Raw genomic sequence first — 42,758 nt, 5'->3', positions numbered from 1 at the left:
TAGTTATAATTCACTACATATAGAAATAGACATACAAAAACGCCATCCTTTCCTATAATTCTAAAGAAAGAATAGCGTATTCTTTTCAAAAATGAGTTCTTTTATTGAAAAACTTTGATTCTATATTATACATAAAAGGGCAACCAATGCTAAAACAGCTGGAAGTCCTTGTTTCACAATAATTGATTTATTAGATGTGAAACCTCCGAAAATAGCTGCTATCACCACACAAATCACGAAAAATAATTGGACCATATAACCAATTGGATTGAGCCCAAGTACAAGTCCCCAAATGAGACCAGCCGCTAAAAATCCATTATATAAACCTTGGTTTGCAAACATAATGGCTACGTTTCGATCTCCTTCTAAATGCTTCGGTAATTTGAAAGCACGTTTCGCTACTTTTGAATCAATAAAAAACATTTCAAGGATCATGATAAACAAATGTTCTAATGCTACGATCCCGACTAAAATAGCTGCGATTATTTCCACACTATTCTGCCCCCTACACTCTCTATTCTTTAATATTCTCTACATTTTTTTGCATCTGTAATAGAACATGAATAAGTATTTTGCGTTCTTCTCCACTGATATTTACGAACATTTCCTTCATAAAATGTTCCTTTTCTTTCTTGTTAAAATATTAATTGATATATCAATTATTGATATATCAATTAATATACATCTCTCTTTTTATTTTTGCAAGTTTTTTTGCTCAATTGGTTTTATTTTGTTCCAGCAACTTTAAACCAATTCAAAACATCAGTTCGCATTTCTAGAAATCATAATTACTTTAAGTTCATTCTGACAATCATATTTAACTACATATATAAAAGAATTGAGTTATATCTCCATCAATTTATAAAAATTAATTTTTTCTAAAAACAGATACTTTACGTTTTTTATAGTAATAAAAATCATTTTTTGTTTCAGAGGCAATCCATTTTGTTAGCTTGATGGGCATAGGATAGCACCCAGATGACGAACCAATTATCTTTCAAGAAGACGGCTAGAAAACTGGATTTGGTACAGGAGTTGCCTACTTCCGTGATCCAGATGGTACTAATTTAGAGCTTATTGCTCCAAAAGGTCCATTTAGACGTGATTAATTAAAATATATTAATACTGAAAAACCACCTTTATGAGAGGTGGTTTTTTGTTGCTAATGGTGAAGATTAATATTGAGGTCTGATTGAGACCTATTCCTTTTCCACATCTTTCATCATACCATCGAAAGAATAGTCTTATAGCTATTTCAAATAGCTCGGCAGTACTATATCGCTAGCAAGCTAAAATTTCATGGTACTCAAAAAAAATCTGCTGAATCATAACCAAAAAGTTCATTTTATCATTTCGGAGTAATTCGAAATTCTTAAGTTGTCGGGCACGGGGTACAGCTGAAAAACAGTGTATATTCATTAACTTCAAACAAATTTTGATGTAACAAAATTTGTATTTATACCTTTTTAACGAATTCAGATTTTAATTTCATAGCTCCAAAACCATCAATTTTACAATCAATATCATGATCTCCATCAACTAATCGGATACTCTTTACTTTTGTACCAATTTTTACAACTGATGAAGTTCCTTTTACTTTAAGATCTTTAATTACTGTTACAGAATCACCATCGTTTAAAATATTTCCATTTGCATCTTTAATTACCTTTGTATCTTCACTATTTTCAGCTTCTAATTCTAAAGTCCACTCATGAGCACATTCTGGACAAACAAAAAGATTCCCATCTTCGTAAGTGTATTCTGAATTACATTTTGGACAATTTGGTAAATTAGGCATATTTTTATTTCCTCCACTCGTTTTCGTTTATTCTATTAAATAAATATTATTTTTAATTTCCGTTTTTCGTTTAAATGTACGGAAAATATTCTCTTCTTGCTGTTTGATACTTATTTGTTGAATGTATAAAAAAACCACTTGTTCACACCTTGTAAAAAATCTTCTCCACATTCTCCAAAGCAAACTTTCTTCTTCTCTACTTTTTTAATAAAATGATTAAAAAAGTAGATTAACTCAAACAAACTTTGTATGTGAAGTGAAATTTTTAAAAATCTAATGCATTTTCTTTATTCTTTATTGTATTGATTTCCTGAGATTGCTGAGAAAGCCCTGTACATTCATGAAAAGCAAAATGCTTACACCCTATACATTTTTTTGTATTCAGATGTCCTAAAGCACAATTAATTGCTTCTCCGGTATGATTAAAAAAGTTTTCTTCCCCAATCTCAGCGTACAATCCATTCTTATCTAGATTGGCTTTTAGCTCTGATTGAATTCCAGAAATAAGAAGTACGCCACCTTGTTTTTTGAAGTGCTGAACAATATTCCTAAAGTAAGACTCTCCTGTGGTATCAATAAAAGGAACTTTTCCCATACGTAAAATTAAAACATTAGGTTTATAATGAATAGTCGCTAAAATATTTTGTTCAAATGTTTGAGCAGCCCCAAAAAATAATGGCCCTTCTATTGTATAAATGCTAATTTGTGGGCAATCATGAGCTTTATTTACCACATGTGGTAGCAATTTTTCATTTCTTTTTGTATGATCAGGAAGCACTTTTGATATGACAAGCATATTACTCATACGTTTTGTAAACAAAATAATAGCTAATATAAGACCAATCTCTACAGCTGTTGTTAAACTAGTAAATACAGTAAGTAAAAATGTTACCAATAATACAAGAGAATCTCCCGTCTTCATTTTAAGTATGTGATAAAAATGTTTCTGCTCGCTCATATTCCAAGCTACCACCATTAAAATCGGGGCCATACTAGCAAGTGGAATATGTGAAGCATATGGCGCTAACAGTAGAAGTGTAAATAACACAAATCCTCCGTGAATAACACCCGCCATCGGAGATACAGCTCCACTCTTAATATTAGTTGCTGTACGTGCAATCGCTCCAGTTGCCGGAATTCCGCCAAATAACGGGGTAACAATATTGGCAATCCCCTGACCGATAAGCTCTTTGTTACTGTTGTGTTTACTATTTGTCATACCATCTGCCACGACAGCGGATAAAAGTGATTCAATTCCACCGAGCATCGCAATAACAAATGCAGGACCAATTAACTGCTTTATACGTTCTAATGTGATTTCTGGTATATCAAAATGAGGAAGTGTATTTGGAATCGTACCATATGCTGTACCAATAGTAGGTACATAACCTGAGAAAAATACAGTTGCAATTACAGTTGAAATAACAACACCTACTAATGAACCAGGCACTTTTGGTAAAATCTTTGGTGTTATGAGTATAACAAAAAAGCAAATCAAAGCAGTTATAACACTATAAAAATTGGTAGTACTGATATGAGTGAAGAGTTCCTTCAAATTCGCTAGAAATTCCTCATGCTTTTTTATACCTGTTAAACCTAAAAAACTAGCAATTTGTCCCGTAAAAATAATAACAGCAATACCTGAAGTAAAACCAATTGTTACAGGACGTGGAATAAACTTAATTAAAGAGCCTAGCTTGAAGATTCCCATAAGACATAAAATAATTCCAGCTAACAAACCCGCGAGTAGTAAATTTTCGTATCCATAGGTAATTACAACTCCTAAAAGAATCGGAACAAAAGCACCTGTAGGTCCTCCAATTTGATACTTCGAACCACCAAACAGTGAAATGAGTATTCCAGCAATACAGGTTGTATAAATCCCATACTCTGGCTTAACACCAGAGGCAATAGCAAAAGACATAGCAAGTGGAATCGCAACAACTCCAACAATCATTCCTGAAAGAAGATCCTTTTGAAAATGTGCTAATGAATATCCTTCAAACCTTCCTGTAAATAACTTTCTCATTACAAACCCTTCTTTTCTATTTTTAATAGATCTGGATTACAAATGTATTTCTCGGTCCCTTATACAGAAAATTGTCCTTTTCACAAAAAGAAAAACCATCCTAATATTTACTATATGTTTTACTTAAATGACACTCCAATTCACCTATATCTCCACCTTGTTGTACATAGGATTTCAATCTTTCTGCTAGACGTTCTCCGGCTCGACTATCTAGCTTCTTCGTATCAATAAACGATCTAATCCTTACCTTATCTGGAGTAATATCTCTACGAAACATTTGTCCTGGAATTTCACTCCAAAAACGATTCCATTCATCCAGTAATCCTATTTGATCAAATAAAAAACCTTGAATTCCACATAACCAAGCTGTACAAGCAGTATTTCTTTTTCGACATCCAACTCCATCTTGTAAATGTTGGCATGAAAAACAACAAGAATTTCCACTTTTTATACAAACTTCACAAACGTAATGAGCTCCTAATGAGCGAAATGTTTCAATCCCATGTTGGATGATATCTTCTTTCTTAACCTCAATACTCAACCTATCCCTCCTTAGCCATCATTTCACTTTCTGCTCCATCTAGCTCTTCTAACATTGAAATCGTATCGATTAAATGGTTGTTAAAAATCTTCCGTGCAACCACCAATAAATCCACAATAATAGGGTCTCGTAAAGAATATAAAACTCTTTTTCCATCTTTTCTACCAACAACAATGTTTTTTGAACGTAGTACACTTAATTGCTGAGAAACAGCTGAACCTTCCTTATTTAGAATATCTTGAATTTCGTTTACGCTTTTTTCACCTTCTGACAATAATTCTAAGATACCTATTCGCAAAGGGTGTGCTAAGGCTTTAAAGAAATCTGCTTTAAATTGTTGCATTTCGTTTCCCATTGAAATCCCTCCGTTACTTTTCCTCAATTTTCAAAAGTACCATATACATCTTCAAATGTTTGAATATGTATATGGTACTTTTAAAACCTCGAATTTTCAATACAAATTTTACAATATTAAATAAGCATCAAATAGAGATACTATTCAAATTCAGGTTCAAAATTTATTATCCAAAATAAAAACGCCTAACATATTAGGGATATATAATACGTTAGGCGCTTGATATTTAAAATTTCTCGATTTAGGTCTTGATAATATTGGATGAGTATATAACCAAAATGCTAGATGACTAATATGAATAAACTTATTTGTAAAATTAATTCATTAGAATATTTTAAGAGCAAGTTTTGAAAAAAACTATTCAAAACTTGCTCCTTCTTTTCTCAGATCCAACTATTTTGATACTAAAACCAACAGTAGTGAATTAGAATAATGATTTAATACTTGCTAAGACAGTAAGTACACCTACAATAATAACAAATACGTTACTCATTTTCCCTTTGTATTTAGCTAGTACCGGCACTTTTTGAATCGCATACATCGGTAATAGACATAAGATAGCAGCAACTAATGGACCGCTTAGAGAATCAATAAGTCCAAGAATACTTGGATTTGTATAAGCAACAAACCAGCATGATAATACAACAAAAGTAAGGATTATTGTCTTAATTGTTTTTTCTTCAATATCTTTTCCACGTGATTTACCGAACTTAATAATCATGTCACGCATTACTTCAAATGCTCCGATATAATGGCCAAGGAAAGACTTTGTAATAGCCACAAAAGCAATAATTGGAGCTGCAATAGTGATTACAGGCGAATTAAGCTCATTAGCAAGATATGAAAGAATTGATAAGTTTTGTTCTTTTGCCATTTTTATATCATCTGGAGTCAAGCTCAATGCGCTACTCCAAACGAAGAACATAACAACAGCGAATGTCATGATATAACAAACCTTTTGTATTTGCGCACATTTAGCATCAGTGGCTTCGATTCCATACGTAGCTCTCTGTTTCACAACAAATGATGAAATCATAGGTGAATGATTAAATGAGAATACGATGATTGGTAGAATCATCAATATCGTTCCAAAATAGCCTGTTCCTGTTGAAGCAGTTGAAACAGCTGAAAAACTAAGCATTGACGTATTCCACTGTGGAATTAAAGATATTGCGATAAAAAGTAGAGAAACTATGAAAGGATACACTAACATACTCATTACCTTTACAGTAATATCTTGACCAAAATTCAGTATAGCGATAAGACCAAGAACTAATACAAGTGATAAAATAGCTCTTGGAGGTTCTGGCATGTGCAATTGATGCACGATAAAACTACTTGCAGTGTTTGTAAGCGCAACCGAATACATTAGTACGATTGTATAAATTGAACCGAAATATACGATGTTAAAAATGATACTCGCTTTATTTCCGAAATACTCTCTAATTGTACCTGTGATCCCCTCATCAGCAGAATTAGAAGCGTATATCATTTTAGCAAGCGCCCTATGTGAGTAATACATAACTGGATATGCAAGTAATGTAATTAGTAGTAAAGATAATAAACCACCTGAACCTGCATTAATCGGTAAAAAGAGCACCCCTGCTCCAATTGCAGTTCCAAATAGACTGAGTGCCCATGTAGTATCCTGCTTATGCCACTTTTTCGGATCTGCATATTGCTCATTTTTTCGTGCGGTATTTTCAGCTTGAACTTCTATTTTCTTTGCAGTATTCCCGTTCATATAATAACTCCCCCTTGTATCTATTCCTACATCTCTCTTTGCACCTAACAAATATTCCCTTTCTGGAAAATGAATTCCTTACAAGTTGCCCCACATTGTATGTCCTTCATCATAATGAATCCAAATTGAAACATTCGCTAATTAGCGTCCTAATATAATTGTTAGCGTTCACAAAAAAGTTTACTCGTAATATCCGCTCTTTATATAAAGACCCCTTAAGAGAACAATATAGAATAGACTTCATAAATACGTTGCAACATTTCTAATAACAGTGTATTACTTTAATGGTTTCTCTTTTTTACTTTTAAAAGTAATTTTAGCTAAACCGGCCTCTCTTCATTTGCGAGGCGTTTCTTTCTCAATTCTATACATTACTTTCATAACTTCGGTAGCACTGATGATATTGCTTACACAAGCCACTGAAGCACATTACATACATTTCGCCTCTAATCACACACCTTTCTTACTAGTAATCGCATTTTTTATATTTTCTCCAGAGATAATAAAATTTCTCTCGACGCCCTCATTATAACGTGTATATTTATAAAATTAATATTTTTATATTTTCAGAAATATTAAAGTGGAATAATTTTATATGGATAATATTTTACAGTTAGCATGTAGCCATTGTTTTTATCGCTTAAAGCTGAATTAGTTAGTAAAAAAATACAATAATACATTGTTTTTCTAGGTTACTCATTATAAAGATACTTATATCCCCTTTATCAAAAAATTTCATTTTAAACATAAAAGATATTCTAATAAATAATTAATGTAGGTAAAAAGAAAAAATTCCAAAATAAAAAAACCAAATTTTAGGATATATATTATTAATATTGAATTCATATACAATTTAAAAAGCTACACTGAGCAAAAAGCAAAAAAGCTGCCCCATATGGACAGCTCATTTACATAATTATCGTTATCAGGAATACACAAACAAATCACTTCAATATCATCTTAATTGTAGTTTGTTCGGCTCTTCTTCAGGGATAGCTCTATGTTTGTAATGCATCGTTTTTACATCATTTCCTTTTATGCGAAAAGTAATTGTGTCCTCTTCATAAGGCGGATTGTGTGCACCCTCAAAAGTTTAAATTTTAAAATCCCTCATTAACTAGCTCTTTTATCGAGTTTAATTTTGAAGAAAGCTCGATAAACCATTCTTCATCCCCTGTTAATAATGCAAGATCTATAAGATAAAGGATTTGTTCCTTATTTATTACCTTTGATTCAGGGAGTTTGTTAACGTGTTTACTAAAGAGTAAAATCGCTTCGTTTATTGTGTACTGGCCGTCACGTTTCACAATACTAACTGTAACTATATCCTCTACATCATCAAGTGATACAATATAACCAACTATTAATTCACCTTCATTTGATATTCCACGAACCCAATCTCCTACTTTTAAAACATGATTATTATTTGACATCATACCGTTTCACCTTCCTATAAATATTTTTTGTGACGATAAAAAAGATATAAAAACAATTATACTGTAATATTTTTCATTACATTTAAGTGTTAAGAACTCACGGCTATATAATAATTAAGCCGCTTAACGCTCTTGATTGATAAGGTCAACAACTTCTTTCATTGTATAATTCTTTAAGTATTCACCTAGATGCTCTTCAGCACCTAAGAAAATAGCGAAAAGAACTTTTCGCATGTTCGAACCTACAACACACTGATTGTTTGATTCTGGACACTTCGGCTGCAAAGCACCTTCAGAGGTTATCTGATAAATATGCCAAAGATTAATTTCATCTAAATCGCGAGCGAAAATAAAACCGCCACCAGTCCCCTCTTTCGATTGTATAAACTTATGTTTTTTTAACAAACTTAGTACTTTGCGAATGCGTACTGGATGTACACCTGCACTTTCTGAAATAGCATTACTTGTTGACATCCGATCTGGCTGTAAAGCTAAATAAGTTAAACTGTGTATGGCCAAGGTAAAGTCGCTGTTCATGATTTTCCTCCTACGATCAAAAATATTGTTTCTCATATATTAACTGTAGCCATAAATATTACAAATAGGTTAGAACGTTAAAACATATAGAATACTTCTTGCCATAAAAAATTAATTCTCTTATATTCTATCCGGTCCCACCTATATCTGATAACTTCATTTAGCTTTTTAAGTTGAAAATAAAATTAAACACTCCACTGTTTCTTCACTTGTTCTTCTGCCAACTGTTTAATTTTTGTCCAAATCGTATCTTTACTCACAATAACATTTGTTTGATAATTTCTATCATTATAATTAACTGTAACACATACTTCAATCATCTTCTGCTTCCTCCTTTCAAAAAACTTTTTCTAAAAATACTACTTATTAATTGGCCAATTTTTGCAATTCAATGTTCAAAAACGTTCGAACGCTACGTGGTAAAAATTTACGAATTTCTTCCTCATTAAAACCAATCTGCAATCTTTTCTCGTCCAGCATAATTGGGCGACGTAACATTAGTGGATGCTCAATTATTAATGTATAAAATTCATTGAGCGAGAGCTCCTCAATATTTATATTTAAGTCCTGAAAAGTTTTGGATCTAGTTGAAATAATTTCAGTAGCCCCCTCTTCAGTTAAACGAAGAATCGATTTAAGCTCATCAACTGTCATAGAATTTGATACGATGTTTTTTTCAATATAATCAATTTGATGCTCTTCAAGCCATGCTTTCGCTTTTCGGCATGAGGCACAGCTTGCTGTTGTATATAGAATTACCATATTTAACTCACTCCTTTAATGTTATGAAACGTACATTTTAAACATCGGTTATTGAAATGTATTAAAAAAAATTACAGTTTAGAATCAAATACAAGCAATATTATTTATTCGAGAATATTTAATTTATCTACATTTTACAGACGATAACAACTCACTTCTAAAAACTATACTGTAATTTTAAACTTTACAGTTCTATAAATCAAATGTTAAGTCTTGGATTCATTCTATTAACGTATAATAGGAGCAGTTGAGACAATACTTGCCTCAACCGATTTTTATATCTCTTTATAATTTTTTGCAGTAATGACTGTTTCAAACTCAAAGGTTTCGGGTAGATGATCTGCATAAGAATATTCAAAAGTTCGTCCATCCGTTAAATAAGCTACTTGTTCAACTCGCATTAGGAAATCCTGATTTGTTAAGTTCATAAACTGCTTTTCCCTATCATCTGGGCGAATTCCTTTAACCCTGACAACAGATGTCCCTACTTCAAGACCAAGTTTATTTTGAATATGTGAGTATATCGACTCCTCTAAAACAGAAGCCTCAACACCTGGGATAACCGAAATTGGCATCCATGTATGCTCCATAATCGTCGGAATGCTGTGAATGATGCGGAGGCGAATGATTTTATAGACGAAATCACCGATTGAAACTCCCAATTTCTCAGCAACTACTTCATCAGCCCCAACAATCGCAAACTCGATAATTTTACTTTCTACCTCACTGCCGTATACAGCTTTCGTACCCGTTAAAGTTTGAATCATTCGTGCCTTTTCCTGTTGACGCCAATCTTGCACCACTGTTCCACTTCCGCGCCGGCGGATGATGTAGCCATCTCTAACTAATAGATCCAGCGCTTTCTTAATAGTAAGGGCTGAAACACCAAATTCTTCAGCAAGGACGGGGCTACTCGGAATTTTTTCGTTGATTTTATATTCACCATCTAAAATTTGCTGTTTAATCTTTTGATAAATGCCGAGGTATTTTACTTGTGTTGATCCGCTTGCCATTTCCATACCTCCTTTATACTGCAAACTCTCTTCTATTCATTCAAATGTAAAGCCTCAAGTTTGTAAACTGAAGGTGATGGGGCAGCAAATCCATTTTCTAAGATTTCAATATTCGTTACCGCTTCTTCGTCTTTCACAAGTTTTGGTGCACCATTTATAATTGTTTCATACGCGGCATCATAGAAACGACCGTAATCACCAAGTGGCGTTTTAATTTGTTTTTCAATCCAGTCACCATTTGCATTACGATACTTAGCAACTCCATAGTACATCGGTGAATCTTCACCAAATCCTGCACTCTCAGGCATAACACCCGCTTTCAAATCATTTTCCTGCTGATCTTCACCATATTTAATAAATGATCCATTTGTTCCATGGACGATAAAGCGTGGATAATCTTTTGCTACGACATGGTTCGTTTTCAGCTTAATCTTCAACTGATTTCCGTAATGTAAACCAACATCGAAATAGTTATCAACCGCACCTTCCATTTCATTATTACGAATATCGTATGTCACCGTATCTGGACGGCCGAATAGTGAAATCATACGGTCCATCGTATGAATACCTAAACTATAAAATGAACCTTCTTCTTTTGGAGCTTCATGAGTGATTGAACCAGGACGGAAATAATCAATATGTGATTCAATCTCAATAATATCACCAAGGAATCCTTGTTCAACTACTTGCTTCACAGCTAAAAAATCACCATCAAAACGGCGGTTTTGATAAGGCATAACTACTACACCTTTTTCTCGTCCTAAAGCTAATAATTCTTTCGCATGTTCCACTGTATCGCAAAATGGTTTTTCAACGATAACTGACTTTCCAGCAAGTATAACTTTTTTCGCTAATTCGTAATGCGTATGTGCTGGCGTACAGACCGTCACCACTTGAATTTCCTTGTCATTCAACAATTCGTCCAAATCAGTAGTGAAGTAAACACCTTTTTCCTTATATGGAGCCGCTAATTTTTCATTTATTTGACGTACAAAAATCGTTTTTATTTTTATATTATTACGCGTGTTTACATAAGGTAAGTGATAGCGGTTAGCTGACTTTCCAAATCCAATAAAGCCCATTGTTAATGTCATATTTTTCAACTTCCTTGCTCATAAATTTTCGTTTCTATATTTATTATATAATTTAATTATTAAAAGTATATAGTTTTAACTTTATAATTATACATTAAATAAAAAATCCACGATAAAATTCGTTCTCACTATAAGTTATGGACCTATAAAGTGAAACTTTAATCAGTGGGGCGATTTATTCTCTACTGATTATTTACCCGTAAATACCGGGATGAAAAGGAGCGTAATGAACATGGCATATACTACTATATCTATGGAAATTTTCGGATCAACTGAACAAGTATGGCAATTAATAGGAGGTTTCAACTCCCTTCCAGACTGGTTACCTTATATACCTAGCAGTAAATTAACTGAAGGCGGTCGTGTACGTCATCTAGCTAATCCAGATGGTGAAACAATTATAGAACGCTTAGAAGTATTCAATGATAAGGAACGCTACTACACGTATTCAATCATGAATGCACCGTTCCCGGTCACTAATTATTTATCTACAATCCAAGTTAAAGAAGGTACTGAAAGTAACACATCGTTAGTAGAGTGGTCTGGTACGTTCACTCCTGTTGCGGTTAGTGATGAAGAGGCAATAAATCTGTTTCATGGTATATACAGCGATGGACTGAAAGCATTGCAGCAAGCATTTCTAGATTGATTCATGTAATTGATTGAGACGAAAAAGTTAATTAACAGTCAAACATTCGACTTTGTGGTTAAGTTCATTATGAAAGATAAACAAATACAAATTTCATGCCTGCTTGTTAATGACAAGAAATAAAAAATACTACCTCCAAATGGAAGGTAGTATTTTTTTATTAATCAGGAAAAACAATTAATCCCTCTTCTTTTTCCTCCTGTTTTAAATCTTCTTCTGGGAATGTTACAGTTGAATTTTTATCCCCTGTTTTTTTTGTTTCTTCACCTGGAAATACGAAAGTTGAATTTTCTTTTCCTTCATTTTTTTCTACGTTATCTGGAAATACCATAGAATCATTGGTAGTCAAATCACTATGAAAACCAAGGTTAGACAAAATCGCTTTTAAATCTGGTAAAACCCCTATTTTATCAGATGATGGGTCATTAGACTTTGTGCCTGTATTAGGATTACTTAAAATTACTCTCAATTCTTTTGGTGTATATGCCTTACCTAAATGTTCTTTAGCAATCCCTTGAATTGATACAGCAGCCCCAGCGATTATAGGCGAAGCGCTAGAAGTACCACGGAAATTAGAAGTATAACGATTCATTATACTCTGATCTGTAACTTTTTGTCCTTTACTATTTTGATTTTGATATGTATCTAATGTGTCAACATACTCTCCCCAACCATATACATCAATTCTACTACCATAGTTAGAGAAACCTAAACGTTTATGAGGAACTCTTGCAGTAGATGCTCCAACTATAATAGCTCCTGAATCTTTAAAGTCTGGACTATTTCGATTTAAAATCTGTTTACCATTACGGTCTTTAAATTCATCTAAATCAATCCCACCATTACCAGCTGCTTCTACAATAATAATGCCTTTATCTGTACCTTTGCGAATTGCGTTAAATATACTCGGGTATACTTCTACTGGTAAAGGGTCATCTCCATATCCATCATATTTAAAGGATTCCTCTATTAATAAAACATCTCCAGCCTGTAAAGAATCTACGGCACTTAAAATAGCATCTCTTACATCGATTCTCCCATTATCTCGGATCACTGAAATTACTTTTGCCTTTGCTTTTGGTGCAATCCCAATGTTCCCAATCCGATTGTCAGCTGCAGAAACAACACCTAGAACTGAAGTACCATGAGAAAGATCATTACTCATTTTTCCAGACATAAATTCAATATTTTGACCGACTAAATCTTCATGATTTAATAACCAGCCTTCTTCCAAATCTACAAAAGTTGCTCCTTGACCATCTCCTCCTTTAATTCCCCAAGCATAAGGAGCATTAATTCCTAAAGGTGCCTCTTCAAGATATCCCTGTCTCGAAAATCTAGGTTCATCATAAGGATTGACTGATAATACAGGCAATCTCGAGCTAGTTGTTGTATTTATACTCTTATTAGAACGAACTAGTATTTTACTAGAATTGTCATTAGCAGCATATACTGTATTTGTTACAAATGTCGTACCTACCCCAGCAAAAGTTGTAATTGCAAGTGATGATATCAACATACCTTTAAAATTTTTCATCTTTCCACCTCTAGTTTTCTATTAGAATTAACATATTTAATAATGTGTATGAACCGAAAAGCTTTTTATCTTATTATAAAAATTAATAGATTTTTATAACTTTTTGATTTACATAAAAACTCCTTTCATTCTTGTAATTCAATGTGTATATTTCAAAATAACAAACTCACTGTAACTATTATAGTTACACCTTTATTGATTTTCAACTACGAAATATAAATTTTTAAAAATAAATTTATATTACTTTAAAACAGAGCTAACCTTTTACGCATATAAAAAAACAAATTATCTGTGCAAATTACAGCGGTGAATAAGTTTATAGACTGCAAAAAAACAAGAAAAAGCAAAACACTAAGTGCTTTGCTCCTTATAAAATTCCTTTTAACTTTTCACCAATTAACCTCGCTACATACTCATAGCCTTCTGGTCCAAAGTGTAATCCATCTTTTTCACCATTTTCTACAAATCTTTTATAATCCCGTTCTTGAATCATTTCAGCGAATACGTTTAGAAAATAACTTCCTGTTTCCCTCGCCACTTTCTCCACCACGTCTGCATACTGACCAAGCACTCTATTTGTTCTATTACGCTGTCTTTCTTCATCAACTGGTGCAGGACTAATCAGTAGTACTTTATCTGATGAAATATGGTTCACAATCTTCTCTAAGTTTTCTTTATATGCTTGTAATGACACTTGAGAAAAAGAAACCGCATCATTCGTACCAAGAAAAACTGTTACGAAATCTGGTTTATATGATATTACATCTTCTTCAATCCTATTTAACGCATCGAATGTATTATCCCCTGGAACACCTGCATTCACTACTTTCCACTTCGGAAACATCTCTTGCAAACGTGGTGTTAATCTCGGCATTCCATCAAAAAATGTTTCATCAGCTGTAATACTATCTCCAAAGCATACTAACGTTTTCATTAAGCTACTCTCCTTTTACGTATGAAACAACTTTCCTTCTATTGCTTTTATATATCTTTCAGCAGAACGTTCAACTGCCTCATCTGCATTTTCTTTTACTACTCGATGAAAAGCATTGTATAAACGATTAAACTGTAACGGCTTCACTCGGTTCACCATTTCTTCCACTTTTCTCGCTGGTAATGGAATTAAGTTTGGATAGCTATACATAAAACTTACCCACCGCTCATCCGCTACAACTTGAATAATATCACCTGTTAACAAAATCCCTTTTCCATCATTACCTTCTTCCCAATGCAATACAGAACCACCACTAAAATGTCCTCCAAGACGATGTACAGTAATCCCATCCGCTAATTGTAAAGACTCACCAGACCAATAAATAATACGACTACTTGGGCGCATCACCCATTCTTTATCATCTTCATGTATATAAATTGGTACATCAAATGTCTCTGCCCATTCTACTTGCGTTGAATAATAATGAGGATGAGACAATGCAATCGCATCTAATCCACCAAGCTCTTTTATTTTCGCAATTGTCGTTTCATCTAAATACGTAATGCAGTCCCATAGTAAACGATATGACTCTGTTTTCACTATAAATGCCGTTTGACCGATCGCAAATCCTGGTTTTGTCGTAATACTATAAAGTCCATTTTCCTCTTCGATTATTTCATTTTTATATGTATCATCTGTTTGCAAATTTTCTAAAGTCGTCCAAGACTGCCCTTTCGGATTCACATATTGCCTCTCTTCATCACAAATATGACAACTCACCGGTTCCTCTACACTCGCTGCATACTGCACACCGCACGTTGTACAAACGTAATTTTTCATCATAATTCCCCCTATCCCTATATTTTTATTAAACTGATTTTTGTTGATAATAATCTACTTTTTCATTTCCAATTAATAAACTTATAAAAGTAAGTAAATAAACAACTGTAACTGACAATGGAATTACAGTAAATCCTTTTTGGCTTCTGCAACATTCATCTCACTATCTCCCCCAAAATATTTGTACTATAAAGTCACCTCAACCTCGTCCATCCAATAACGCCAAGCTGCTAAATAATCTTCTAAATCTTTCGGGTGGTGCCGTAAACATGTATCTATACGCAAATATAATCCTATGACTATTTCTTCATATAAATCACGGTCTTTTTTATAAAATACACATTGTTTCATCGCATAATCGATTGTTTCTTTTGTTAAATCTTCCGGGGTTGAACAGAACGCATAAATCAAATCATATATAGGATCTCCTAACACTGGTAAAGGATCAATTACACCGTGCAGTTTATTCCCTTGAAATATAAAATTATGAAATCCAAGATCACCATGCAATAAAAATGGCTGATTTATTCCAGTCCCCCTACTTGGACTATTTGCTAACTTAAAAACCGTTCTATACTCTTCCTCACTTATGTAACGTCTTACATTTTCATGAGCTTCCATCACATTTGTCGTTAAAAATTCATTCCAAGATTGAACTGGGCTTTCTTTCCATCCCCAGCCATCAACCTCTGTAGCTACTTCATACTTATTGATAACTTCCTTTACAAGTTTACTAAGAACACTCCGTTTATGGCCTAGTTTGCAAGAAGTTGTGCCCTCAAGGAATGAGTAAACAATATAGCGATTTAAAGGTTCCTTATATAAAAGCTTTGGAAATAATTCGTCCTTTTTATAAAACTGAAGAAAATAAGCTTCTTCACGTATGACATCCGATTCATTCAACTTTATAACGTATTGTTCATCTAACAAATATATAGTACTTGTCGTTCCCCCGTTTAATGCTTTTACGCTATTTGGATAATGTGAAATAACTTTTTACTTAACTAGTTGTGCAGTGATTATTGAAATGTCCATTCTCTCACCCTTCAACTCCGAATATTTCCTTAATTCAAAAGACAACTTTACTATTATTTGACAAACATAAGGGAATTCCTCCTAAAAATCTTAATATAACAAAAGGTAATTTTATTTCATTTCAACTGCTTCCTTCAATATTCCATCATAAAGTTCATTCCATTTATGGTAATGCGATGTGATTTCTTCACTCCAAATGATATTCATTTAATCTAGTAATTTCTATTGAATTATCTCTTTCTTTTAACTTAAGAACCAAACTTTCTACACCAAACACTTCTGTAAACGTATGACTGCCTACAATTAAATTAATTCCTTTAAATTTCGCATGTTGCACTGTATATAATGTTTTTTCACCTGTTATGTACGTGTCACATCCTTTTTCTAATGCACGTTCAATCAAATTTGTATTGTTTCCTGCACCGGTTAAGATCGCAATCCGTTTTACTGGTTTATCGTGATTTCTCCAGCTCTTCACTTTCTCTTCCATTTTTTCTTCAAGTTTTCCAACTAAGTTTGAAAAAGGAATCGCTTCTTTATATTCTCCTATTCCCGGTAGTTCTTCTTCCTCATAGGTTGAATATTCCAGTATTGTATCTATCCCAATTGCGTTAAATAACGATGTACACGTGCCAAACTTTACAAAATCTAACGGCAAATGAATCCAAAAATGATTCATTTCATATTGCTTCAATTTCTCAATACAAGCCTCTTCCATACCAAATAAAAAACTCCACGGCGCATGATGTGTAACTATCATATCGACTCCATTTCGATACGCTTCTTCAATAGTTTCTAACGTTAAATTTGTTGTGTAACCGATTTTGTGAAATTCATCTTTACTTATATAAGTAAAACCATATTCATCATCGCCATATTTATGAAGATGCTCTCCAAATAGTGATGTTATATGTTCATTAAACTGCTTTATATTCATTTTTATTTCTCCTTTCATTTACTTTTATATTTCATAAATAAGGAAATACTAAATTACAACGTTACATACATATAGGAGGACAATATGAAACCTGAATTTTTAAAAGCTGTACATGATGCAATCGGAAATGTCGAACACATTCATATAGAGGAAAGCGGTGCTGACAGCTTACTTATTCATCATGATGATGCACAGCAGTTACAACAAGTTGCTAAGGCGTTAGAAAATAATAATTTCCGCTCCGCTTTAAGAACAACTGGAAATGCTTCGTACATAGAAGTATTGAACAGATAATGAAAGTCCGGATGTATTCCGGGCTTTCTTTTTATCCCGCTATTCACCGGGCAGTAAGACCCCACTGATTAAAGTTTCACTTTATATTGAAACTTCAAACTCTTTCGCATACACCGCTGTTCCAGCAATATCTATTTGTAACTTTTCGTTTTCTATCCCTTTCGTTACATAAACAGTTACACGACCATCTTTATTTATTTCCTGTCCTTGCTCAACGATTAAACTCAATTCATGTTCAAAACCTTTCTCTAAATACTCCGCATAATACGCTCCCATTACACCTGAAGCTGTTCCTGTCACTGGATCTTCAATCGTCCCAGCGTAAGCTGATGAAAAATGACGGCCGTGCATTTGTGCTATTTCATCATAAGTTTCTAGACAAATTGGGTGAATAGAAGCATTAGGTATTTCTTTTAATACTGATGGAAATGCAGCATTATTAGGTTTCATTCTCTCACATGCATTAAGATTTTTAATCGGTACAATTACAGTCCAATTACCAGTACTTCCATATACAATCGGTAAACTTACATCTAAATCATTTACTTCTAAACCGATACTATGAGCTAATTCTTCTGCTGAACCTGTAAATTCTTTAAACTGAGGTGCTGCCTGTCTCATTTTAATAAAGGTTTCTCCATTTTCATTTACACCTATTTGTATCGGTAAAATCCCAGCCTTCGTTTCAATCATAAGGTTACTTTTCTCTTCTAATAAACCTTTTTCGCGCAAGGCATATATCGTCCCTACTGTCCCATGACCACATAACTCCATTTCAAAACCAGGTGTAAAATAGCGCATTCTTATATCTCCTACTTCTGAGGAAAGAACAAAAGTTGTTTCGTTATATCCAACTTTTTCAGCAATAATTTGCATTTCCTCTTCCGTTAATCCATCTGCTTCTAATACAATACCTGCTGGATTTCCCTTATTTGGTTTATTCGTAAATGCGTCGTAATGAAATATATTTATAGTCTTCATTTTCTTTTCTCCTTATTTGTCCATTTCTTTATTTTTATAATCAATAAGAAAATCGATCTAACCAACTTTCATAATCAGCTTTTTGAAATGGACGGATAATGAGTCTATCCGTCTCTACTTCTAATAACGATAGCTTCATTTAATTTCATCCCTCGAAATATTAATTGAATATTCTTTATTATCTTACACAAAATACAAAATCTAGTAAATCATTATGTTTTTGATACATAAAAACCCAGTCATGCTTTATACATAACTGGGTTCTCCATCGTTTCATAATTTTCTATTTCACAAGAACTGCATCTCGTAATTCCCTCTTCAACACTTTTCCTAAAGCGTTTTTCGGTAACTCATCTATGAATACTACTTCTGGTATTTTATAACTTGCTAACTTCTCCTTACAATACTGAATAATACTTTCTTCTGTTAATGTTGTTTCGCCATCCTTCACAATGTAAGCTCTTGGAACCTCTCCCCAAAAGTCATCTGGAACTCCAACTACTGCAACTTCTAAAACACCATGTATTTCATGAATAACATCTTCTACCTGATCTGGATATACGTTGTCACCACCGCGTATAATAACGTCTTTATATCTTCCCATAATATGCAGGAATCCATCATCATCTATCATGCCAGCATCGCCCATGTTAAACCAGCTATCTTTTACTACCTTCTTTGTCGCCTTTTCATTATTCCAATATCCTTTAAACATGTATGGACTTTTCACATGAATCTCTCCAACTTCATTTGTTGTTAGTTCATGTCCTGTTTCTGGGTGAACAATTTTCACCTCTACATTTTTCAAGGTCTTTCCTACAGAAGACATCTTTTCTTTTCCCATCATTGGATGCCATGAGGTTACAACCCAACCTTCTGTACTACCATAGCCTTGCACCATATATATGCCTTTTTCCATATATTTTTGAATGAGTGTTTCTGGCACTTTTGTACCACCGCTTTGTGCTACTTTAAAGGTTGAAATGTTACGTTCTTTTTTATTCAGTTCATCAAGCATGTAACTATAAACGGCTGGGAAAGCAAGCATCGTAGTAATTTTCTCTTCTTCAATCTTATCCCAAATAAGAGCAGGATTCGAATCAGCTAAGAAGATCATTGTAACGCCATGATAAATACAATTTAAAATAGAAAGCACGCCACTCATATGAAACAATGGATGCACAGATAAAAAGCGTTCACCTGCTGGGATTTCTCTTTGTCCCGCAATTTCAGCAAAATAATGATGTAAGTTTTTATGTCCAATTACACATGCTTTTGCCTGTCCAGTCGTTCCTGATGTAAACAAGTAAATGGCATCGTCTTCTTCATGAACTTCTACGTTCGGTTCTGTCGTTGGCTGTTTTTGCAACTCTAATTCAAATGAACCAAAGCCTTCTTTTGTTGTTTGAATTACATAAGGAATTTCTTTAACAGCATCAACCTTTAATAACACTTCATTAAATTCTTCATCAATAACTAACACTTTTAATTTCGCTTCTTTTACAATCGTTTCTAATTCATAAACAGTCAGCTGATGATTTAGCGGAATAAATACCGCTCCAATTTTTAAACTTGCCATCATAACGCTTGGAAATGGGTGATTATTTTTGCATAGTATTCCTATACGATCTCCTCTTTGCACACCATTATATAACAAATAATGTGCAAACTGATTTACTCGTTCATTATATTGCTGAAACGAATATCTTTTCTTCCCCCCTACAAGCGCTTCCAAATTTGGTGATTGCATTGCTCTCTTTTGTAATAATTGTCGCATCGTTCTCAAGTAAAACTCCCCTTTATATATGTTAGGTTTTTTTATTTTACCAGATTAACTATTAATTTACTAAAGATTACACTTAGTGAATATAAGAAGAATATAAAATATCCATTTACTTTACAAGTAAATGGATATTTCCCATTATATATTAGAATACTTCTTGTTCATCACATATTGCACATACTCAGGTGCACTTTTATCAATCTCTTCATCACCTAGTTTATATTCTGCACCATATAAATAAAAGGAAGGTATAAATTCCATACCTGTGTATAAGCATGTAGCTTGGAATGGTTTCGTCAACTCATACATTGTAATCCCACTATTTTCATAGTCTTTTTCTAATCCACCTATAGAAATAGCTACACCAAATTCTTTCCCCTTCACTTTATCTCCTTTAGATCCGTACGCAAATCCATATGTTAATACATCATCGAACCATTTTTTTAATAATGGTGGTGAGCTGTACCAGTAAAGCGGAAATTGAAATATATATCTGTCATGTTCTACTAATAACTTTTGCTCTTCTTCAATATTAAACTCCCAATTCGGTGCCACTTTATACAATTCATGCACCGTAATTTCATCCGAATATTTCTCAAGTTCTTCAATCCATCTTTTATTAATTTTTGATTTTTCAATATCAGGATGTGCTACAATTACAAGTGTTTTCATCTTTTTTCATCCCCTTTATAAATTATTCAACCCTTTACGTATTAGTATGAATGAGTCACATATAATTGAAAAGTACGTACTTTAAAGTGCTATAGGAACCTTAAAGTACCTGTGGAGGTGTTATATGAATCAAAATGATAATTGCCCAATTGCAACAACACTCGATGTAATCGGTGGAAAATGGAAAGTTCATATTTTATGTATTTTGTCAGATGGAAAAATGCGAACAAATGAAATTAAACGAGAAATCCCAAACATTACACAAAAGGTTCTTACACAACAACTTCGGCAACTTGAAGCTGATGGGATTATCTATCGTACCGTATATCAAGAAGTTCCACCAAAGGTTGAGTACACACTAAGTGAATACGGAAAATCTTTAATGCAAATAATGGATAATCTGTTTGAATGGGGAAAAGATCATCAGATTAAAAGATTACATGACTAAAAAAGCACTATATACTTTGTTTCATCCTCTACGTTCATATTTTTTATTTCTATAAAGTTTATTTTCATCATTTTTTAGCTAACTTGTTTTCTTAGATTGATGGACGTGACCCCACATCCATCAATCTAAAAAGATACAATTAGAAAAATGAGATTTCTATAAAGTTTCGCATATAAACACTACTTCAGCCTCATTAAACGCTCGCTCTACTTTTTCTAATCTCAATTGTACGTAAGCTATAAAGAAGCACCCCTAAACCGAGAATTTTTTCATTATTAGACGCATTAGAACCTAAGGTAATAGTAGGTACATTTAAACCCATGAACCTTTCACTCCATTCTATAGGCATATAAAAAGATACTCCTTAAAAATAAAAAACGCTATTCTCTCTGTAAAATCATAGAAAAGAATAGCGCTTTTTATTTTGAAATAGAAATCATCATTTAAACTAAACATGCTAATATTGATTTTGTGCGATTGTCAGTTACCTCATAATAAATTTCTAATCCTTTCCGAGTACCTGTAACCATTTTAGCAGCTTTTAGTTTAGATAAATGTTGACTAATTGTACTTTGAGGCATTTGTAAATCCCCATACATTGTTGTTACATTAGTAGGACCTTTTGCAAGCATTATTTTTACTAAAGATAGACGAACTGGATGCGCCAATACCTTTAACACCTCAGCGATTTCTTGAAACATTTCTTTTTTTTCTTTCATCTTATTTCTCCCCTTTTATATACATATTTATGTTATCCATATATATAATTCGAAGGTATATGCGTTTTTGTGTCCGTCATTTTAAAAAAATATAAAAAAACTTTAATCCGAAACTAAAGGATTAGCTTAACATAATGTCTCACCATTAATGATGAATAGGAATCTCATTATAGAAGCAGCAGTTTTTATACTACACCTCTACATTCAACTAACTAAAACCAATGAAAAAAAGAGCAGATAGTCTGCCCTTTTATGATGCCTCCTTATGTTCCGTGGAATGTTTAACACTCCCCAGTCTCTTTAATTTATTCCACCCTACCGCTACTCCTCGAATTGATGAGAATATAGATTTAATGACAACATAAGTCATAAATTGACGATAAATAAAGCGTTGTAAAATTAACCATGCTAGTGGTTTTGGGTTCTCTTCCTCTAATTTAAATGCGAATAGAGAAGCGAGAAGATCCATTAAAAAGAAAACAAGATAAAATCCTAAAACTTTTAGCGGATTACTACTAAATAGTCCTATAATCATTAATATATCTGCAAAAGGAGCAATGAATTGCAGCACATATTGGAATAACCACATATTAGGCAGTGCAATAAATCCTAATGTTTTATGCTTTGGATTACATAACGCTTTTCGATGTTTCCAAAGACATTGAAGTGTACCATATGACCAACGATACCGCTGTTTAATGAGACTTTTCACATCTTCAGGTGATTCCGTAAAAGCATGCGCTTTTTCTTCATATACAATTCTATGCCCTTGACGTAAAAATGTAATAGTAAGATCCGTATCTTCTGCTAACGTATCTTCGCTTAAATATCCAGATTCAACTACATTCTTTTTGCGCCACGCCCCAATAGCTCCTGGAACTACTGTAATACAATTTAACTCATCAAAAGCTCTACGTTCTAAATTAAACCCTGTAATGTACTCAACATGTTGCCAAGTAGTTAACAAATTCCGTCTATTCCCCACTTTGACATTACCTGAAACTGCAGCTACATTCTGATCTTCAAAGTGTCTAACCATTAGAGAAATGGCGTCTTGCGCAATAATAGTATCCGCATCTAAAGTGACAATGATTTCTCCTCGCGATTGTTGAAACCCTAGGTTCATTGCCGATGATTTCCCGCCGTTTTCTTTCTGAATGAGACGAACTTTAGGGTGTTTATAAAATGTTTCTTTCATTACTTTTGACGTACCATCTGTCGATCCGTCATCCACAACAATAACTTCAAATTCTCTATAATTACTATCCAAAATTGAGTGAATTGTCTTGGCTATCACCTTTTCTTCATTATATGCTGCTATGACAACACTAACAAAAGGTTGATAGGACGAATTAATATAGCGAGATAACGTTTTTCTTTTCTGCTTCCATGCAAAATAAATTAAGAATAAAAATCGAAAAATCCCTAATCCAATAGCAATATAAAAAATAGTTGTTAATATATGCTTAAAGTATCCTGCCCCTGAAAAGACAGCTTTATTGTAAAGTAAATATTGCTTCCCCTCAGAAGAAACAGGAGGCATAATTTCATCTCGTTCTTTATTCATTAAATCTGAAATTGTTACAAAACTATATCCATGCTTTTTTAGGTCTTTAATAATGATTGGGAGCGCCTCTACTGTATGTGTACGGTTCCCTCCCGCATCATGGAGAAGAATAATATTTCCCTCTCCCTTATAAATGGGATTAAGAGCACGCTTTACTAATTCATTTGTTGATGGTGTTGCCCAGTCTTCGGGATCAACTTTTTCCGCTACCATTGTATAGTTCATATTTTGTGCACGTAAAATAGGCAATATTTCATTTGATGAATCTGGGTTAGCATCCGCTTCATATGGTGGTCTAAATAAAACCGTAGAATGTCCAGTTACTTCCTGAATTAAACGTTGCGTCGTATTAAGTTCTACTTTCGTTCGTAGTAAAGACGTATCTGCTATGTTAGGATGCTTGAAAGTATGATTGCCAATTTCATGCCCTTCATCGTATATTCTTTTTACAATACTAGTATTTAGTTGCGCGTTTTCACCAAGTACAAAAAAAGCAGCTTTTATTTGATTCTCTTTTAATATATCTAATATTTCTGGCGTATATTTCGGGTCTGGTCCATCATCAAATGTTAATACTACTTGTTTCCCATTTGGTTTTCCATATCGTTGCACTTCATATGCAGATGGTAAGGATCTATATACTTCATCTGTAATATACTCATCTTTGCCTACTTTAAAATCTCTCAATCCATTTTTTCTTTCATTCTCAATCTGTAAAATTTCACCTTGTCCAGAATAATTCACTTCATCTAAACTACTGATTTTATGTAATACATTAGGATTTTTTTGTACCTCAATAGGATTTTTTAAAACTTTCCATATTGTAGGATCTTCTGCTCCTAATCTCCATAGCGCAAACCCCTTTGCATGATTGTCCATTGCGATTTTCACTTGATTATAAAGAGTAACACCGTCTAAGAACCAAGCAGTATGTTCTTTCTCTCCTGTTTTATATCTAAAATACGGATTTCCACTCATCTTATCCCATTGAATTTTTATATTTGAATCATGAGCCATTGCCATAACTTCTGAGAAAGTCATAGACTTTGCAGCTTCTTTACTATTTACTTCCCAATCATATCCATAGTTACCGAAAGCAACTATAAGTTTATTAGACGGAATATTCAGTTCTTTCAATGTATGTTGGAACCATTTATTTGAAGCAATTGGTCCTGGTTCCCCGGCTCCATAGTGCTCATCGTACATCATTACAATCATTCGATCTATTATTTTTGCTAACGCACTATAATCAAAAGCCTTATCATTAGCTGGAACATCTTGTGTAACGAGCAAATCATGTTCATGAAATTCCTTAGTAAGTTCTTTCATAAAATTTGTTAAGTTTTCTTTATCACTTTCAGGTACGGACTCAAAGTCAATATTAATACCTGAAAACTGACTCTTTTTAACTTCGCTTACTAAATTATTAATAAATTTCGTCTTCACATCATTCGGCGAATTCAGTAACTTATGGATAAGCTCACTATCAGGGCCAGAAGCTTTTTCTGTATAGTTAGTAAGTAACGGCATAATCTTCACATGATTTTTTTTTGCTAGTTTTACAATCTCAGGTTTTATCTCACTTCTAATCGTTAAATCTGCTTTTAAATGATACCACTCTGGTACTAACGTAGTTAATGAATCGATATTTTCTTTTAAAGAAGCGGTACTATTTTCATCCCAGTTTACATAAAAACCATACACTTCTTTAGGATGTTTACTATCCTTCAGCGGATTCACCAAATTTTTATTATCCTTCGTTTCGGTATTTGGGTTAAATTCTTCCTTCTTTAACTGCTGATCACTAAGTTTTTGATTAATTGGTACAAGTTTAGTATCTTGTTGTACAGCGGTATTCATATTTGGAATTTCTGGTGTTGAAAAAATACTTTGAAAGAAAAAATAAAATACAACACTTACACTAACTATTGAGATACATAGAAACCAAATAAAGGCTATGTTTCTCCTTCCTTTCTGATCATAAAAAACAGGTTTTTCTTTATCTTGTTGAATGTCTTTCTCCATTATATTTTTCACATACTCCTTCTTAATAGAACTATAGAATATTAAAGTGCAACTTTAATCAGTGGGGGTTTTGTTCACCCCCCACTAATCATCAGCCCTCACCAATCGGGCTGCCCAGCAAATAGCGGAATAAATCCTTTTAGCTTTGAAATGAATCTCTCACTTCCATATTCTATTGATTCTTCTTTTCATTCCCTTGCTGGTGGCCTCTATTTTCTTGTTGAGACCCCCTACCATTGTTCCCTTGCTCGTTTCCGTCATTTTCTTTCTGGGATCCTCTTCCATTGTTCCCTTGCTGATTCCCATTATTTCCTTGTTGAGGATTTCTTCCATTGTTCCCTTGCCCATTTCCATTATTCCCTTGTTGAGACCCTCTTCCATTGTTCCCTTGCTCGTTTTCGTTATTTCCCTGTTGAGATCCTCTTCCGTTGTTCCCTTGCTCGTTTCCGTTATTTCCCTGTTGAGATCCTCTTCCGTTGTTCCCTTGCCCATTTCCATTATTCCCTTGTTGAGATCCTCTTCCGTTGTTCCCTTGCCCATTTCCATTATTCCCTTGTTGAGATCCTCTTCCGTTATTCCCTTGCTGATTCCCATTATTTCCTTGTTGAGCTTCTCTACTGTTATTCTCCTGTTGATTCCCTCTATTTTCTTGCTGAGATCCTCTTCCATTGTTTTCTTTTATTTGCTTCGATGGCTGTTCCTCTGTTTTCTTTTGTTCTTTCTGCTCTTGCTTTTCATATTTTTTCTCTTTTACAGGAGACAAATCGAGTGTTGCATCAGGAGATGACTCCGGCTGTGATTGCACCTCTTCTTCGTTTTCCACCGGATTAGACGGGGTGACAGGAGGCGTAAGTGATTTGTTCTTCTCATTCTCTTGCTTTATATAGACACCTGTGCCAATTCCAGCTTTTCTAGCATTCTCTCGTATTTGCATTGTGCTACTTTGATATTCAACTGTAATATGTTTTAGCTCATATTCTTTCTTTAATTCTTTCATTGCCTTTTCCAAAAGTGGTTCTAGTGCCTTGTCCTTTGCAACAGCTGTTAGCATAACTTGCTTATCATTCGTTAAATACTTATCCTCTTGACTTTGATTTATAATAGTACGTATTACTTCTTGTAATTGTTTATTTTCCCATTGCTTCAATTCTTTTAAAATACGCCTTCCATCATCATTACAAGCCTGCAAATCTATAACACGAAAATCCTTCGTTACGCTCACCTCTAAACTTGGATTTATATCAACTGAGACGTAAGCAAATACTTTTTCTTCTGGTTGGTTGTAGAAAAACAAAACTGCAAATAGAAAACAAGCAACAAGTATTGATGCAGGCTTTAAAAAGAAAGGAATCGAAAAATGCGATGCTTTTTGTTCTTGCTCATCAAACGAGATTTCCTCCCCGATTATGCAAGAATCCCCTTTTCTTTTACACGTAATAAACTCTCCATTTGGTGTTAAAACAACTACGCTATGCTTTTTTATATCCATCACAATTCCTTTAGTCATCATGCTTTTCCCCTCTTATGTAATCCAGAATATATGTATAGTTGTTTGCAAAAATAATACACATTGCAATAATGTATTTTCTATGTCGTTCCAACGTTTTACGACTTACCCTAACACGCGGTTCAATCTGTTTAAGCGGTAACTTTTTCTTTCGGAACAGCTCTTCCATCATTTCCTCTTCTTTTATAATTATTTTCACAATTTCTATTAAGTGCTCACGTGTATCACGATGCTTAGGAGATTCTTTAGCAAGCTCTGAGAATGTGATTTTAAACTCAGCTAGCACACTTTGAAAATGAAGAATTTCCTCCTTACGGTTACTATTTTCCATCTCTTTCATATACTCCGTAAGCGACACTTGCATTTCTAACATTTCCTCTTGCTCATCTTCTTTTAAAAAGACAAAGTTATGTTTAGACTCCTTACGTATATAGTCAATTACATCTCTTTTTATAAGAAGATCAGCAAACGCTAAAAAGGATTTTCCTTTTGTATAGGAATACTGTTCAATTGCTTCGTTAAAAGCAAACAATCCAATGCTATATTCATCATCCTGTTCTGTAATATATCGACGGCAGACAGATGAGATTGATTTTCTAATAAAAGGCTGATACTGTACGATAAACGCTTCTTTGTCTTCTTCGTTGTTTTGTATGTTACATACGATATCTTCTATTTTCGGTTTTCTTAAGATCTTCATTACTAAACTCAACACTTGTAATCTCCCAGCCTCCTTCAAATAGCAAAATGGCCACTACACAAGTGACCATTTAACCAGATTTTCTTGGTACTTTTCTTCGGTCTTGTTTTCTTGCTGTTAGTTATATTTTTCGAGTCTAACTTTTCCCAACGTTTTCTTAATAATTTTCCTTTTCTCTCGGCACTAAAGTTAAGTTTGTATTTTTATCTACTTTCTTATTTTCTACCGTTCGTTTTGCTTATTCTCTTTCTATTTTATCTGCAATTCTTGAATAACTCTTCTCTATATAATTGGTAATTTCATCCTTCCATTTTGGATGCCACTTAATCTAGTAATTTTATTAATACTTCTATATTCTTTCATAGTCATTTTTCTTCTATTTATTTTTTTCACTATACATATTCGGAGGAGTACAAAGTTTTATGGGGGTCAAAAAATATTTTCATAAAAAAATACATATTTATTTCAAAAATAAAAACCATCAATTTGAAAAAGGGTAATCAAATTGATGGTTTTCTTATAATATCTATTAAATTAAGTTGGATTCTCATTATATCTAAAAAAGCACTAACTATTTTCTACCGGTTTTCTCCATTTTTATCTTTCTTGGTTATCATAATATGTCTTATCTGCGTATTTTCTATCATTTCCTTTTAGATAAGCTAAAATTACTTTTGGATTTTTAAGTAAAGTCCAGTCTCCATATGTATCAAATCTTCTGCATGAAGTTATCATTCCATTTTTAATAGTACCGAATTTCTTATTATTTTTCTTTCCCCATTCTTTTAACCGTTTAGCGAAATCTGCATCTTCTGCCATAAGCATGTTTTCATTAAATCCGTTAATTGCCATAAAGTCTTTTCTATAGCACCAAAAAATCCCTACAGATATAGCTCCGTACTTAAAAAGTAAGGGGATGATTATTAACATTGCGGAGAGAAATATTCCTAAAGATATTCTTTCAAACTTTCCATTTACCCCACCACCAATGTATTTACCTGAAGCTAAATATTTATCTACATTAGACAACATAGACTCTGTCATTATCGTATCAGCGTCTATAGTGACGATTATTTCTCCATTAGCTATTTTAGCCCCTGCATTTCGAATTTTAGATAAGTTTTTATCGTTATTTTTCAATGTAACACAATTATAAGATTTTGCTATTTCCTCTGTTTTATCTGTGCAACGATTTAAAACAACTATAACTTCCGTTTGCTCTTTATATGCCTCTGATGCCTTTGCAATTGAATCTAAACATTTTCTAATGTACTTTTCTTCATTGTGTGCAGGAATTATAATAGAAAACTTCACATCTTTTTTCAAATTGACTCCTGAAGATTCGTTTGTCTCAGTCATAATATGCCCCCCTTATTTTATAAGGTAAATATCTGTTATACATAACTTATATTAATATTTATTAGGTTATATTATAGAAACTGAAGGTAAAGAGGCTCTTACTGTCGACGTTCAAAAGCAAGACGTACAGCAAGCCCCGTTAAAACACTTGCCATAAGCCAACGCTGCCGTTGGGCGTGTGCATTTCGCACTTTTACTTGCTGTACATACAATTACAAGATTAACTATAAAGCTAACAATGATTTGCGTAAGGCCCAAAACTGCACCTTGAAAAAGTAATGACCCCTTCTCTGGATCTTCAAATTGAGGTAGAAGTGATACATACAAAATAGCAATCTTTGGAGTCAAAAGTAACCTATCCGTAGAGCTACTAAAACTACTACAAATAAAGCAAAGCAACATGTAATATTTCGAATCCACTTTTGTATATCACCAAAATACCTTTCTATAAATATAGCGTTGATAGTAAGCATAAGAAATAAAACAAAGAAAGGCAGCGAGGTATAGATCCATTTTTATCTTCATGGCTGGAACTGTACTCCTTACCAAACTTCTAAATGAAATGTATAGCTCAGTAGTTACCTTATTTTTCAAAAAGACATTCTGATTATTTCTTTTTCACTTCTTCTACAAATTCCCATGTTTCTCCGTTATCTTTTGATTGATAAAGTGCACTACTATCGCCATTGTAGTCTCCATCTGCCCCTTGTCCAACTAACATATTAAAAACCCCATCTTTCTCATATGGCATACTAGGAGAATCAAAAGGACTTATTGTGGACTGTGTATGATCTAATTTCACTTCATGCGGCGGATATTCTACCTTTTTGAAAGATACTCCCCCATCATCTGTGCGATATAACTCTCCTTCATTACCAGAAGGCCTAATTGCTCCTAAAAACCCAAGTTTATCATTTATAAAAATGATTCCTGATACACTACCAATCCCCCCATTAAATGGGTCTGGATTGATAACCTCCCATGTTTTCCCTTCATCACTAGTCTTGCTTAATGAATAAAAGGCGCTCCCTAATGCTTTATCTGTCATATTTAGTTTATAACCAACTTCTTTCGATAGGAAAAACTGTTCTTTTTCATTCTTTAAATCTTGTTGTTCCTTCTCTTTAAGCATATCTTCTTTTGGAGGCGTCTTTGATTTACTCCAACTTGCGTCACTTATTAAATTATATCTAGCAGGGACTAGCTCTTTCTCTTTTCCAGGGACAAATATAGATACAGTATATCCAATGATATCAGAAGCTGCTTCTTTAACACTCTGCCTCTTACCATCCTCAGTAATATTAATAATTCCCTCTGTATTGGATCCCCAATTTCTTTTTCCATAATAAATCAACCCATACTTACTTTCATTCCATTTTTTGACCGTTTGCTTAACTGGGATCGCCTTAACCGTTTTAATTAAAGGTTCTACTAATTTATCATCATTATAATCAGGCTTTGCATATCCATCTCGTATTATAGTAATATCTTCTGATTTCTTCTTATTATAAGAGATTAAATAAGTTTCTTCTTTCCCATCAACATTTTTCCCATAAACAAATGTATCAAACGCTGTGATTGTTCCATCTGAATGAAATGTAAGATCAAAATCAGTTGCCATATACAATTTCTTTGGCAAAGGATATTTTTTATTTATATCTTCAAAAATACCTTCTACTCCAGATTTATATATATTATTATGTTTAAGTTTAACTGACCTTTCATGTTTTAACTTTTCTATAAACCATGCCAATTTGCCATTGTAATTTATTGCACTTTTATAAATCTGCATCCCATAAAATGATGTAATTGCAACAATAATGATAATAGAAATGGATCTCCATGCTATTGAATTTGTTAATTTTTTAGATTCATATTCTCTATTTTTTATCACCCGCATTGTAGTAAATGTAGTTATGGATATAAAAAGTACTATACATAATAACAAAATGTAAATATTATAATTCATTCTTCCGTACTTACAGTATAAGGCCAACTCATAGCAAAAGATCCCGTATACAATTATTAGTATTGGATTTGTTACTAATGACAGAAGTATCCTTTTTGTATTTTCTCTAAATATAGAAACCACTCCTAATTATATGAATTACTGATATTAAGTATACTTTATGAATATTCACCATTCTTATCATCGGATTTATACACATTCAAATAATATTTTCCTTGTTTCGCTACGAGTTTTCCCTTTATAGTATTTCCTTCATCTTTACCACAAGCTACGTAATTTTACATGTCTAATTCATGATAAAGTACCCATGTCATCCCAATATTTTGTTCATTTATCACAGAAATAACTACTTCTTTCAGAACTATAACATCAAACGTTTAAACATCTGTCTGATCAGGAGTAATCAGATTCCCTTTTACAAGCGTATTGGAAGTCCTTCTCCTCTTCGAGGGATCCACCTGTTTGCAGTTCTTGTTTTACAGTAACTTTTGTTTGTTCTTTACTTTCTTTTCCTCTACTATCTTCCACTGTTAGTTCCACATTATATGTTCCTTTTTCTCCATATACGTGGGTAGGATTCGCTTCTGTACTTGTTGTACCATCACTATAAAATTTAATTTCTTCATTAAAAAGCATTTTTAATTTTTTTATATACTCTTACTGTCGACGTTCAAAAGCTAAACGTACTGCAAGACCTGTCAATACGCTCGCCATAAGCCAACGCTGCACTCGCAGCCACGTTGGACGTGTGCCAAACCATTTCGCAATTTTACTTGCTGTACATACAATTAGAAGGTTAACTATAAAGCTAACAGTGATTTGCGTAAGGCCCAAAACTGCACCTTGAAAAAGCAACGATCCCTTCTCTGGATCTTCAAATTGAGGTAAAAGTGATACATACAAAATAGCAATCTTTGGATTCAGAAGATTAGTCATGAGTCCCATTAAAAATAATTTCCGTGGTGGTTCATTAGAAATCGTACGAGGTTCCATAATAGATATAGCACCCGGTTTAATCGAATTCCAAGCTAGCCAGAGTAAGTAAGCAGCACCTGCCCACTTTACTGCTTCATATACAGCGGGAACCGCAAGGAATAGAACTGTAAGTCCAAACATAGTTGCGATTATATAGATTACAAATCCGAGCATGATGCTCAATAAAGAAATAAATCCCGCCATACGTCCCTGCGTAATGGAACGGGAAATGAGATAAATTATATTAGGCCCAGGTGAACAAACCATGCTAAGCGAAACAATTGCAAAAGCTATCAAGGTACTCAAGCTGACCATAAACCTTCCCCCTTTATGTTACATAAAATTTCCTATTATACATTTTATCATGATTGGGGAGAGAAAAAATTAATATAAACCGATGCAGCTAAGTAATATTATCGGATCGAATATAGTGTAATCACATATTTCTCATTCTCTTAAGTAAGGGCTAAAAATAACCTATCCATAGAGCTACTAAAACCACTACGAATAAAGCAAAGCAACATGTAATATTTCGAATCCACTTTTGTATATCATCAAAATACTTTTCTATAAATGCAGTGTAAATAGAAAGCATAAGAAGTAGCACAATGAAAGTAAAAGATCCCAATTTATCGTTAAATTTTTCATTAGTAAATGTACTTACATGAAGGAATAGAAAAACAAACGTTACTATGAATAGCTCAAATAATCTTTTTTTATTCAATCTGCCACCACCTTACAACAATTCCCTTTTATTCCATTTTATCAGAACATACTGTGTAGCAGTATATGAATATTATATTAATTTCAAAAAGGCCAACAATACAAGATCGTTAGCCTCTACTTTCCATATTCGCACCTTTTATCACTTTACTTCCTAACAACCGGAATCCACATTTCACCAAATACTAGGCCATTTCTCTGTCCCATCTCAACCGTTGTATTCGGTCCACCAACATAGGCAAAATCCTTTGCTTCTGGTAAAGCTTGACCGAAGGCGATGCCAGTAAGCTTATTACTTAGCTCTTTAGCCGTTTTGTCTTCCCCTTTCACTACTAAGTATTCTCCCCTCGGAAACTGAATCACTCTAGATTCTTCTTCTATTTGTGCTTCTGTCATGACACCCGCATAATACATCATTTTGTTATTCACCGCTTCGCTCACAGAAAAAATGTATTCATTTGTCGCTAAAGCTTTTAAAGTGTCCAGCCTTCCATCTTCTTTAACAGCCGACCAAAAGTCTTCCTTTTCTTTATTTATTCCAGCAAAGTCTGTGTACTCACTCTTAATTTCAGTTCCAATACCTAACACAATAAAGCTATCTTTTTCTTCTATAGTATAATTTTTCATATACAAAACCTGCCTCTTTTTTTATTAATCAAACGATTTATCTTTTCATCTGATACGTTTATAATATCTTTAAACCATATCAAAAAATGATACTGTTTAGGAGACCAAAATGAAAAAAGTTGAACGGATTAATACAATTATGCGATATATTAACAACCGCTCCCACTTTACAATTTCTGAAATCATACGAGAATTTAACATATCACGATCGACAGCTATTAGAGACATTAGAGAAATTGAAGCTATGGGAATGCCACTTGTCGCTAAAGTTGGGAGAACGGGTGGATATTTTGTTATGCATAATTCTATACTGCCCGTTGTTCGCTTTACTGATAATGAAGTGAAAGCTCTTTTTATTGCCTTTATGGCTACGAGGAATCAACAACTTCCCTACCTAAAGAGTCGTCAATCTTTAGCCGAAAAACTACTAGGACTCATCTCAGAAACCCAGCAGGATGACCTTGTTCTTTTAAATCAACTCTTGCTGTTCCAAGGAACTAATCCTTATAATCCCGATCTACTTGAGCTTTCTGATCTCCCCCATCCTATGTTAGAAAAACTCATTCAAATCCTTCTTTTGGATAACCATTTATTGATTACCATTAAAGAAGATGAAGAAATTAAGTCTTATCCAATTTATCTATTGCACCTTTATCAAGAAAAAAGCCATTGGATCATTGAAGGGTTTGACTTAAAAAAAGAAAAGAAGATGATGTTTCCTGTCGATGATCTCATTAATATCGAACCATACACGACGAACAAAAGGCTAAATAAGAAAAAGATTTTAGAAAAACTAAGTAAGAAGGACGAAATAATCAACTTGGTACTTGAACTTGGACCAAAAGCAATTGCCCAGTTCAAAAAATACCATCCTTTAAAAATTTCAATATCTTATACTAATCCTTACCAATCTACAGCCATTTTAAAAACTTTTATCAATGTTAACAATCCCGATGAAGTGACGGAAATAATAAATTGGCTGCTTTTTCTAGGGAAGGATATTAAAATCAAAGAAATACCCGATGAAGTATTAGCAGATTTACAAAAACGAGTGTGCTTATACATTCCATAAGCAGTGAGCCTCAAATATTAAGCTTTATCACTGGATAATTATCCTATTTTTAAATACCATTTCATTTACTACAATGAGAGCATGATAAATAATAAAAGCACGGAAAATCTCCCGTGCTTTTCTAAATATATATTATTCCTGAAGGTTTCGTTTATCACGTTTCTTACCCTAACTGACGTTTAAATGCTTTACTGGTGAAAAAGTAAGAGATGACCATTATACCTACGCACCAAGCGAGCGCAATCCAAATATCGTTTCCAACAGTTCCTTCATATAAAAGAGCACGAATCGCATTCACGATTGAAGTTACAGGCTGATTCTCTGCAAACACACGAACAATTTTTGGCATCGTTTCGGTAGGCACAAAGGCCGAACTAATAAATGGAAGAAAAACTAGCGGGTACGAGTAAGCAGTCGCCCCTTCCATAGACCTCGCTTTCAATCCTGGAATGATAGCTAGCCATGTTAGCGCCAGCGTAAACATCCCAAGTATCCCAGCTACCGCGAGCCAATCTAGAATATTAGCACTGGAACGGAAACCCATTAAGAGTGCAACAAGAATAACCACCACGATAGTAAGTACATTAGCAACCAGAGAGGTTAGAACGTGAGCCCACAATATCGATGAGCGCTTAATAGGCATCGTAATGAAACGTGCCATCAGCCCACTCTTTACATCCGTAAAGAGTCGCACGGAAGTGTAAGCTACACCGGATGCGATAGCCATTAGCAAAATTCCCGGCAATAAATAATTAACGTAGTTTTCCGTTCCAGTTTTTATTGCGCCGCCAAACACGTAGACAAATAATAGCATCATCATAATCGGTGTAATCGCTACTGTAATAATTGTATCCGGACTGCGCATAATGTTACGCATTAAACGACCTAGTAATACACCTGTTTTACTTTTCATTTATATCTCCTCCTTTTTGCCAATGATCGCAAGGAATATTTCTTCCAATGTCGGTTGCTTCTCGATATACTCCACTTTTGCTGGCGGGAACATCTCTTTTAGTTCAGCAAGAGTACCTGTCGTAATAATTTTTCCGCCATGCAAAATAGCGATACGGTCTGCCAGTTGTTCTGCTTCCTCCAAGTACTGAGTCGTAAGCAAAATAGTTGTACCGCTACCAGCAAGTTCCTTGACTGTATCCCACACTTCGATTCGCGCTTCAGGATCAAGTCCAGTCGTTGGTTCGTCAAGAAAAATAACTGCTGGCGCCCCAATCAAACTCATCGCGATATCAAGCCGGCGCTTCATCCCGCCTGAATACTGATCTGCCCTTTCGTTTGCCGCATCAGTCAGGCTAAATCTTGCAAGTAGATTGTCAGCAACTTGAGCGGGATTGGAAACACCACGTAATTTGGCGATCATTATCAAGTTTTCCCTCCCAGTCAGCATACCGTCTAAAGCTGCGAACTGCCCTGTCAAACTGATACTTTGACGAACATGATCTGATTGACTCTGTACATCAAATCCACAAATACTTACTTCACCGCTATCTTGCTTCATTAGTGTCGAAAGGATGTTGACCGTTGTCGTCTTTCCCGCTCCATTTGAGCCTAGCAGCGCGAAAATTTCTCCACGCTGCACCTCAAAATCTACCCCTTTTAAAACTTCCTTGTCTTTAAAGGATTTTTTCAAGCCTTTTACAGAAATCGCTGCATGACTCATACTTTTTTCCTCCCTATAAAAATGTTTTGCGAAGACTATTTATTTACCTCTATCTATTTAGTATCACTGATATTCTGTATTACTTAGTACCGAGTTAAAAATATAACTGAATAGCTATGATGGCAATTCATATGTGTAACCAGCTAATCAGTCGGTACTACTTATTCCATTTATTTTTTTCTCAATTTCTTCATAATACTTTCATTCAAATCTTCACGATACTTGGAGACGTAAGTTTTAGCATTTGCCACTAGTTCGTCAGCAAAGGAAGCCACGTCATCCCCAGTAATGTCAAGCACTTGTCTTCCTTCCGCTGCACCCGCTTCGAACAAATCGATTAATTCATACTGTATGTGTAACATATCCATCCCGTTACCCGCTGAAAAATTCCACATGTAGTTTTGAATTTTCTTAAATACAAATTGGTAGTCCTCTGGCAGAGCCTCAACTCGTGCCATCATCATTTTGTACTCTTTTTTATCACCAATTAACTTTTTGAACATTTCTAACATCTTATTTTCCTCCTTTTTTATAAAACCGAACAAGAAATTCTCAAAATATCGGCCGGAACATTTTATCTTATGAACCTATTTTGACTTCAAGACGTTAATTTTTGACGATACAAAATCCCATTTTTTCCAAAACAATTCAAGCTCCTGGCGGCCTTCTTCATTTAATGAATAAAACTTACGCGGCGGTCCCATATCTGATGGTTTCTTTTCAATATTCACAAGCTTTTTCTTCTCTAATCGTACGAGGATGGTATACACCGTACCTTCCACAACTTCGGTAAACCCAAGATCATTCAGGTGGCGGGTAATCTCATAGCCATACGTTTCACGGCGACTAATGATTTCCAGTACACACCCTTCCAGTGAACCTTTCAGCATTTCAGTTAAATTTTCCATGTCCTGATCCTCCTTTACCCCCTATTCTGTCTGACTTATATTTAGTATCACAGAGTACTAAGGCGAATTTTTTACTGAATAGTTTTTGTGAATCCGAACTATTCAGTATCACTTATTACATCTACATTGTATGACTAAGTAGCGATAGATGTCAACTGATTTTTATATTTTTTCTAAAATCCGCTATTACCTATTGTCTACTGAAAATATTTTGAGAAACAACACTACTCAGTATTGCTTATTACAAGTACATTGTATGACTAAGTAGCGATGAATGTCAACTCGATTTTTATATTTTTTCTAAAATCAACTATTACCTATTCAATACCAGCCTATTTTCTTTTTTTATTTTGCCCCATACCTATCCCACTAAGAAAAGAAAATACCCCAAAACAAAAATTCTACATTTTATTTTGGGGCGCTATACTATACCAAAGTTAATGAATATGGCTAGCTCTTCTTATTAATAAGACAGATCATTTTTTATTACGATAACATCATAGCCATATCTTCTGCTGCATTTGTAATTAGTTTTAAACCAAATGTTTCTTGTAATACATCAAGCACGCCAGGTGAAATAAATTCAGGAGCCTTTGGACCGATGCGAATATCTTGAATCCCAAGACTAAATAGCCCTAGTAAAATGGCAACCGCTTTTTGTTCAAACCATGATAGTACAATACTTACTGGCAATTCATTCACTTCACATTGAAAAGCATCAGCTAAAGCAGCCGCTATTTTCACTGTAGAAATTGAATTATTGCACTGTCCTAAATCAATGTAACGCGGAATTTCCGTACCAGGTACAACACCGTAATCCACATCATTAAAGCGGAATTTCCCGCAAGAAGTTGTTAAAATAACCGTTTCTGGCGGAAGTGACGTTGCTAATTCACGATAATATTCTCCGCCTTTTCCCGGTGCATCACAACCGGCGATAACAAAGAAACGCTTTATCTTCCCCTCTTTTACTGCATCAATAATTTCTGGAGCTAATGATAATACTGTATTATGATGAAACCCTGTCACTAACTGTTCATCCGACTCCATATGTACTTCTGGAAGTTCTAGTGCTTTTTGAATCAATGATGTAAAATCATCATTTTCAATTTTTTGTACACCTTCTAAACCTGCAATTTCATATGAAAAGAATCGATCAGAGTACGAGCCTTTAATTGGCATAACACAGTTCGTTGTAGCTAATATGGCACCAGTAAATTTTTCAAAAAGGCGTCTTTGATCATACCATGCCTTACCGATGTTTCCTTTTAAATGTTTATATTTTTTCAGCTGCGGATATCCGTGTGCTGGTAGCATTTCAGAATGCGTATAAATATTAATGTCTTTTCCTTCTGTTTGCTTTAATAGTTCTTCTAATGCAAATAAATTATGGCCCGTAACTACAATTGCTTTACCTTCTACACGATTTTGTGTAATTTGTACAGGCTCTGGCACACCAAAATGATTCGTATGTGCCTCATCCAATAACTCCATCACCCGTAAAGCTGATTTCCCCACTTTCATAGCCATATCAATATGCTCTTGTTCGTTAAAGTTAGAATTTGTTAATGTCATATATAAAGCTTCTTGTGTTGTAGCATCTACAAATGCATCCGTATATCCTAGCTGAGCAGCATGTGTGCGATAAGCTGCAATTCCTTTTAGCCCAAACACAATCGTATCTTGTAAACTCGCAATCGTTTCATTCTTGCCGCACACACCCATTACTTTACATCCGCCTGCTGGCGTTTGTTCACATTGATAACAAAACATATCATCCCACCCTCTCCCAATCATTCATTACACCTTAAGCATAATACCCATTGAAAAAAAGTGATGTGATATCAATCACAATAATATATAAAGATTTGTGACAGTTCATATTGTTGACATAATACTTTTACTGACATCCAAAAAATATACATTAGTGTACACACATCTTTCGATACTTTTAAATAGCTAAATAATTAATTTGGAGAAATATATACAACGAAAAATTTTTTTGAATCCCTTATACAAATAATTGCAATTCATCACATATGAAAATAGCGTATTTTTTATTTTAAGGAACTATCATTTTTTTATTACAGCCTTCATTGTAAACCTCTTTATTTACAATACATTTACACTATCTTAACATTACTTACATTATTTATATGATATATTTATATAGAAGCTACTTAAGAAATTTCATATACATTTTATCTTTATGATCTCTAATCTAATCAATAAAAAGATCATGTTATATTTTTATAACAGGGGTGAATTACGATGACTGAAACTTTAAAAACACTTATAATGCTTGATGCTACTTACGTTGTTATTGCAATTATGACAGTACTAGTATTTGTATACTTGGAATTAAAATCTCAGTAATATATGCTGACGTAATCGACAGATTCAGCATTTAAATATAGTTAGAAGAAAGAGAGGAGAAAATTATTTCTCCTTTCTTTTGTATTTCTACAATTTCTTATTTTAATAAATCCAATGTATGTAAAAGTAATCCCTTGTCTCCTACTTCTCCATGACCAGGTACTACCGAATTTATATTTCCATATCGCTTCAGCACATTCTCAATCGATGTAGACCATTCATTTACATACGCATCCGCAACATTTCCTAAATCTTTAGCTTCCGCAGATTTTACTAAACAGCCTCCAGCTAAAATTTGATATTGTGGCAACCAAACAACAATATTATCTTCTGTATGTCCTTTCCCTGGATAGAACGTTTCTACTTTTGTATTGCCAAACTTTAAACTCGTAATTGTTTGTAAATCTCCAAGCGGCTCTTCATATCCACTGTTCTTTGCTAGTTCTGCGGTTAATGCTGTACTATGCGCTTTAATGCCTCTTTCTTTCAACGCTGTTATTCCGCCAATTCGATCAGCGTGCGCATGTGTAATAATGACATCCGTTACGCGCTTCTGAAATTTCTTTTCTACCATTTCTATTAGTTCCTTCGTTAATTTGTCATCCCAAGAAGAATCCACAAGTACTAACCCTTTAGAAGTATTAAGAACTAGACCGTTCGAAGGAACTGCTTCTCCATTAAAAGAACCTAACTCCGTATGAACCCATACATTCTTGTTTAACTGAGATATTGAAATGGTTCCCGTCTCATTTTTTATTACTGTTTTCTCTACCTTTTGTGATGCTTGTACAGAAGAAATTGTGCTAACAAATTGAATTGTTCCTAGTAAACCTACACATAATCCTACTTTTAACAACGTATTCTTTTTCATGTCATCAACCCTTTCTTTCAAGCCAAATAGTTATTACCTATATTAGACAATTTATCTCAAATGTTTGTTCCATATAATTGGACACTTTATTATCGCCGCTTATGTAAATACACGCATGGTGCAGTGAAAAAGATCACCCAAATGGATGATCTTTTTTATAATTTATCAACATATTGCTTCGCTTCTAGTAAGGAAAAACCAAAAGCTTCTCTTACTCTCTTAACTGCTGTAATTTTTTTGCCTTCTTCTACAAGCTGGCGTAGTTCTTTATTAATTTCAGGTTCTCTTTCTATAATTCCCATTTCTTTCGTAATTAATTGTAATCTATCTTCAATTCTCTTTAAACGCGCATCATTTTTCTTTTCAATTGTAGTTAATTTTTCAGCGATATAAATGAAACCAACAGCTACTATCAGTATAACCATCCAGAATTCCATGAATGTTCCCCCTTACTAACTTTCATTTGCTTTATTCCACTAACTTATGTAAATTTTACCACAATACACATTTAATGTATAATATCACTATATCAAACTGTTAATAAAACCTATTATTTTAAGAGGACACTTTATGAAAAGATTTTTAAATACGTTACTTCAATTTGTAGTTCTTTCAATCGTGCTACATTTGTTATTTGATATAGTTGGTTGGCTTGTTTTCAATGCACCAATTAAAAACAAACAAATCATCATTTCTTTAATAACAATCTCATGGGTTATGTACATGTACCGAGACAAATTTTTTCAAAAGTTCACTTCAAACTAACTAAAAAAGAAAACACTTCATTGGTGAATGACGAAGTGTTTTCTTTTTTTTACTACTGTATAATAAAAATACTATTCTGTCTTTAAAGAAAGGAGTCACCATGAACTTAAAAAGTAGCAATATATACGAGAAAATGAACCAATATTCCGTTGCAGGTTTAAGCCTCGCTGTTATATGTAGTGGCAAACTAGATGAAGCGACTGCCTTTGGAACACTTGAAGCTGGAACAACTAGAGCTGTTACTACAAATTCTCTCTTTAATTCTTGTTCTATCAGCAAATTCATCACTACAATGCTCGTACTAATGTTATCAGATCAAGAAATCTTGCAATTAGACGAAGACGTAAATGATAAACTCACATCTTGGAACATTCCTACTAATCTATTTACTTCACAAAAAAGTATCACTTTGAGAAACTTATTAAGCCATCAATCTGGACTCATTGATCCACCTAATAGTTTTGAACATTATACACCTGCAAAAGGCTTACCTAATATGTCTGAGCTCCTTTCCGGTAAAACACTATATTGCCCCGTACCTATAGAGGTAACTTATAAACCAGAAAGTGAATTTCACTACTCAGACGCAAACTTTTGTATAATCGAACTACTACTAGAAGATATTACAGGAAGATCATTTAGTCAGTTATTAGAAGAACACATCTTCCAGCCATTACAAATGAAAAATAGTACACTTTTTTCTCCAAAAGACATAGATAAAACCGATGTTTTTGCTTGCGGACATAATAAAGATAGAACTGTAACAAATGAGAAGTATCCATTTTATCCATTCGCAGCTGCTTCGGGTATTTGGACAACACCAACTGACTTATCAGCTTTAGTTATTGAAATCATTCATTCCTTACAAGGAAAGGGCAAACTAAAACTTTCTCAAAAATTAGTAATAGACATGATTTCTCCTCAAGTCTGCTCAAAATGGACTGGATTAGGTGTTTTTCTAGATGATTCTAATGAAGAATTACAGATTTATTCACTCGGATGGGGCGTTGGATTTCAATGTATGATGGTTTGTTATCCATACTGCGGGAATGGTGCTGTTATTATGACTAATTCCGATTTAGGTGTTCATCAAATGGAAGGGATCATTGGTGAGGTTGTAAAAACGTTATCCTTATAATGAAAATAAAGAAGCTGTTCCTTCCAGCTTCTTTATCTATATAACATTTTTCGCAACAATTTTTATATGTTCTGGTGCGATAATCTCCGTTATACTTTCTTGGAAATCTTCCCGCAACATTTCTTCCAAATGTTCTAACTGCACTTCAACATGTGTGCATTCTAAATTATGTATATTTAACAGTGCATAATGATCTTTTTTCTTAATTACTAAATATTGATTTTCCTCTGTCACAAGTACAGAACCTAATCGGACTCCTAATAAGCGTTGATCATCAAACTTCATAATTACTTCTCCTTCCCTCATATAAACGAAACTACAATGAAAATAATTACATTTATGGAAAAACACGTTTATTTAGAC

The 42,758-nt window shown here is 33.8% G+C and carries 44 protein-coding genes and 7 pseudogenes; 7 read left to right on the top strand and 44 right to left on the bottom strand.

The window, feature by feature from the left end:
- Positions 1-120: 120 nt before the first annotated feature.
- Complete coding sequence (locus GBN78_RS17885; RefSeq protein ID WP_000402471.1) at positions 121-492, bottom strand: DUF1304 domain-containing protein; 372 nt, start codon at positions 490-492, stop codon at positions 121-123.
- Between the two features lie 482 nt (positions 493-974).
- Here GBN78_RS17885 and GBN78_RS17880 point away from each other — a divergent pair.
- A pseudogene (locus GBN78_RS17880) lies at positions 975-1,109 on the top strand (VOC family protein); the annotation flags it as partial.
- A gap of 347 nt (positions 1,110-1,456) precedes the next feature.
- On the opposite strand, the gene GBN78_RS17875 reads toward GBN78_RS17880, so the two are convergent.
- The 12 genes and pseudogenes from GBN78_RS17875 to GBN78_RS17820 form a co-directional block, all read right to left on the bottom strand.
- A complete protein-coding gene (locus GBN78_RS17875; protein WP_001133198.1) occupies positions 1,457-1,798 on the bottom strand; it encodes a zinc ribbon domain-containing protein YjdM in 342 nt (113 codons plus the stop codon).
- A 265-nt stretch (positions 1,799-2,063) separates the two neighbouring features.
- Positions 2,064-3,827 (bottom strand): SulP family inorganic anion transporter, encoded by a 1,764-nt coding sequence (locus tag GBN78_RS17870; RefSeq protein WP_001228488.1) that lies wholly within the window; start codon positions 3,825-3,827, stop codon positions 2,064-2,066.
- A 100-nt stretch (positions 3,828-3,927) separates the two neighbouring features.
- Positions 3,928-4,368 carry a hypothetical protein gene (locus GBN78_RS17865; RefSeq protein ID WP_000021461.1) on the bottom strand — a complete coding sequence of 147 codons (441 nt, stop codon included), beginning with the start codon at positions 4,366-4,368 and terminating at the stop codon, positions 3,928-3,930.
- 1 nt (position 4,369) lies between these two features.
- Positions 4,370-4,723, bottom strand: coding sequence for an ArsR/SmtB family transcription factor (locus GBN78_RS17860; RefSeq protein ID WP_000526189.1), 354 nt, complete (start codon positions 4,721-4,723; stop codon positions 4,370-4,372).
- 424 nt (positions 4,724-5,147) lie between these two features.
- Positions 5,148-6,467: an aromatic amino acid transport family protein gene (locus GBN78_RS17855; protein WP_001014189.1), complete on the bottom strand. Its 1,320-nt coding sequence runs from the start codon at positions 6,465-6,467 to the stop codon at positions 5,148-5,150.
- Positions 6,468-7,422: 955 nt separating this feature from the next.
- Positions 7,423-7,560: pseudogene (locus GBN78_RS17850) on the bottom strand (DUF3888 domain-containing protein); the annotation flags it as partial.
- A 7-nt stretch (positions 7,561-7,567) separates the two neighbouring features.
- Positions 7,568-7,903 carry an IDEAL domain-containing protein gene (locus GBN78_RS17845; RefSeq protein WP_000987462.1) on the bottom strand — a complete coding sequence of 112 codons (336 nt, stop codon included), beginning with the start codon at positions 7,901-7,903 and terminating at the stop codon, positions 7,568-7,570.
- Between the two features lie 123 nt (positions 7,904-8,026).
- Positions 8,027-8,440, bottom strand: a complete 414-nt coding sequence (gene saiR / locus GBN78_RS17840) for an Rrf2-family transcriptional regulator SaiR (RefSeq protein WP_001083465.1) — start codon at positions 8,438-8,440, stop codon at positions 8,027-8,029.
- A 185-nt stretch (positions 8,441-8,625) separates the two neighbouring features.
- A complete protein-coding gene (locus tag GBN78_RS17835) occupies positions 8,626-8,760 on the bottom strand; it encodes a BA3454 family stress response protein (RefSeq protein ID WP_000573532.1) in 135 nt (44 codons plus the stop codon).
- 46 nt (positions 8,761-8,806) lie between these two features.
- On the bottom strand, positions 8,807-9,202 hold the full coding sequence (gene spxA, locus GBN78_RS17830; RefSeq protein ID WP_000236190.1) for a transcriptional regulator SpxA: 396 nt from the start codon (positions 9,200-9,202) through the stop codon (positions 8,807-8,809).
- Between the two features lie 275 nt (positions 9,203-9,477).
- Entirely contained in the window at positions 9,478-10,215 is a 738-nt protein-coding gene (locus GBN78_RS17825; RefSeq protein WP_000146278.1) for a GntR family transcriptional regulator, read from the bottom strand.
- Positions 10,216-10,247: 32 nt separating this feature from the next.
- Positions 10,248-11,309, bottom strand: coding sequence for an oxidoreductase (locus GBN78_RS17820; protein ID WP_070183984.1), 1,062 nt, complete (start codon positions 11,307-11,309; stop codon positions 10,248-10,250).
- Positions 11,310-11,541: 232 nt separating this feature from the next.
- Between GBN78_RS17820 and GBN78_RS17815 the strand changes: the two genes are divergently transcribed.
- Positions 11,542-11,958 carry an SRPBCC family protein gene (locus GBN78_RS17815; protein WP_000332044.1) on the top strand — a complete coding sequence of 139 codons (417 nt, stop codon included), beginning with the start codon at positions 11,542-11,544 and terminating at the stop codon, positions 11,956-11,958.
- Between the two features lie 160 nt (positions 11,959-12,118).
- On the opposite strand, the gene GBN78_RS17810 is transcribed toward GBN78_RS17815, so the two are convergent.
- The 6 genes and pseudogenes from GBN78_RS17810 to GBN78_RS17790 all read right to left on the bottom strand — a co-directional run bounded on the left by GBN78_RS17810 (position 12,119) and on the right by GBN78_RS17790 (position 17,241).
- Positions 12,119-13,495 carry a S8 family peptidase gene (locus GBN78_RS17810; protein ID WP_088046456.1) on the bottom strand — a complete coding sequence of 459 codons (1,377 nt, stop codon included), beginning with the start codon at positions 13,493-13,495 and terminating at the stop codon, positions 12,119-12,121.
- Positions 13,496-13,862: 367 nt separating this feature from the next.
- Positions 13,863-14,429: an SGNH/GDSL hydrolase family protein gene (locus GBN78_RS17805; protein WP_000855202.1), complete on the bottom strand. Its 567-nt coding sequence runs from the start codon at positions 14,427-14,429 to the stop codon at positions 13,863-13,865.
- A 15-nt stretch (positions 14,430-14,444) separates the two neighbouring features.
- A complete protein-coding gene (locus GBN78_RS17800; protein ID WP_001986571.1) occupies positions 14,445-15,272 on the bottom strand; it encodes an MBL fold metallo-hydrolase in 828 nt (275 codons plus the stop codon).
- A 25-nt stretch (positions 15,273-15,297) separates the two neighbouring features.
- A pseudogene (locus tag GBN78_RS31185) lies at positions 15,298-15,414 on the bottom strand (DUF7010 family protein); the annotation flags it as partial.
- A gap of 41 nt (positions 15,415-15,455) precedes the next feature.
- Positions 15,456-16,259, bottom strand: a complete 804-nt coding sequence (locus GBN78_RS17795) for a phosphotransferase (RefSeq protein ID WP_226798485.1) — start codon at positions 16,257-16,259, stop codon at positions 15,456-15,458.
- Positions 16,260-16,491: 232 nt separating this feature from the next.
- Positions 16,492-17,241, bottom strand: a complete 750-nt coding sequence (locus tag GBN78_RS17790) for a Nif3-like dinuclear metal center hexameric protein (RefSeq protein ID WP_088046457.1) — start codon at positions 17,239-17,241, stop codon at positions 16,492-16,494.
- 84 nt (positions 17,242-17,325) lie between these two features.
- Here GBN78_RS17790 and GBN78_RS17785 point away from each other — a divergent pair, with 84 nt between their 5' ends.
- On the top strand, positions 17,326-17,535 hold the full coding sequence (locus GBN78_RS17785; RefSeq protein ID WP_000801651.1) for a hypothetical protein: 210 nt from the start codon (positions 17,326-17,328) through the stop codon (positions 17,533-17,535).
- 81 nt (positions 17,536-17,616) lie between these two features.
- On the opposite strand, the gene GBN78_RS17780 is transcribed toward GBN78_RS17785, so the two are convergent.
- From GBN78_RS17780 to GBN78_RS17770, 4 genes and pseudogenes are all read right to left on the bottom strand, one after another.
- The gene (locus GBN78_RS17780) at positions 17,617-18,516 is read right to left on the bottom strand and encodes a PhzF family phenazine biosynthesis isomerase (protein ID WP_088046458.1); all 900 of its coding nucleotides are present in this window, start codon (positions 18,514-18,516) and stop codon (positions 17,617-17,619) included.
- A 46-nt stretch (positions 18,517-18,562) separates the two neighbouring features.
- Positions 18,563-18,655 (bottom strand): annotated as a pseudogene (locus GBN78_RS30250) (GNAT family N-acetyltransferase); the annotation flags it as partial.
- A 144-nt stretch (positions 18,656-18,799) separates the two neighbouring features.
- Complete coding sequence (locus tag GBN78_RS17775) at positions 18,800-20,293, bottom strand: class I adenylate-forming enzyme family protein (RefSeq protein ID WP_088046482.1); 1,494 nt, start codon at positions 20,291-20,293, stop codon at positions 18,800-18,802.
- A 144-nt stretch (positions 20,294-20,437) separates the two neighbouring features.
- Positions 20,438-20,971: an NAD(P)H-dependent oxidoreductase gene (locus GBN78_RS17770; protein WP_088046459.1), complete on the bottom strand. Its 534-nt coding sequence runs from the start codon at positions 20,969-20,971 to the stop codon at positions 20,438-20,440.
- 124 nt (positions 20,972-21,095) lie between these two features.
- Between GBN78_RS17770 and GBN78_RS17765 the strand changes: the two genes are divergently transcribed.
- On the top strand, positions 21,096-21,419 hold the full coding sequence (locus GBN78_RS17765; protein WP_001072981.1) for a winged helix-turn-helix transcriptional regulator: 324 nt from the start codon (positions 21,096-21,098) through the stop codon (positions 21,417-21,419).
- A gap of 193 nt (positions 21,420-21,612) precedes the next feature.
- Here GBN78_RS17765 and GBN78_RS30245 read toward each other — a convergent pair whose 3' ends face one another.
- From GBN78_RS30245 to GBN78_RS17705, 13 genes and pseudogenes are all read right to left on the bottom strand, one after another.
- Positions 21,613-21,768, bottom strand: a complete 156-nt coding sequence (locus GBN78_RS30245; protein WP_001121202.1) for a hypothetical protein — start codon at positions 21,766-21,768, stop codon at positions 21,613-21,615.
- A 94-nt stretch (positions 21,769-21,862) separates the two neighbouring features.
- Positions 21,863-22,138, bottom strand: a complete 276-nt coding sequence (locus GBN78_RS17760) for an ArsR/SmtB family transcription factor (RefSeq protein ID WP_000660066.1) — start codon at positions 22,136-22,138, stop codon at positions 21,863-21,865.
- Between the two features lie 250 nt (positions 22,139-22,388).
- Complete coding sequence (locus GBN78_RS17755; protein WP_152127574.1) at positions 22,389-25,730, bottom strand: trifunctional glycoside hydrolase family 18/polysaccharide deacetylase/glycosyltransferase family 2 protein; 3,342 nt, start codon at positions 25,728-25,730, stop codon at positions 22,389-22,391.
- A gap of 172 nt (positions 25,731-25,902) precedes the next feature.
- Complete coding sequence (locus GBN78_RS17750) at positions 25,903-27,240, bottom strand: anti-sigma factor domain-containing protein (RefSeq protein WP_009326664.1); 1,338 nt, start codon at positions 27,238-27,240, stop codon at positions 25,903-25,905.
- Complete coding sequence (sigI, locus tag GBN78_RS17745) at positions 27,230-27,952, bottom strand: RNA polymerase sigma factor SigI (protein ID WP_009326663.1); 723 nt, start codon at positions 27,950-27,952, stop codon at positions 27,230-27,232. The genes GBN78_RS17750 and sigI overlap by 11 nt, the downstream gene beginning before the upstream one ends.
- 582 nt (positions 27,953-28,534) lie before the next feature.
- On the bottom strand, positions 28,535-29,296 hold the full coding sequence (locus tag GBN78_RS17740; protein ID WP_000141006.1) for a glycosyltransferase family 2 protein: 762 nt from the start codon (positions 29,294-29,296) through the stop codon (positions 28,535-28,537).
- A 98-nt stretch (positions 29,297-29,394) separates the two neighbouring features.
- A pseudogene (locus GBN78_RS17735) lies at positions 29,395-29,647 on the bottom strand (LysE family translocator); the annotation flags it as partial.
- Positions 29,641-29,796, bottom strand: a pseudogene (locus tag GBN78_RS17730) (DUF3963 domain-containing protein); the annotation flags it as partial. The pseudogenes GBN78_RS17730 and GBN78_RS17735, both read right to left, overlap by 7 nt.
- 107 nt (positions 29,797-29,903) lie before the next feature.
- Positions 29,904-31,388 (bottom strand): WD40/YVTN/BNR-like repeat-containing protein, encoded by a 1,485-nt coding sequence (locus GBN78_RS17725; RefSeq protein WP_023901655.1) that lies wholly within the window; start codon positions 31,386-31,388, stop codon positions 29,904-29,906.
- Positions 31,389-31,423: 35 nt separating this feature from the next.
- Positions 31,424-31,898, bottom strand: a pseudogene (locus GBN78_RS31030) (PKD domain-containing protein); the annotation flags it as partial.
- 24 nt (positions 31,899-31,922) lie between these two features.
- Positions 31,923-32,555, bottom strand: a complete 633-nt coding sequence (locus GBN78_RS17715) for a LysE family translocator (protein ID WP_141491154.1) — start codon at positions 32,553-32,555, stop codon at positions 31,923-31,925.
- A 151-nt stretch (positions 32,556-32,706) separates the two neighbouring features.
- A complete protein-coding gene (locus GBN78_RS17710; protein WP_001036208.1) occupies positions 32,707-32,964 on the bottom strand; it encodes a DUF3963 domain-containing protein in 258 nt (85 codons plus the stop codon).
- A 146-nt stretch (positions 32,965-33,110) separates the two neighbouring features.
- The gene (locus GBN78_RS17705) at positions 33,111-33,590 is read right to left on the bottom strand and encodes a GyrI-like domain-containing protein (RefSeq protein WP_002195671.1); all 480 of its coding nucleotides are present in this window, start codon (positions 33,588-33,590) and stop codon (positions 33,111-33,113) included.
- 109 nt (positions 33,591-33,699) lie between these two features.
- Here GBN78_RS17705 and GBN78_RS17700 point away from each other — a divergent pair, with 109 nt between their 5' ends.
- Entirely contained in the window at positions 33,700-34,662 is a 963-nt protein-coding gene (locus GBN78_RS17700; RefSeq protein WP_152127573.1) for a helix-turn-helix transcriptional regulator, read from the top strand.
- A 163-nt stretch (positions 34,663-34,825) separates the two neighbouring features.
- On the opposite strand, the gene GBN78_RS17695 is transcribed toward GBN78_RS17700, so the two are convergent.
- The 7 genes from GBN78_RS17695 to GBN78_RS17665 all read right to left on the bottom strand — a co-directional run bounded on the left by GBN78_RS17695 (position 34,826) and on the right by GBN78_RS17665 (position 40,929).
- Entirely contained in the window at positions 34,826-35,575 is a 750-nt protein-coding gene (locus GBN78_RS17695) for an ABC transporter permease (RefSeq protein WP_088046461.1), read from the bottom strand.
- Entirely contained in the window at positions 35,576-36,337 is a 762-nt protein-coding gene (locus GBN78_RS17690; protein ID WP_088046462.1) for an ABC transporter ATP-binding protein, read from the bottom strand. It abuts the gene before it with no gap.
- 170 nt (positions 36,338-36,507) lie between these two features.
- On the bottom strand, positions 36,508-36,849 hold the full coding sequence (locus GBN78_RS17685) for a DUF1048 domain-containing protein (RefSeq protein ID WP_000891986.1): 342 nt from the start codon (positions 36,847-36,849) through the stop codon (positions 36,508-36,510).
- 75 nt (positions 36,850-36,924) lie between these two features.
- On the bottom strand, positions 36,925-37,245 hold the full coding sequence (locus tag GBN78_RS17680) for a PadR family transcriptional regulator (protein ID WP_000429488.1): 321 nt from the start codon (positions 37,243-37,245) through the stop codon (positions 36,925-36,927).
- 486 nt (positions 37,246-37,731) lie between these two features.
- Positions 37,732-39,018 carry a hydroxylamine reductase gene (gene hcp, locus GBN78_RS17675; RefSeq protein WP_088046484.1) on the bottom strand — a complete coding sequence of 429 codons (1,287 nt, stop codon included), beginning with the start codon at positions 39,016-39,018 and terminating at the stop codon, positions 37,732-37,734.
- A 700-nt stretch (positions 39,019-39,718) separates the two neighbouring features.
- Complete coding sequence (gene bla2, locus GBN78_RS17670; RefSeq protein ID WP_088046463.1) at positions 39,719-40,492, bottom strand: BcII family subclass B1 metallo-beta-lactamase; 774 nt, start codon at positions 40,490-40,492, stop codon at positions 39,719-39,721.
- Positions 40,493-40,647: 155 nt separating this feature from the next.
- Positions 40,648-40,929, bottom strand: a complete 282-nt coding sequence (locus tag GBN78_RS17665) for a hypothetical protein (protein WP_000397724.1) — start codon at positions 40,927-40,929, stop codon at positions 40,648-40,650.
- 133 nt (positions 40,930-41,062) lie between these two features.
- On the opposite strand from GBN78_RS17665, the gene GBN78_RS17660 reads away from it, so the two are divergent.
- Together GBN78_RS17660 and GBN78_RS17655 are read left to right on the top strand one after the other, a co-directional pair.
- The gene (locus GBN78_RS17660; RefSeq protein WP_000819660.1) at positions 41,063-41,257 is read left to right on the top strand and encodes a hypothetical protein; all 195 of its coding nucleotides are present in this window, start codon (positions 41,063-41,065) and stop codon (positions 41,255-41,257) included.
- Positions 41,258-41,357: 100 nt separating this feature from the next.
- A complete protein-coding gene (locus GBN78_RS17655) occupies positions 41,358-42,395 on the top strand; it encodes a serine hydrolase domain-containing protein (RefSeq protein WP_152127572.1) in 1,038 nt (345 codons plus the stop codon).
- Positions 42,396-42,431: 36 nt separating this feature from the next.
- On the opposite strand, the gene GBN78_RS17650 is transcribed toward GBN78_RS17655, so the two are convergent.
- Positions 42,432-42,680, bottom strand: coding sequence for a hypothetical protein (locus GBN78_RS17650; RefSeq protein ID WP_000666948.1), 249 nt, complete (start codon positions 42,678-42,680; stop codon positions 42,432-42,434).
- Positions 42,681-42,758: the final 78 nt, after the last annotated feature.

The organism is Bacillus sp. B2-WWTP-C-10-Post-4 (assembly GCF_009183805.1).
Taxonomy (GTDB): Bacteria; Bacillota; Bacilli; order Bacillales; family Bacillaceae_G; genus Bacillus_A; species Bacillus_A cereus.
The sequence above is the reverse complement of the archived record's forward strand: the minus strand, read 5'-3'. Positions and strand labels throughout refer to the sequence as shown.

What these genes read in the sequence shown, in the direction of transcription:
- GBN78_RS17875 (WP_001133198.1), bottom strand. Translation starts at nt 1,798, where the DNA reads ATGCCTAATTTACCAAATTGTCCAAAATGTAATTCAGAATACACTTAC.
- GBN78_RS17870 (WP_001228488.1), bottom strand. Translation starts at nt 3,827, where the DNA reads ATGAGAAAGTTATTTACAGGAAGGTTTGAAGGATATTCATTAGCACAT.
- GBN78_RS17860 (WP_000526189.1), bottom strand. Translation starts at nt 4,723, where the DNA reads ATGGGAAACGAAATGCAACAATTTAAAGCAGATTTCTTTAAAGCCTTA.
- GBN78_RS17855 (WP_001014189.1), bottom strand. Translation starts at nt 6,467, where the DNA reads ATGAACGGGAATACTGCAAAGAAAATAGAAGTTCAAGCTGAAAATACC.
- GBN78_RS17845 (WP_000987462.1), bottom strand. Translation starts at nt 7,903, where the DNA reads ATGATGTCAAATAATAATCATGTTTTAAAAGTAGGAGATTGGGTTCGT.
- saiR (WP_001083465.1), bottom strand. Translation starts at nt 8,440, where the DNA reads ATGAACAGCGACTTTACCTTGGCCATACACAGTTTAACTTATTTAGCT.
- GBN78_RS17835 (WP_000573532.1), bottom strand. Translation starts at nt 8,760, where the DNA reads ATGATTGAAGTATGTGTTACAGTTAATTATAATGATAGAAATTATCAA.
- spxA (WP_000236190.1), bottom strand. Translation starts at nt 9,202, where the DNA reads ATGGTAATTCTATATACAACAGCAAGCTGTGCCTCATGCCGAAAAGCG.
- GBN78_RS17825 (WP_000146278.1), bottom strand. Translation starts at nt 10,215, where the DNA reads ATGGCAAGCGGATCAACACAAGTAAAATACCTCGGCATTTATCAAAAG.
- GBN78_RS17820 (WP_070183984.1), bottom strand. Translation starts at nt 11,309, where the DNA reads ATGACATTAACAATGGGCTTTATTGGATTTGGAAAGTCAGCTAACCGC.
- GBN78_RS17815 (WP_000332044.1), top strand. Translation starts at nt 11,542, where the DNA reads ATGGCATATACTACTATATCTATGGAAATTTTCGGATCAACTGAACAA.
- GBN78_RS17810 (WP_088046456.1), bottom strand. Translation starts at nt 13,495, where the DNA reads ATGAAAAATTTTAAAGGTATGTTGATATCATCACTTGCAATTACAACT.
- GBN78_RS17805 (WP_000855202.1), bottom strand. Translation starts at nt 14,429, where the DNA reads ATGAAAACGTTAGTATGCTTTGGAGATAGTATTACAGCTGATGAAACA.
- GBN78_RS17800 (WP_001986571.1), bottom strand. Translation starts at nt 15,272, where the DNA reads ATGATGAAAAATTACGTTTGTACAACGTGCGGTGTGCAGTATGCAGCG.
- GBN78_RS17790 (WP_088046457.1), bottom strand. Translation starts at nt 17,241, where the DNA reads ATGAATATAAAGCAGTTTAATGAACATATAACATCACTATTTGGAGAG.
- GBN78_RS17785 (WP_000801651.1), top strand. Translation starts at nt 17,326, where the DNA reads ATGAAACCTGAATTTTTAAAAGCTGTACATGATGCAATCGGAAATGTC.
- GBN78_RS17780 (WP_088046458.1), bottom strand. Translation starts at nt 18,516, where the DNA reads ATGAAGACTATAAATATATTTCATTACGACGCATTTACGAATAAACCA.
- GBN78_RS17775 (WP_088046482.1), bottom strand. Translation starts at nt 20,293, where the DNA reads ATGCGACAATTATTACAAAAGAGAGCAATGCAATCACCAAATTTGGAA.
- GBN78_RS17770 (WP_088046459.1), bottom strand. Translation starts at nt 20,971, where the DNA reads ATGAAAACACTTGTAATTGTAGCACATCCTGATATTGAAAAATCAAAA.
- GBN78_RS17765 (WP_001072981.1), top strand. Translation starts at nt 21,096, where the DNA reads ATGAATCAAAATGATAATTGCCCAATTGCAACAACACTCGATGTAATC.
- GBN78_RS30245 (WP_001121202.1), bottom strand. Translation starts at nt 21,768, where the DNA reads ATGCCTATAGAATGGAGTGAAAGGTTCATGGGTTTAAATGTACCTACT.
- GBN78_RS17760 (WP_000660066.1), bottom strand. Translation starts at nt 22,138, where the DNA reads ATGAAAGAAAAAAAAGAAATGTTTCAAGAAATCGCTGAGGTGTTAAAG.
- GBN78_RS17755 (WP_152127574.1), bottom strand. Translation starts at nt 25,730, where the DNA reads ATGGAGAAAGACATTCAACAAGATAAAGAAAAACCTGTTTTTTATGAT.
- GBN78_RS17750 (WP_009326664.1), bottom strand. Translation starts at nt 27,240, where the DNA reads ATGATGACTAAAGGAATTGTGATGGATATAAAAAAGCATAGCGTAGTT.
- GBN78_RS17740 (WP_000141006.1), bottom strand. Translation starts at nt 29,296, where the DNA reads ATGACTGAGACAAACGAATCTTCAGGAGTCAATTTGAAAAAAGATGTG.
- GBN78_RS17715 (WP_141491154.1), bottom strand. Translation starts at nt 32,555, where the DNA reads ATGGTCAGCTTGAGTACCTTGATAGCTTTTGCAATTGTTTCGCTTAGC.
- GBN78_RS17705 (WP_002195671.1), bottom strand. Translation starts at nt 33,590, where the DNA reads ATGAAAAATTATACTATAGAAGAAAAAGATAGCTTTATTGTGTTAGGT.
- GBN78_RS17700 (WP_152127573.1), top strand. Translation starts at nt 33,700, where the DNA reads ATGAAAAAAGTTGAACGGATTAATACAATTATGCGATATATTAACAAC.
- GBN78_RS17695 (WP_088046461.1), bottom strand. Translation starts at nt 35,575, where the DNA reads ATGAAAAGTAAAACAGGTGTATTACTAGGTCGTTTAATGCGTAACATT.
- GBN78_RS17690 (WP_088046462.1), bottom strand. Translation starts at nt 36,337, where the DNA reads ATGAGTCATGCAGCGATTTCTGTAAAAGGCTTGAAAAAATCCTTTAAA.
- GBN78_RS17685 (WP_000891986.1), bottom strand. Translation starts at nt 36,849, where the DNA reads ATGTTAGAAATGTTCAAAAAGTTAATTGGTGATAAAAAAGAGTACAAA.
- GBN78_RS17680 (WP_000429488.1), bottom strand. Translation starts at nt 37,245, where the DNA reads ATGGAAAATTTAACTGAAATGCTGAAAGGTTCACTGGAAGGGTGTGTA.
- hcp (WP_088046484.1), bottom strand. Translation starts at nt 39,018, where the DNA reads ATGTTTTGTTATCAATGTGAACAAACGCCAGCAGGCGGATGTAAAGTA.
- bla2 (WP_088046463.1), bottom strand. Translation starts at nt 40,492, where the DNA reads ATGAAAAAGAATACGTTGTTAAAAGTAGGATTATGTGTAGGTTTACTA.
- GBN78_RS17665 (WP_000397724.1), bottom strand. Translation starts at nt 40,929, where the DNA reads ATGGAATTCTGGATGGTTATACTGATAGTAGCTGTTGGTTTCATTTAT.
- GBN78_RS17660 (WP_000819660.1), top strand. Translation starts at nt 41,063, where the DNA reads ATGAAAAGATTTTTAAATACGTTACTTCAATTTGTAGTTCTTTCAATC.
- GBN78_RS17655 (WP_152127572.1), top strand. Translation starts at nt 41,358, where the DNA reads ATGAACTTAAAAAGTAGCAATATATACGAGAAAATGAACCAATATTCC.
- GBN78_RS17650 (WP_000666948.1), bottom strand. Translation starts at nt 42,680, where the DNA reads ATGAAGTTTGATGATCAACGCTTATTAGGAGTCCGATTAGGTTCTGTA.